Below are 55,247 nucleotides of genomic sequence, written 5' to 3' on the forward strand. Positions count from 1 at the left end.
GCTTGCCCTCAGGAGGTCTCCCTCAGGACGTCTGGCCCTGCGCCCGCGCGCTGTCGTCGGCGAGGTCCTCCTGGCTGCGGTTCGCCTCCAGGTTGGCCTTCGCGCGGTCGACACGGTCCACGATCTGCTCGGAGGCGCGGTCCCGCTCCCTGCGCAGCACCACCCAGCTGATCGGCGCCGAGAGCACCATGGACAGCAGCAGGACCCACAGGAAGTTCGAGTCGCCGAAGCCTCGCGGGAAGATGCCGGAGTAGACGGCGCCCCAGACGACCACGAGGCAGCCCGCGAAGATCCCGAGGCGCATCAGCGTGTAGCGGAGCATCTCAATCCAGTCTTCCGATTACGAAAAGGGGCACCGTCCAGTGAAGCACGCCCGGCGGCCGATCTTGGACCGGGGTGGGACGCATCACCGCAGCGGCAGGAGCATGGTGATGTCGTCCCGGTCGTCGCCAGGTGCGACGCGGATCGCGGCGGGGACCCGGCCGACCTCCTTGTAGCCGCAGGAGCCGTAGAACCGCTCCAGGCCGAGTCCGCCGCGGCAGGTGAGCCGTATCGCGTCGACGCCCTCGAAGCCGCGGGCGGCGTCCTCGGCGGCGGCCAGCAGGTCACGGCCGTAGCCCTGGCCCTGGTGCTTCGGGTGCACCATCACCGTGTACAGCCACACCCAGTGCGTCATCAGCCGGTGCGTGTTGAAGGAGAAGAACGCCGTCGCGACCACCTCGCCCGTCTCGTCGTGGCCGACCAGCAGCCGGTGGCGTCCCTCGGCCATCGCTGTGAGGTGTTTCACCAGCTCCGGGCGTATCTCCTCGCGCGCCACGGGGGCCACGAAGCCGACGGCTCCGCCGGCGTTGGAGACGTCGGTCCACAGGTCGAGGACGCCGTCGCGGAGGGCGGGGGTGACGGCTGGGTCGAGAGTGAAGGTAAGAGGCACGCGGGGATGCTATCCCTTACCTACGTGGTCGCACACCCTTATCCGAGTGCCTGCGCGGCCACCTTCAGATCCGCCACCAGCCCCCGGTACGCGCCCTCCCGGTCCTCCGCCCGCAGCACCGCCGACGGGTGCACCGTCGGCACCAGCCGCTCCGGCCGCCCGTGGATCTCCCGCTCCAGCACGGTCCCGCGCACCTCGGTCACCCTGAACGAGGACCCGAGCAGCGCCTTACCCGCGGTCGCGCCCAGCACCACGATCAGCTCCGGCTCCACCACCGCGAGCTCGGCCGCCAGCCAGGGCCCGCACGCGGTCATCTCGCGCAGCGTCGGCGCCTTGTGGATGCGGCGCTTGCGGGGCTCGGCCTGGGTGAACTTGAAGTGCTTGACGGCGTTGGTGACGTACGCGTCCGCCGGGTTCACGCCGGCCTCCGCGAGTGCCCTGTCCAGCAGTTTCCCGGCGGGGCCCACGAAGGGCCTGCCCTGCCGGTCCTCCTGGTCGCCGGGTTGTTCGCCCACGAGCATCACCCGAGCGTGTGCGCTGCCCGCGCCGAACACCGTCTGGGTGGCGTTCCGGTGCAGGGGACAGCCCCGGCAGCCGGCGGCGGCCTCGCGGAGGCCGTCCAGGCCGGCGGTGCGGTCCGGTACGAAGGGGTCTGCGGTGTAGGCGTCCTCGGGGGCCTTCGTGGTGACCATGCCGGACGGGTACCCGTCCGGCATGGCGGCGTCACGTCAGACCCGCATCGGCTGCGGCGACTCCCGGCGCAGTGGGTCCGGGGCGTCGTACTCGCGGATGATCTCGTACCGCGTGTTGCGTTCCACCGGGCGGAAGCCGGCGTCGCGGATGAGGTCGAGGAGGTCCTCGCGGGTCAGCTTGTTCGGGGTGCCGTAGTTGTCGGCGTCGTGGGTGATCTTGTACTCGACGACCGAGCCGTCCATGTCGTCGGCGCCGTGCTGGAGGGCCAGCTGGGCGGTCTGCACGCCGTGCATCACCCAGAAGACCTTGACGTGCGGGACGTTGTCGAAGAGGAGGCGGGAGACCGCGAAGGTCTTGAGGGCCTCGGCGCCGGTCGCCATCTGGGTCCGCGCCTGGAGGCGGTTGCGGATCTTGCCGTCCTGCATGTCCACGAAGTCGTGCTGGTAGCGCAGCGGGATGAAGACCTGGAAGCCGTTCGTCTCGTCCTGGAGCTCACGCAGGCGCAGGACGTGGTCGACCCGGTGGCGGGGCTCCTCGATGTGGCCGTACAGCATGGTGCACGGGGTCTTGAGACCCTTCTCGTGCGCCAGGCGGTGGATGCGCGACCAGTCCTCCCAGTGGGTGCGGTGGTCGACGATGTGCTGCCGGACCTCCCAGTCGAAGATCTCCGCGCCGCCGCCGGTGAGGGACTCCAGGCCGGCGTCGATGAGCTCGTCGAGGATCTCGGACGCGGACAGCCCCGAGATGGTCTCGAAGTGGTGGATCTCGGTGGCGGTGAAGGCCTTCAGCGAGACGTTCGGCAGGGCGGCCTTCAGCTCGCGCAGGGAGCGCGGGTAGTACCGCCAGGGCAGGTTGGGGTGCAGCCCGTTGACGATGTGCAGCTCGGTGAGGTTCTCCGACTCCATCGCCTTGGCGAGCTTCACCGCCTCCTCGATGCGCATCGTGTACGCGTCCTTCTCGCCCGGCTTGCGCTGGAACGAGCAGTAGGCGCAGGACGCCGTGCACACGTTGGTCATGTTGAGGTGCCGGTTGACGTTGAAGTGGACGACGTCGCCGTTCTTCCGCGTCCGCACCTCGTGGGCGAGTCCGCCGAGCCAGGCCAGGTCGTCCGACTCGTACAGCGCGATGCCGTCCTCGCGGGTCAGCCGCTCACCGGAGCGGGCCTTCTCCTCCAGCTCGCGCTTGAGCCCGACGTCCATGCCAACACCTTTCCTAGACAGCCTGACCAACCGTACGCCTACACCTCTTCCGGCAGCTCTCCGACCCGGTTCTCCCACTTCGTGGACAGCACGATGGTGGTACGGGTCCGCGAGACGCCCTTCGTCCCGCTGAGCCGGCGGATGGTCTTCTCCAGCCCGTCCACGTCCGTGGAGCGCACCTTGAGCATGTAGGAGTCGTCGCCCGCGATGAACCAGCAGTCCTCGATCTCCGGCAGGTCCTTCAGCCGGCCGGCCACGTCCTCGTGGTCGACGGCGTCGGAGAGCGAGATGCCGATCAGGGCGGTGACGCCGAGGCCGAGGGAGGCGGAGTCGACGGTGGCCCGGTAGCCGGTGATGACGCCGGCCGCCTCCAGCCGGTTGATGCGGTCGGTGACGCTGGGTCCCGACAGGCCGACGAGGCGCCCCAGCTCCGCGTAGGAGGCCCGGCCGTTCTCCCTCAGGGCCTGGATGAGCTGCCTGTCCACCGCGTCCATGCGATCGAAGCCTTCCGGTGAAAAGTTCTTGGAGTGATGAGAGGTACTGCTACTGCGTACTGCCGCTCATGTCGTACGAGTTGTGCCGCCGCCCAGCTCCCCCTGCCAGCGGCGGTAGAGGCGGTGCTCCACGCCCGCCGCGTCGAGGACGCGTCCGGCGACGAAGTCCACCAGGTCCTGGATGTGGGTGGCGCCCGCGTAGAAGGCCGGGGAGGCGGGGACCACGGTCGCGCCCGCGTCGTCCAGGGCGACCAGGTGACGCAGCGTCTGCCCGTTCAGCGGGGTCTCCCGTACGGCCACGACGAGCCCCCGGCGCTCCTTGAGGGTGACGCTCGCGGCCCGTTGCAGCAGATCCTTCGACAGCCCGAGCGCGACCCCGGCCACGCAGGCGGTGGAGGCGGGCACGATCAGCATGCCCTTCGCCGGGTACGACCCCGAGGACGGCCCCGCCGCCAGGTCGCCCGCGCTCCAGTACCGCACCCCGTCCACGTCCACCTCGAACGTGCCCGGCTTGCCGTCGGCTCCCCTGGCCAGCCATTCCCGCAGGTCGTCCCGCCAGTGCGCGTCCCGGAACGAGATCCCCGTCTCGTCCAGCAGCGTGAGCCGCGACGCCCTCGACACCACGAGGTCGACCGACTCCCCCGCCTCCAGCAACGCCCGCAGCACGGCAGCGGCGTACGGCGTCCCCGACGCTCCGGACACCCCCACGATCCAAGGCACGCGCTGCGTTTCTCCTGCGTTCACATCTTGAGCGTACCGGCGGGGCGAGCGGTGTTCAGGGCGGGTGGGGGGGGCTGTCCGGGGCCCCGGCCGGGCCCGCCGGGAAACGGCCCTCACCCGAACGGGCTACACCGTGAGGCCGCGCACCAGCAGATCGAGCAGGGCGCACACGAACAGGGCGATGCCGATGAAGCCGTTGACCTGGAAGAACGCCCTGTTCAGGCGGGTCAGGTCGTGGGGGCGGACGATCCGGTGCTCGTACACGAAGGCCCCCGCGACGATCAGCAGGCCCAGCCAGAAGAACGCCCCGGCGTGGGTGGCGAGGGCGTACCAGACGAACAGGGCCGTCGTCACCGTGTGGCAGGCGCGGGCGCCCCAGACTGCGGCGGGGATGCCGAAACGGGCCGGGACCGACATGACGCCGATCTCACGGTCGGTCTCGACGTCCTGGCAGGCGTAGATCAGGTCGAAGCCGCCGATCCAGACGCCGACGGCGAGGCCGAGGATCACCGCGTTCCAGGACCACTCGCCGCTGATCGCGAGCCAGCCGCCGACCGGGCCCATCGCCTGGGCGAGGCCCAGGATGGCCTGGGGGAAGTTCGTGAAGCGTTTGCCGTAGGGGTAGACCACCATCGGGATCACGGCGATGGGGGCCAGGGCCAGGCACAGGGGGTTCAGCAGGGCCGCCGCGCCGAGGAAGACCACCAGGGCGACCAGGGCGCCGGTCCAGGCGTGCCGGACGGACATCGCGCCGGTCACCAGCTCGCGGTGGGCCGTGCGGGGGTTCCGGGCGTCGATCTCGCGGTCGATGATCCGGTTGACCGCCATCGCGAAGGTGCGCAGGCCCACCATGCAGATCGTGACGAGCAGCAGCCGGCCCCAGTGGATGTTCCTGTCCCACTGGAACATCGCGGTGAGGGAGGCGATATAGGCGAAGGGGAGCGCGAAGACGGAGTGCTCGATCATCACCAGACGCAGGAACGCCTTGGTGCGCCCCGGCTGGGGGATCGCGGCTGACGCGCTGCTCACAGGCCGTACTCCTTCCAGCGGCGGTCCACCAGAGCCGCCGTATCCGGGTCCGACAGGACCATGTCCGGCCACCCCCCGTCGCGCGTGTAGCCCTCCTCGGGCCACTTCTTCGTCGCGTCGATGCCCGCCTTGCCGCCCCAGAACTGCTGGTAGGAGGCGTGGTCGAGGTGGTCGACGGGACCCTCGGCCACCGTCAGGTCGCGGGCGTAGTCGGTGTTGCCGAGGGCCCGCCAGGCGACCTCGTGGAGGTCGTGGACGTCGCAGTCCGAGTCGACGACCACGATCAGCTTGGTGAGCGACATCATGTGCGCCCCCCAGATCGCGTGCATCACCTTCTGCGCGTGCTTGGGATACTTCTTGTCGATCGAGACGATCGCGCAGTTGTGGAAGCCGCCGGCCTCGGGCAGGTGGTAGTCCACGATGTCCGGGACGATGATCTTCAGCAGGGGGAGGAAGAAGCGTTCCGTCGCGCGGCCCAGGGGGCCGTCCTCCGTCGGGGGCCTGCCCACGACGATCGACTGGAGCAGGGGGCGGCGGCGCATCGTCACGCAGTCGATCTTCAGCGCGGGGAAGGGTTCCTGCGGGGTGTAGAAGCCGGTGTGGTCGCCGAAGGGTCCCTCGGGGAGCATCTCGCCAGGCTCCAGCCAGCCCTCCAGTACGACTTCGGCGTTCGCCGGGACCTGGAGCGGGACCGTCTTGCAGTCGACCATCTCGATGCGCCTGCCCGCGATGAACCCGGCGAAGAGGTACTCGTCGATGTCGCCGGGGAGGGGGGCGGTGGAGGCGTAGGTGACGGCAGGGGGGCAGCCGAAGGCGATGGCGACCGGGAGGCGTTCACCCTTGCGGGCCGCGACCTGGTAGTGGTTGCGGCTGTCCTTGTGGATCTGCCAGTGCATGCCGATGGTGCGCCTGTCGTGGCGCTGGAGGCGGTACAGACCGAGGTTGCGGACGCCCGTCTCCGGGTCCTTGGTGTGGGTCAGGCCCAGGTTGAAGAAGGAGCCGCCGTCCTTGGGCCAGGTGAAGAGCGCGGGGAGCCGGTCGAGGTCCACCTCGTCGCCGTGCAGGACGACTTCCTGCACGGGCGCGTTGTCGGACTTCACCTTCTTCGGCGGTACGTGCGTCATCGCGCCGAGCTTTCCGAAGGCCTCGCGCACGCCGACGAAGCCGTGCGGCAGTTCGGGGCGCAGCAGGCCGCCGATCTTGTCGCTGATCTCGCCGTACGACTTCAGGCCGAGCGCCTTCAGCAGCCGGCGGTCGGTGCCGAAGACGTTCATCGCCAGCGGCATCGCGGAGCCCTTCACGTTCTCGAAGAGCAGGGCGGGGCCGCCGGACTTCTGCACCCGGTCGACGATCTCCCCGACCTCCAGATACGGGTCGACCTCGGCCTTGATGCGCTTGAGGTCTCCGTCGCGCTCCAGTGCCCTGAGCAGGGAGCGAAGATCGTCGTAAGCCATGCGTCCCAGTATCGCGGAGACCCGTCCGCCACCGACGCGCGCCCCGCTCGCAGCCGCGTCCGACCGTGTCGGAGGGCTTGGCCGAGCCGGCCCGGCCACCGGGTCGGCGGGCGGCGCGGGATCACGACGAGGTCGGCGCCCTGTCCGCCAACGGCCCCGTGCGGGCGCGGAAACCGCGGCTTTGGGCTAACCGCTACCCTGGCCCGGTCATCGGGGTCGTCCCACTTCGCGAGGAGATCGCACGGTCATGCTCAGGTATCTGCCGCTCCTGCTGGTCCTGGCGCTGTGGATCTTTGCCTTCGTGGACTGCCTGAACACCCCCGAGGAGGAGGTGCGGGCGCTGCCGAAGGTGATCTGGGTGATCGTCATCCTGCTCTTCGGCGAGGTGCTCGTCGGCCCGGTGGCCTGGCTGATCGCCGGTAAGAACCGCGGTGCCCGTGCGGGCGGCCCGGACGGGGGCCAGGGCGGGGGCGGGGGCCGCTGGGTGGCGCCCGACGACAACCCCGAGTTCCTGAAGTCCCTGAACAAGGACGATCCCAAGGGGGACTGAGCGGGTCACGGCAGGTTCTTGATCCGTGCCGGGGTCAGGGCCCGGTCGAAGACCCGGACGTCCTTGATGGCGCCGGGGAAGAAGTCGCTGGGCTTGCCGCCGAACTTCGCGCGGCCGATCACCAGGGAGCCGGTGGCGGCGGTCGGGTGGGTGTCGGTGATCGCCGCTTCCTGCACGCCGTCGACGTAGAGCCGCAGCTTGCCGGCGGCTCCGTCGCAGACGCCGGCCAGGTGGGTCCAGGTGGCCGCGGCGGGGACCGTGTAGCCGACCGCGCGCACGCCGGGGCGGGAAAAGGCCCAGCGGTTGTCCTCGCTCGAGTACTGGAGGAAGAAGCCGCTGTCACCGCTGTCGCCAGGGGTCTCCTCCTGGCTGACGGCGGTGGCGAAGAAGCCCGGCACGGCGGACAGGCAGACCCAGGCCGAGACCGTGAAACCCTGCCCGGCGCCGGTCCTGAGCACCGGGCCCGCCGTGACGATCTGGCTGGTCTTTCCGTCGAACTCCGCGGCGCCGTCCTTGCCGGAACGCCACCCGACGCCGGTCGCGGTGCCGTTGTCGCCGCCCGCGGTGTCCCTGGCGAGCGTGCCGGAGGTCTCGTCGAGCGGCCAGACACCGATCGCCGACGCCTGCGGGCGGGCGGTGGCCGACGGAGAGGCGCCGCCTGGGGCAGGCGCCCGGCGGGGGCCCTCGTCGGTGTCTTCCGCGCCGACCATGGACCGGCCGAACCAGAACGCGGCCCCGGTCCCGGCCGCGGCGACCGCGCCGACCCCGGCGAGCAGGAAGGCACGGCGGGTGCCGCGGGTGCCGCCGCCATGGGCGCCGGGGGCGGTCGGCGTGCCGAGTGGGCCGGGTGGTGGCGAGGTGGTGTCGAGTCGGGTGGCCGGGCGCGTGGGGCGGTCCGTGGCGGGCGGCGCCTGGGGGTAGAGGGTCGCGGCGGCGGGGGTCGCGGCGGGGGCCGGCTGTGGTCGGATCGGGCGCAGCCGGGTGGTCGCGGTCTCCCCGTCGACCGGGCCGATCCGGGCGAGGATCTCCCGTGGTGTGGGGCGGTCCCCGGGGGCCTTGGCCAGACACGCGGCGATCAGGGAGCGCAGGGCCGGGTCGGCTATGCGGTCGACCTGCGGTTCGTTGTGCACGACGCGGTAGAGCAGGGCGGGTGTCGGTCCGCCGCCGAAGGGGTTGTCGCCGGTCGCCGCGAAGGCCAGGACCGCACCGAGGCAGAAGACGTCGGCGGCCGGGGTGACCGGCTCGCCGTTGACCTGCTCGGGGGACATGAACCCCGGCGAGCCCGCCATGTGCCCGGTCCTGGTGATCGAGTCGGCCTCGACGCTGCGCACGATGCCGAAGTCGATGACGCGCGGCCCGTCCTCGGCGAGCAGCACGTTGGAGGGCTTGAGGTCGCGGTGGACGAGGTTCACGGCGTGGATCGACACCAGCGCCTCGGCCAGCCCGGCCGCCAGGGCCCGCACCGCCCCCGCGTCCATCGGGCCCCGCTCGGCGACCGCCTGCTCCAGCGACGGTCCGGCGATGTAGCTGGTGACCAGCCAGGGCAGCGGCGCGTCCGGGTCGGCGTCGATCACCGGGGCGGTGAAGGCGCCGCTGACCAGCCGGGCGGCCTCGACCTCGCGGCGGAAGCGGGAGCGGAACTCCGGTCTGCGCAGCAGCTCGGCGTGCACCACCTTGACCGCGACGAGCCGCCCGCCCGGGGAGCGGCCGAGGAAGACCTGGCCCATGCCGCCCGCTCCGAGCCGGCTCAGCAGCCGGTAGTCCCCGACGGAGCCCGGGTCGTCCGGCTCCAGCGCTGCCACAAATGCCTCCCGGCGTACGTCCTCTGCCTGTGCGGGAACGCCCAGCATAGGGGGGCGACCGCCAGGCACCCCGCCAACACAACTCTCCACACGAGCCACACAGTTGACCACTGATACCGGCTTGCACCGGAGGCCGCTTCAAGTGGTTAATGACCACCGGACAGTGATGGAACGCGTGATGGACCGTGTGATGGGTCGTGCCATCACCCATGCCTCAGGGGGACGCATGAGTAATACGGAACAGCCGCCCGCACAACCACCGGGCCAGTTCGACGTCCCACCGCCGCCCGCCCAGCCACCGCGGTCGATGACGGCCATCGACCTGCGGGTCGGCAAGCGGCTGCTGTGGGTCGGCGGGGCGGCGTATCCGCTGGAGAACGTGACGCGGGTCCACACCTTCCTGCTCAAGCCGATGCGCCAGGAAGCCACGATGCTCTTCCTGAAGCGTCTGGGGATCATCCTGTCGGTGGCGTTCGCCCTGACGATCCTCGGCGGCATCACGAGCATCGCGAGCCGGGACACGGCCGGCGGGATCGTCACGTTCGTGTGGCTGGGCGCGGTGACCGCGCTGGTCTTCAGCGTGATCGACCTGTTCTCCGTGCTGACGGCGCCGACGCAGTACGTCCTGGCCGTGGAGACGTCCGGCCCGTCCATCGCGGTGGTGACGAGCCCGGACCCGCACCAGCTGGACGCGCTGGTCGGCTCCATCGTGCACGCGATCGAGCACCCCGAGACCGAGTTCCAGGTCAGGGTGGACCGCCTCATGGTCAACCCCAGGAACTACTACTTCGGAGACAACGTCAACATGTACGGCGGTACGGGCAACGTGGGGGTGGGGCACGCGTGAGCGGCGACAACTACTACTTCGGCGACAGCGTGACCATGCACGGCGGGCAGGGCAACACGGGCATCGTCAAGAACCAGCCGGCGCCCGCCGCGCCCGCCGCCTCCCCCGAGTTGGAGGCCGCGGTGCGGGAACTGGTCGCGCTGATCGCGGAGTTGCGTACACAGGTCGCGCCGGCCAGCGCCCAGGCGATCGACGACTCCCTGCCGGCGATCACGGCCGACCCGGCCGCACCGGCACAGCAGCGGCACGGCGCGCTGATGGCCGTCGCGGGCATCGCGGCGACCGTCGGGGCCGTGGGCCAGCCGGTCGTCGAGGCGGTCAACAAGATCCTCCAGCTGCTCGGCTCGTAACGCTCGGCACGGGCGGGTTGCCGTCCCCAGGGTCGCTCCAGGACTTCAGGGTGGAGAGTGGAGGCATGGATCAGGCACAGGCACACACCTGGCTCGCCACCGCGCTCGCCGAGGCCCGCGCCGGGCTCGCCGAGGGTGGGATCCCGATCGGGGCCGCGCTCTACGGCTCCGACGGCGCTCTCCTCGGCCGTGGCCACAACCGCCGGGTGCAGGACGGTGACCCCTCGACGCACGCGGAGACGGCGGCCTTCCGCGCGGCGGGACGGCAGCGGACGTACCGGGGGACGACGATGGTGACCACGCTCTCGCCGTGCTGGTACTGCTCCGGTCTGGTCCGGCAGTTCGGTATCTCGAGGGTGGTGGTCGGCGAGGCGGTCACCTTCCGCGGCGGGCACGACTGGCTCGCCGAGAACGGGGTGGAGGTGGTTCTTCTCGACGATCCCGAGTGCACGGCGATGATGCGCGACTTCATCGCGAGGAACCCGGCTCTGTGGAACGAGGACATCGGCCATGACTGAACCCCGTATCCCCACCATCGACCTGCGGCCCTGGCGGCACGGCGACCCGGACACCCGTGCCCGGATCGCCCGTACCGTCGACGAGGCCCTCCAGACCGCCGGGTTCCTGCTGGTCAGCGGGCACGGTGTGGCGCCGGGGCTGCGGGCACGGATCCGGGCGGCGGCGCGGGGGTTCTTCACGCTGCCCGCCGAGGTGAAGCAGGCGTACGAGGCGAGGGTCGGCGGGCGCGGCTGGCTGGGGCCGGGTGCGGAGGCCAACGGGTACGCCGAGGGGACCGAGACGCCGCCGGACCTGAAGGAGTCGCTGACCTTCGCCACGCACGAGCCGTTCGAGGATCCGGTCGTCAACGCGGAGTGGTACGCGCCCAACGTGTGGCCCGCCGAAGTACCCGAGCTGCGGCCCCTGTGCGAGGAGTACCTCGGGAGGATGGCCGGGCTGGAGAAGGAACTGCTGTCCCTGCTCGGGTACGCGCTCGGGGTCGAGCCGGACTTCTTCAGCCGGCACATGGACCATCCGACGTACGGCTTCAACATCAATTGGTACCCCGGGGCCGAGGTGATCGGCGAGGCCCGGCCGGGGCAGTTCCGGATCGGGCCGCACACCGACTTCGGGACGGTCACCATCCTGGACCGGCAGGCCGGCAAGGGCGGGCTCCAGGTGTACACGGATCCCTCGGAGGGCGGTGTCGGCTGGGAGGACGCACCCTACGACCCGGCCGCGCTCACCATCAACATCGGGGATCTGCTGGCCCGTTGGACCGGTGACCGGTGGCGGTCCGGGCGGCACCGGGTGCTGCCGCCGCCCGCGGACGCGCCCGCCGAGGAACTGATGTCGCTCGTGTACTTCGGGGAGTGCACCCCGGGAACGCTGGTGGAGTCCGTGCCCGCGCCGGTGGGGCGGGTGGCGCATCCGCCCGTCGACTCGCATGTTTATCTGCGGACGAAACTGGACTCGATCACCGTTGGCTGACGATCCGGCCAGATTCGTAACCCAACGGACATCACGCGATCTGGCCGGAAGCAACTTCCCCTTCCTACACTGGAGTTCGAGGGGGGATGCGGTGCACAGACGTCTGCATGGGCGTGGGGCCCTGTTCGACACGGATCCGGCCGGACTCGCTCCGCGGCTGGTGGGCCTGCGCCCCTACCAGCACCGCGCGCATCCGGTCGAGCATCCCAAGGAGCTGCCCCTCGTCCTGCTCACGGGGGCCCGGGGGCTGGGCAAGAGCTCGGTGCTCGGGGAGTTGCGGGAGGCGTACAAGGGGCACACGCCGGTCGCGTTGATCGACTGTGCCGACGCGCAGTTCGCCGGGCCGCCCGCGGACCGGCCCGCCGAGTCCTGGTCGCCGGTGGCGCAGGGGCTGCTGGTGATCGCCGAACAGCTCGCCGGGCCGGTGACCGGCGCCGGGCGGATCCAGTTCCCGCGGCTGATGTCGGGCCTGGTCGCGGTCGCCGCGAGCGGCTGGGGCGACGCCGACTCGGAGCGGATCCGGCGGGAGGTCGAGCGGATCCTGCTGCTGAACGAGAGCGGGTCGTGGGTCAGCGGCTTCGCCGGGCGGTGGGCCGGGAAGGTGGCGGCGAAGGTCGTGGCCGCCGCGACCGGCACCGGGCCGCTGCTGTCCGGGGCGATCGAGGCCACCCTGGAGTCGGTCGCGGAGGGGTTCACGCACCGGCGGCACCAGAAGGCGTCCGTGTGGTACCGCTCGTACCCGAACGCGGGCGGGCACGCCCAGCGCGGGCTGATGCTGCTGGCGGGGCACTTCCGGGCGGGCGGCACCTCCCGGGAGCACGCCGAGCGGTATCTCGTACGGGCCCTGCTCGCCGACCTGGCGGAGGCGTACGCGGGAATGCTGCCGCGTATGCAGCGCCTGGGCCGGCCGCTGGTGCTGGTCGACAACGCGCAGAGCGCGCCCGGTCCGGGCCTCGTCGACGCCGTGCTGCGGGACCGGGCCGAGGGCATCGCCGACCAGGTGGTGCTCGTCGGCGCCCGGCGCGGCGACGGCCGGGAGGCGCTGCGCAACGCCACCCGCCGCGGCCTGCCCGAGGTGGCCCGGCGCAGCGGCTGGACCCCGGACGCGGCCGTGCCGTCCTCCCGGGCGCTGCTGGTGTCGCTGCCGCCGCTCAGCCCCGACGACACCCTGCACATCGTCGGCGCCGTCTGCGACGGACTCCCGGTGCCGCCCCAACTTCCGCACGCCACACACCGGTTGACCGGTGGGAACCCGCTGGGCATCGCCCTGCTCGCCGAGTCGGCAGCGCAGCACCTGCCCGGGGCGGCCTCGCTCGGCGAGCTGCTCACCGCCGAGGTGCGGCTGCACGAGGACCACGACGGGGCGCCCGCCTACCGCGAGCTCCTCGACCGGCTGGTGCCCGCCGACCGCCTCGACGAACTGACCGTGCTGGCCGCCGCCCACGACCACGACTCGGCCTGCGCGCTGGCCGGCGCGCTGCTCCCGGACGACTTCGGCCCGGCGGACGTACGGGCCTTGCAGACCCGGCTCGCCGAGGAGGGGCTGCCGGGCACCCCCGGGCACTTCGTCGGCGACCCCTTCGTACGGACCCTGCTGCTGCTCCGGCTGCATCTGCGGGACACCGACCACAGCGGCTGGCGCACGGCGCACGAGACCCTGGCCGCGCACTACGCGCCGGACCCCGCCGAGGACCCCGGCCGCGCCCGCTACCGGCTGCACCACGAACTCGCCCTGGGCACGGCGGACTCGGCGGTCGCCCATCTGCGCGACACCTTCCCCACCGCCGGCACCCGCGCCTGGCTGCGCACCCTCCGCTTCGTCGCCGCCGCGCCCTACTTCCACGCGCACGACGCCGAGGGCCGCGACTTCACCGGCCGGGGCGACCGGCGGGCCGCCGTGGCGCTGGGCCGCACGGACACCGACCTGGCGGTGCCGGCGGGCGTGGACGGCGTACTGCACCTGCGGGTACGGCGGCTGCTGCACGCGGTGTGGCAGCTGGCCGACCCGCTGGTGCTGCCCGACCCCAGGGTCTGCGACCGGCTGCGGTTCGAGCTGGAGCAGCTGTCCAATCTGCGGCCGGCGGGCAACGCGCTGCTGTGGCGGGCCTCCCGGGACTGGCCGGCGGCCGCGCTCGCGGGGCGCCCGCCGGACGCCTGGGACGACCCGGAAGAGCCGGACGACCCGGAGGACCCGGACGACCCGAGCGGGGAGGCGTGATGGCACGCAGGGGCGTGGGCACGTGGGTGCGCGAGGGCGTCTGGGAGATCCCGCTGCGCCGCTATCTGGCGCTGCTGGTGACGGCGGCCCTGCTGACCGGCCTGGTCCTCGCGGTGCGGACGCTCGCGCACGACGACCGGTCCTGCGCGCCCGGGGTGGTGCGGCCGGAGGGCAGCGACGAGTGCGTGGGCGTGGCGACGGGCGTGTACGACTTCGGGCGGCCCCAGCTCAGGGACGCGGTGCGGGCCATCGACCGGGAGAACCGGCGGCTGAAGAGCGGCACGTACGTGACGGTGGCGCTGATGCTGCCGTACACCTCGACCGCCCCGGCGAACCTGGCCGACATCCAGCACCAGCTCCAGGGCGCCTACCTGGCCCAGTACCAGGCGAACCACCAGTCCAACGGCGAGGCCCCGCAGATCCGGCTGCTGCTCGCCAACCCCGGGGCCACCGGCGACCACTGGCAGCGGACGGTGGACCAGCTGACCGGGATGACGAAGACCGCCGACCGGCTGCGGGCGGTCGCGGGGATCGGGCAGAGCACCGACAACAACAAGAAGGCCGTGAAGGAGCTGACCCGGCGCGGGATCCCGGTGGTCGGCTCGTCCATCACCGCCGACGACCTGGCCAACGGGCAGGGCGGCCAGAACCCCTTCCCCGGGCTGGCACGGGTCTCGCCGACCAACACCGACGAGGCGCGGGCGCTGACCTCCTTCGCGAAGGTCAGCGCGGGCAAGGCGCTGCTGGTGTACGACAATCCCGGGGACCCGTACACGAGGACGCTGCAGAGCGCGTTCACGGCGCTGCTGAAGGGTTCGCGGTTCGAGCCGCGGCCGTTCTACCCGCCCGCCGACCGCAGCAAGGAGGGCACCACCGCCAACACGTTCTGGGAGATCACGCAGATCCTGTGCTCGACGCCCAGGACGACGGACACGATCCTGTTCGCGGGCCGGCACACCCAGTTGCGGCAGTTCATCAACGCGCTGGGTCAACGCGGCTGCGAGGACCGGAAGTTCACCCTGCTCACCGGGGACGAGGGCTCGTACCTGACCGGTGACAGGAAGCTGGACCACGGTGCCCTGGAGCACAACCTCTCCGTGCGGTACACCTCCCTCGCCCACCCGGACGCGTGGAACGGGGTTCCCGCGACGGCCACCGGCGGCTCGGCGAAGGACGCGCAGGATCTGGCGAAGCTGGTGGCCGACGGCAAGCGGGGTCCGGTCGGGCCGATCGGCTCGGTGGCCCTGGACGACGGCCAGCTGATCATCGGCTACGACGCCGTGCGGCTGGCCGTACGCGGCGTGCGCAGGGCCACGCACGGCGGTACGGCGACGCCGACGCTGGCGGCGGTGGGCCACGAGTGGACCCAGGTGCAGGGAAAGCTGCGGCTGGGCGGGGCGAGCGGCTGGATCTGCCTGAACGCGCACGGCAATCCGTACGACAAGGCGGTGCCGATCGTGGAGCTCGTGCCCGAGGGCGGTTCCCGCTTCGTGAAGACGGCCTGGCCGGAGGGGAGGCCGCCGGGGAAGGAGTGCCTGCCGCCGTCCTAGGAGGCCTCGGCGGGCTCACCCATCCGCTCGATCAATCGTTCGAATCTAGTCCGCCAGCCGGATCCCGTCTCCCCCTCGCCCTGGAACTCGTGGGTGAACCGCAGCACGGTCCCGTCCTCCCCGCCGCGCTCCAGATGGAAGCGGACGCGTCCGCCGCCCTCCACGGTGTACTCGGCGACCCGGTCCACGTCCCACGCGGTGATCTCCCCGGCCCCCAGCCCGCGCAGCGCGACGGTCCCGCCGAGCCGCGGCTCCAGCACGTCGACGTCCGTGAACCAGCCCGCCAGCCCCGCCGGCGTGGCGAGCGCCGGCCAGATCTTCTCGACGGGCCGCGGAAGCCGTACCAGGAAGTGCAGGATGTGCGTGTTCCCGTGGGTCTGGCTGGTGCCCTGTTCGATGGAACCGGTCATGACACCAGCCTGAGCCTTGGCCGAAGGTTGCGCACCCGGTTACGGGCGTCGCCGTCAGCGACTCACACGCCCGCGTAGGAGTGCTTGCCGCTCACGAAGATGTTGACGCCGTAGTAGTTGAACAGCCAGCAACCGAAGGCGATCATCGCCAGGTAGGCGGCCTTGCGGCCCTTCCAGCCGGCCGTGGCGCGGGCGTGCAGGTAGCAGGCGTAGGCGACCCAGGTGATGAAGGACCAGGTCTCCTTGGGGTCCCAGTTCCAGTAGCGGCCCCAGGCGTCGCCCGCCCAGATCGCGCCCGCGATGATCGTGAACGTCCACAGCGGGAAGACGGCCGCGTTGACGCGGTAGGCGAACTTGTCGAGCGAGGCGGAGGCGGGCAGGCGCTCCAGGACCGAGGTCGCGAAGCTGCCGGGCTTGCCGCCGGTCTGGAGCTTGTTCTCGTACGAGTCCTTGAAGAGGTACAGGATCGTGGCGACCGCGCCGACGTAGAACACCGCGCCGCAGAAGATCGCGGTGGAGACGTGGATGTACAGCCAGTACGAGTGCAGGGCCGGGACCAGCTGGTCGCTCGCCGTGTAGAGGACGGTGACCGCGAGGCCCAGGTCGAGCAGGACCGTGGTGACCAGGAACAGGCCCATCCAGCGGACGTTCTTCTTCAGCGCCAGCAGCGCGAGGTACACGGCGACGGCGACCGTCGAGAACGTGATGTTGAACTCGTACATGTTGCCCCACGGCGCCCGCTCCACGGAGGCCGCGCGGGCGACGACACCGGCCAGCTCCACGAGGAAGGCGAGCACGGTCAGGGAGACGGCGATCCGGCCGTAGAGGTCGCCCTGCTCGTCCCCGCCGTGGGCACCGGGCCCGTCCGGCACGTCCCGGGCGCCGGCCGCGGACCGCACGACGACCTTGGGCCGCTCCAGCACGGCGGTCCCGCCGGCCTGCTGCACGGTGACGGCGGGCCCCTGCGCGGCCTTGGTGTCCGCCGTCAGCGCGGCGGCCGTACGGGCCACCTTGCTGCGACTGCCGAAGAGCCATTCGGCGATGTAGGCGAAGAAGGCCAGGGTGTAGACGGCCATCGACGAGTAGATCAGCGTGTTGCTGATGCTCGCGAGATGTTCGTTGGTGGCGGCGGCCAGATCGGTTGCGGCGGCGAGAGTCACTGCTCAGCCCCTTCGGCAGGTACGACTTGGGGGTCGGGGGATTCTGAAGGGTCGTCGTCGGGGTCGGGTGCCCCCGGCGCCTGGTCGTAGAGGATGCCGGCGAGATCGCCCAGTTCCTCGGGGACCTTGGCGGACTCGCTGCGGCCGAGGCCGGCCATCTCCACGACCGTGACGCCGTCGGCGCCGCGGACGGCCCGCACCCAGACGCGGCGGCGCTGGATGAACAGGGACGCGGCGAGGCCGAAGATCGCGGCGAAAGCACCACCGAGCGCCCAGCCGCTGCCCGGCTCCTGGACGATCTCGAAGCCGGCCCACTCCTTGACGTCCTTCTCGAAGGTGATCGAGCCGGCGCCGTTCGGCAGCTGCATGGTCTGCCCGGGCTTGAGGTTGTCCCTCAGCTGCGCGCCCTTGGCGTCCTTGTACGCCTTCATGTGGGTCTTGTCGAGCTGATAGACGCTCTGCGGGATGCCCGCGTCCACACCGAGGTCGCCGTGGTACGGCTCCAGGTTCAGCACCGGGTTCAGCAGCGCCGGGAACTGGGAGAGCACCGAGGTGCCACCGCCGTAGGTCGGCAGGAAGAAGGCCTTCACGCCCAGCTGCTCGCTGACGCCCTTGGCGTTCTTGTAGCCGTCCATCACCTTGATCACGCCCTGCGAGCTGACGTTCCCGTCGAGCGGCAGCAGCGGCACGGCGTCCTTGTAGACGACGTTGCCCTTGCCGTCGCGGACGGTGATGACCGGCGCGTAGCCGTGGCTGACGAGGTAGACCTTGGCGTCGTCGATCTTCAGCGGCTGGTTGACCTTGATGGTCGTCGGCTGCGCCTTGCCGTACGCGCCCTTGCTGTAGTCGATCTTCGCCTGGAAGGTGCGCGGGGTGCCCTTGTTCGGGCCGCTCATCTCGTAGGTTCCCTGGAAGTCCTTCAGGTCGAAGCTGAAGGGCACCAGGTCGTCGCTCTTGAAGAGGCTGCCGGACTTGAAGTCGTCGTACAGGAGGATCGAGTTGGAGAAACCCGCGCCCTCGACGACCAGCTTGGTGCCGTCCGACTTGAACAGCTGGCCCGAGGCGAAGGCGACCAGCAGCACGATCAGCGCGATGTGGAAGGCCAGGTTGCCGAGCTCACGCACGTACCCCTTCTCGGCGGCGACGGCGTCACCGGTGGCGTGCGCGCGGAAGCGGCGCTTCTTCAGCAGGGCGAGCGCGGCCTCGCGGACCTGCTCGGGGTCGGCCTCGGTGCGCCAGGTGGTGTAGGCGGGCAGCCGGCTCAGCCGCTTGGGCGCGGCGGGCGGGCGGCCACGCAGCTGGCCCACGAACTGCCAGGTGCGCGGGACGATGCAGCCGATCAGGGAGACGAACAGCAGGATGTAGATCGCGGAGAACCACACCGAGCTGTAGACGTGGAACAGGCCGAGCTTGTCGTAGACCGGCGCGAGCGTCGTGTGGGACTTGCGGAAGTCGGCGACCTTGTTGATGTCGGCGCCGGTCTGCGGGATCAGCGAGCCGGGGATCGCGCCGAGCGACAGCAGCAGGAGCAGCAGCAGCGCGACCCGCATGGAGGTCAGCTGGCGCCAGAACCAGCGGACCCAGCCGATGACGCCGAGCGAGGGAAAGCTCACCGCCTCTTCCTGCGGGGCGGTGGACAGCTGGGAGCCGGCGGCCCCGAGGTCCTGGTCCTCGGCGCTGTTCGTGGAGTTGTCGGTGGTGGCCTTGCTCATCGGTCAGATCCCCACATTGAAGCCGTCGGACCAGGTCTGCATCTCCTGCACGAGACGGTCCCACGCGCCGGTCAGCAGCAGCACACCGGTCACGATCATCATCGTGCCGCCGATGCGCATCACCCAGACATAGTGGCGCTTGACCCAGCCGAACGCGCCGAGGGCCTTGCGGAAGGCGACGGCGGTGAGGACGAAGGGGACGCCGAGGCCGATGCAGTAGGCGACGGTCAGTATGGCGCCCCGGCCGGCGCTGGCCTGCTGGGACGACAGGGCGACGACGGCGCCGAGCGTGGGGCCGATGCAGGGCGTCCAGCCGATCCCGAACAGGGCGCCGAGCAGGGGCGCGCCCACCAGGCCCGTGGCCGGCCGCTTGTGGAAGCGGAACTCACGCTGGGTGAGCCAGGGCATGAGCCCCATGAAGAAGACGCCCAGCAGGATCATGAGCACGCCGAGCACCTTGGTCAGGGTGCCCTTGTACTCCTGGAGCGTGTATCCGAAGAAGCCGAACAGCGCGCCGCCGGAGACGAACACGGCCGTGAAGCCGAGCACGAACAGCGAGGCGCCCGCCACCATCCGGCCCCGTCTGGCGTCCTCCAGGTCGGTACCGGCGACCCCGGTGACATAGGAGAGGTAGCCGGGGACCAGCGGCAGCACGCAGGGCGAGAAGAAGGAGACGAGGCCGCCGAGCACCGCGATCGGCAGGGCGACCAGCAGGGCGCCGTTGAGCACGGTCTGGTTCTTGCCCACCTCGCCGGCGAGCGTGACGAGTGCGCTCACGTCACTTCTCCGCCAGGACGGGCTTGAGCATCTTCAGCAGGCTCTCCTCGCTGAGCGCCTCCAGCGCCCGCGCGGCGACCTTCCCGTCCCGGTCGAGGATCAGCGTGGTGGGGACCAGCTGCGGGTTGAGCGTGCCCCTCTTGAAGCGGAGCATCAGCTTGCCGCTCGGGTCGTAGAGGCTGGGGTACGTGATCCCCTGCTCCTTCTCGAAGGCGACCGCCGGGGTGGTGCTGGTGTCCCGGGTGTTGATGCCGACGAACTGGACGCCCTTGCCCTCGTACTCCTTGGAGACCTTGGCGAAGTACTTGCCCTCCGCGCGGCACGGCCCGCACCAGGAGCCCCAGATGTTGACGACGACGACCTTGCCCTTGTAGTCGGCGACGTCGATGGTCTTGCCGTCGATGGTCTTGCCGGACAGGTCCGGCGCCGGGTCCCGGTGGCCCTTGGCGGCCGTGGCGATGCCGTTCTTGCCGGTGACGAAGTTGGTGTCGCCGCCCCCGCCCGAGATGCCGCCCGAGCTGCACGCGGACAGGGTCAGGGCCGCTGCGGCGGCCGTGGCGGCGAGCAGGAGGCGGCTGCGGGTACTCATGTGAAAAGTTTCGCATGCCCGTTCTGGGGATGTTGCGCACCCCCCTTGCGGGCGGAAACCCGCATTTCAGGCGGCGTTCCGGGCAGCGTTTTCAGGCGGCGTTCGAGGAGGCCGACTTCGTGTCCGACAGGAAGCCCTTCCAGCCGCCCACCGGTCGCTGCCCGACGTCCAGGGTACGCAGCTTGGCGAGCACCTCGGGCTTCTGCACGTCCAGCCAGTCCACGAACTGCTTGAAGGAGACCAGCCGTACGTCCGCGCCCTTCTCCTTCTCCCGGGCGATGTGCTTGAAGGCCTCCTCGACGGCGTCCATGTAGAGGCCGCCGTTCCACTGCTCGAAGTGGTTGCCTATGAAGAAGGGTGCCCGGTTTGACTCGTATGCCCGCTGGAATCCGGATATGTACGCCTGGGCGGACTGCCTCCGCCAGCCAGGGTAGTTGTAGGCCGGGGCCTTGGTGGAGTTGACGGACTGGTTGGCGAGCATGTTGTAGTCCATCGAGAGGACCTCGAAGGAGTGTCCGGGGAAAGGTATCTGCTGCAACGGCAGGTCCCAGATCCCCAGCTTCTTCTGCGGCCACACCTGACGACCGCCCGGCGAGGACGCGTCGTAGCGCCAGCCGAGCTCGCGGGCGGTGGGCAGCAGGTTGTTCTGGCCGAGCAGACAGGGCGTACGGCCGCCGACGAGCTCCTTCTCGTAGTCGAACGGCAGCGCCGGCATGTCCTTCCAGCCGGTGTTGGTCCGCCACTGCTTCACGAAGGACTTCGCCTGCTCGATCTCGCTCTTCCACTGCTGCGGGGTCCAGTTGCCGACCGTGCCGGTGCCGGAGCAGAAGTGCCCGTTGAAGTGGGTGCCGATCTCGTGGCCTTCGAGCCAGGCGCGGCGGACGTTGGTGAGCGTCGCCTTGACGTGCTCGTCGGTGAGGTAGCCGATGTCGGAGGCGCCGCGCGGGTTGTTCGGCGGCTCGTACAGCCGCTTCTTCGACTCGGGCAGCAGGTACAGCCCCGAGAGGAAGAAGGTCATGCTCGCCCCGTGCTCCTTGGCGAGGTCCAGGAAGCGCGGGAAGAGACCGTTGCCGACCTCGCCCGCCCCGTCCCAGGAGAAGATGACGAACTGCGGCGGCTCCTGACCGGGCCGCAGCGGCTCGGGCTTGGCGGGCTGGTGGGGCTGCTTGCCGGTGAAGGACGTGGAGCCGTCACCGAGGGGACGGGCGGGGTGCGCACTGCTGCCGCCGCCCTTGGAACCTCCCTTGCCGGAACCGGAACCGTGCCCGTCGCCGTCTGACGCGTCGAGCGTTCCGCAGCCGGCGAGTGAGGCGGCGGCCGCGGCGCCCGCGCCGAGGCCGAGCATTCCCCGGCGGGAGAAGGTGCGCATGAGAACCCCGATTCGTCACGTCCTGCTGGTGGTCACCCACTCAGAGGGCGTGACGAACAGGTAGGTTCCCCTGCTTTTCAGATAATTCGCAACAAATGTAACGGGCGTGTCATGAGCACCTGTGACGTACGTCTCAGGGCCGCCTCAGGGCCGCCTCAGGGTCCTCTCAGAGCGGCCTCAGGCCCCGAACGCCTTCCCCTGCTGCCCCTTCACCGGCTTCGCACCGGCCAGCAGATGGGCCGGGACGAGGTCGCGGGCGGGCTCGGAGTAGCCGACGGAAACGATCCTGTCGCCCTGATATGTGAAAGTCGTCAGGGAGGCGAGGGTGCACTGCCGCTTACGCGGATCGTGCCACAGCCGCCGCCGCTCGACGTACGAACGCACGATCCAGATCGGCAGCTGATGGCTCACCAGCACCGCCTCGTGCCCGCGCGCCCGGTCCTTCGCCGCGTTCAGCGCGCCCATCATCCGCACCACCTGGTCGACGTACGGCTCCCCCCAGGACGGCTTGAACGGGTTGATCAGGTGCTTCCAGTTCTCCGGGCGGCGCAGCGCCCCGTCCCCGACGCCGAAGGTCTTGCCCTGGAAGACGTTGTCGGCCTCGATGAGCCGCTCGTCGGTGTCCAGGTCCAGGCCGTGCGCCTTGGCGATCGGGGTCGCGGTCTCCTGCGCCCGCTCCAGCGGGGAGGCGACGACGTACGTCACATCGCGCGGGGCGAGGTGCTCGGCGACCCGCTCGGCCATCTGCCGGCCCAGCCCGGAGAGGCGGTAGCCCGGCAGCCGCCCGTAGAGGACGCCGGTCGGGTTCTCCACCTCGCCGTGCCGCATGAGGTGGACGACGGTGATGTCCTTGCTGTCACTCATGCTGCCGTGGCCTCCGCCGCAGCTCGGGCCGCCGCCGGAAGGGCGTCGGCGATCTTCTGGATGGCCCGTTCGTCGTGGGCCGTGGACACGAACCAGGACTCGAAGGACGACGGCGGCAGGTAGACGCCGTTCGCCAGCAACGAGTGGAAGAAGGCGGTGAAGCGGAAGGAGTCCTGCGCCTTGGCGTCCTCGTAGTTCCGCACGGACCGGTCCGTGAAGAAGACGGAGAACATGTTGGAGGCCCGCTGGAGCCGGTGCGCCACACCCTCCTTGGTGAGCGCCTCGGTGACCAGGGCCTGGATCTGCTCCGACACGGCGTCGACCCTGTCGTACGCGGCGTCGTCGAGCAGCCGCAGCTGGGCGAGGCCCGCGGCGGTGGCGACCGGGTTCCCGGAGAGGGTGCCGGCCTGGTAGACGGGCCCGGCGGGCGCGAGGTGCGCCATGACGTCGGCCCGGCCGCCGAAGGCCGCGGCCGGGAAGCCGCCGCCCATGACCTTGCCGAAGGTCATGAGGTCGGGCCTGACCCCGTCGATGCCGTACCACCCGGCGCGGCTGGTACGGAAGCCGGTCATCACCTCGTCGGAGATGTACAGCGCCCCGTTCTGCGCGCAGGCGTCCTTCAGCCCCTGGTTGAAGCCGGGCAGCGGCGGTACGACGCCCATGTTGCCGGGCGAGGCCTCCGTGATCACGCAGGCGATCTCGCCCGGGTGGGCGTGGAAGGCGGCGTGCACGGCCTCGAGGTCGTTGTACGGCAGCACGATCGTGTCGCCGGCCTGGGCGCCGGTGACGCCGGGGGTGTCGGGCAGCGCGAAGGTGGCGACGCCGGAACCCGCGGCGGCGAGCAGCGAGTCGACGTGCCCGTGGTAGCACCCGGCGAACTTGATCACCTTGGACCGCCGGGTGAACCCGCGGGCGAGCCGGATGGCCGACATGGTGGCCTCGGTGCCACTGGACACCAGCCGCACCTGTTCGACGGGCTCGACCCGGGCGACGATCTCCTCCGCGAGGGCGACCTCGCCCTCACCGGGCGTACCGAAGGACGTACCGCGCGCGACCGCCTGCTGCACGGCGGCGATCACCTCGGGGTGGGAGTGCCCGAGGATCATCGGCCCCCAGGAGCACACCAGATCCACGTACTCCCGGCCGTCGGCGTCGATCAGATACGGACCGTTACCGGACACCATGAACCGGGGCGTACCGCCCACGGCGCGGAAGGCGCGCACCGGGGAGTTCACGCCGCCCGGCGTGACGGCGGCCGCACGGTCGAAAAGGGCCTGTGAGACGGGCGCCTCGTAGGGGTAGGGCGCTGCCGGCAGCGCTCCCGAGGAGTTGGCTTCACTCATGACCTGCGGCTTCTCCCACCTTCTCTGACAGGGTGACCTCATCAGGGTAGGCCGACGAGGGGACGGGCCCGACAAAGCGGGGGTGGCTACGACAATCACGCGGTCGAACTTCTGCCATCTGCGAGACTGGGAAGACCTGGGAAGACTGGGACGTGATCCTGCGGACTGTTGTACCCCCGCACGTTTCGGCGGGCGGCCGTGGGGGAGGTCACTGACACGATGATCGGGTTGCGCGGCGGGGGCCACGCGTCCTAGAAAAGCAGTCGGGTGGAGATATGCATCGCGGTGGCGGACTGGGCGAGGGGACTGATGACCTCGGTCCTCGGCGTGCCCGGCGGGGAAGGCACCGGCGCGAGGCGGAGGAAGCGGCCGAAGCACGTCAGGCACAGGGTGTGCCGAATGAGCCGGAGCGGCTCGACCGACGTATTGATCGTCGAGTGGACCGGTTGGGGGAAGAGAGCAGGAATGGTGGTCGGGTGGGGGTGACGTACAAATACTTCGGCGCGCCGGACGGCGCGACCGCGGCACGCGTGCCGATCTCCATGCGCCCCGAGGAACTCGGCGGCGACGAGCTCGGCATGAACGGCATGTTCACCAAGATCAAGCCGGAGACGATGGCCGCGATGGTCCTCACCGGGATCGAGGGTGTCCCCCTGCACAAGGTGCCGCCCCTCGAACTGGTCGTCCTGCACCCCGACTACGCGGTCGTGAAACTCCCGATGACCGTCGTCGACCCCCTGCGGGGCATCGGCGAGGAGGCGGTCGGCGCGGCGGCCTTCATCTGGTCCACCGTCCCGGACCGGGGCGGCCCGCGGGACGCGTTCAACGTGTACCAGCTGCTCCACGAGTGGCAGGACTTCAGCCATCGGTTGCATGAGGCGGGGCATCAGCCCTATTGCCTTGTATGGCCCTGAGCTGGGGTTTCTTGCGGATCGGGCGGGGTCTTCGGGCCTCGCCCTTTTGGTGCCGGGGAGCGGCCGTCAGGCGGCCAGGGCACATTGAGGGCACATTGATTTCGCTGGGGCACGGATGTGCCCTGAGCGGCGGGCGGGCCGCCGTCGCCTTCCGCCACGGTGCGGCTGGACCTTGCCCGTCCGGCCGCGCTCTGAGCCCGCGGCCGGTCGCATCACCGCGGCGGACCTAGCCGAACTCCAGCACGCGCCAGGCGCACCATGAGCGTGCCCGCTTCAAGGCGGTTTTTCGAGCGCCTATGCGCACTTGCGTGCGCCCATATCCGCGTTCGTACGGTGCGGAGCCATGTCAGCATCCGCGCAAGAGGTACTCGCTCGGCTCAGTACAAAGATGCCCGTCCACATCGGCTCGACCGCCACTCTGGTCACGGATACAGACAAGGCGGCCGCCGCTATCGACCGACAGCGCGCGCGAAAGAAGAAGGACGAGAAGGAACCGAGCTCCCGCAAACCCGAACTCGGCCCGTTACGAGGCGCCGACCGGAAGGACCTCGTCGCCACGCCCTGGGCATTGCTCGGCGTCTTCGCGCGGGCGACCACGCTCGCCCGGCAGGGACGTGGCAGAGGTCTGGCCGAACACTGGCAGGGGCTGAAGTACTGCCAGGCCCTGGCAACCGGCCCCGGCGACCACCTGGCCCTTACCGACGAGGGCCAGAGTCCGGAACTCTCCTACCGAGCCATGCAGGCAAGGGAGTTGGGGCGAGCCTTCGGACTCGCCGTCGCCGAACGCACGGTGCGGAACCGCTACCCGGACCACATGATCTCCACCCTGGACGCGGAAGCCGTACTGCTGGCGGGCTTCGCGCGCTCCGGCCCGCGGCCGTCCCTGGGCGCCCGACCACGACCCGACTTCTTCATCGAAGCGTGGCGCCCGGGCGAACCGTCCCGTGTCTTCGTGGTGACGGTCAATGGCAACCATCAGAAGGCCACCAAACGCACGGCCAAGGCCGACCGCTCGGCGTTCAAGCAGCTGGCCAGGGGTAGCGAACGCGCCGAGCACTTCCACCTCGCCCGGTGGAACAGCACGCCATGCCTCCTGATGTCCACCGAACTGCTCGCGCCGGAGGGCATCACCGTCAACGCTCTGCAGGCACCGGGCGACGGGCTGCTCCCTGTGAGGCCGACCGCAGGCCGCGGGAGCGCCGATGCGGTGCTCTCGGAACGAAACCCCACCTACGTCGGCGCAGTGGAGGTCCCCGCCGTCGCTGGCCGTAGGGAACGGATCCAGAACGGGTTCCTCATTCCCCACAAGGACCTCGGCTGGTACGGCCAACTGCTCGCGCGTACAGGAGCCGCCGGCCAGCTGGCGTTCGCCGGAGCTGGCACCGAGATCGCTCAGTACCTCACCGACAACCAGGGCCACAAACACTACAAACGACAGACGTTCGCAGGCTCATCCAGCATCAGGGACGCACGACACAAGATAGGTCCGACGGTATATGTCGGAACGGATCAGGTGTTCCGCCTCAACCGGGTCCGAGTGGAGGCGTTCTCCGGCATTGCCGAGGAACTGTACGAGCTGCTGGTCAAGGGGCAGGTCGAGGAGTACCGGACCCGGGCGTACGACCTGCGCGGCACCTACCCGACCAGCACCACAGCTCCGCTGTGGGGTCCAGTCTCCTTTGGTGCCGACGGCAGTGTGATGGCCCTACGGGTCCTGCCCAAGAGGGACGACGGGGAAAGCCCTGACCTCTAGCCCGGCTATCGGGGAAGAGCGAGATGTGGTTCCAGGAGATCCAGCGCGTCTTCCCAGTGGAAGCGGTCGGCCCCACCGCCTTTGGGCTTGTGGGGCTCGTACGAGGCGATCAGGACGTCCATCTCGCGGAGTTGGTACAGACTCCGGCGGTACGCGGGGTGGGCGGCCTGGGCCACGTTCAGGTACGGCAGGACGACGGTGGGGATGTCCATGCCGTACGCCTCGCACAGGATGCCCAGGGCGAGGGTGTCGGAGATGCTGGCGGCCCACTTGTTGACCGTGTTGAAGGTGGCCGGGGCGACGGCGATCGCATCTGCGGGCGGGAGAGCGCGGGCCTCGCCGGGCGTGCGCCAGGCGGAGCTGATCAGGTAGCCGGTCTGGGCTTCGATCGCCTCGGTGTCGAGGAAGCCGAGCCCCTGCGGGGTGGCAATCACCCCGACGTCCCACTGCCGCTCCTGGGCAGCGGTGATCAGCTGCCGACGTCACTGGCGATGCCGCAGGCGCACACGACGATGTACAGGAAGGGCTTCTTGCTGACCGGGGCAACAGGATCGGTCATACCGCTGCTCCCTGAAGAAGAGTCTGCTGTCGGGCTTTGAGCTCCACCGCGAGGCCAGTCGGGCCCCTCCTGCTCAGGGCCCACAGACTGCTGGCCTGGCGCGCCCAGTGCCAGACCGAATCGACTGTGTCCACAGGGGTGTGGAAGAACAACACGTCGACGCCACGAACCGCGAACGGATGAGGGACGAGGTAGCGCATACCGCCGGTGCCGCACAGGTAGTGCGTGCTGTGGGTCGCGGCTGCAAGGTCGGCGAGGCGCTCGCTTCGACCTGGGCGGGTCGGTAGGGCACCACTGCTCAGCACTTCGCCGTGCCAGCCGAGCATGGTCAGCAGAGCGAGCGTCGACATTCTGGCAACGTCCGCCACGCGGTCGGTGGTGTCGAACTCGGCGAGGACGGTGTCCAAGGCTTCCCGTATGGCTGACCAGTGGCGACTGCGGCCGTAGTACTGCCGGACCAGCAGCTCGACCGTGCGCCGTGAGCGACGAGGCTCCGCGAGCCGGGCCTCGCTGATCAGTGTCGGGCGGCCGTGGGGCAGGCGGGTGGGGAGGGTGAGCCACTGCTGCCGAGCCGGATCGTCCATGGCGGTGAGCCGGGCGCGGTGCTGATAGTCGCGGCGCGCGAACTGCACGTCGTCGAGGACGATCCACCGGTCCGCCGCATACAGCTTGGCCAGCGTCGACAGCCGTGGAAACAGGTTCGGCTGGTGAATCGCGCACACCCCGCCCGCAGCGGGGGAGCCCGGCGGATCAGGTGCTGAAGAGGCGACTGTCGAAGCCGGCGCCCAGGAGGCGCTCGTAAGCGTCATACACATCCCCCGGTACGTCCTGCTCGACGGCGAAGCCAAGCTTCGGGTACTCGATCACCCGCTGCAGGTCGCCGACGAGCATGTCGACGACGAGCTTCTCGTCGCCGATGGACTTGATGTAGTCGTCCAACTCCAACGGCTCTGAGGCACAGACCACCTCGGCCTCCGGCCACAGCTTGCGACAGGTCGCGTACGAGCGGCGCTCCATGTACGGCTTGGAGATCAGCAGCAGCGACTCCACCTCCACACCAGAATCCGCCAGCAACTCCCGGGAGAAGGTGATGTTCTGCCCGGTGTTGGCCGCTTCCGGCTCCACCAGGATCGCCTCGTCCGGCACGCCCAGGCTCAGGGCGTGCTCGCGGTAGTGAACGGCTTCGCCGCGCGGGAAGCGGGCCCGGGTGGTGGGACTGTTGCCGCCGCTGAACACCACGACGGGGAAGAGGCCGACACGATAGAGGTCGACGGCCGTGGTGGCCACGCCGAGGTCGTGACTGCCGAGCCCGATCGCTGCCGAGCAGGGCCGCGGCTTGTGCCCCATCTGGTGGTAGTTCCAGATCAGCGTCGCGTCGTGGAACTGCTCGTCGGTGATCTGGCGCTGCTCATGCTCCGGCACTGGCACTCCCTGGCTCATCCCTGCTGGCCCTTTCGGATGCCCTCGATGCTGCGCAGCTGGTGGCTGAGCCCGTACAGGCGTGCCACCTGTGCCGCCTCGTCGAGGACGGACAGCCCATCATTCCGGGTCGCCGCGTCCGACAGAAGGATGTGCCCGTAGGCGGTGTCCAGCCGCACCCGCTGCATGGGCGAGTCGACTGTGCCGGTGGTGCGTGCGATGTCGATGCAGTGCAGGGCCTGGGTCAGGTTGCCAGCACCGCGGTGGGCCAGGGCCAGTTTCTGGTGGGCGACCGACCAGTCCTCCGGCTCGCCCAGTTCCTCGAACTCCCGAGTGGCGGCCGCCATCACAGTGGTGGCGTGGGCGTTGTTGCCCTCCTTGCTCAGGGCCGTGCCGATCCACAAGCGTGCCCGGGCCCGGTCGCGCCTGCTGAGGCGCTCGTCTCCGGCGAGCTGCTCGTACCAGCGGGCGCACGCGTCGAGCTGACCCGACATCTCCTGCACGACGGCGAGGGACAGCTCGATCTGGGCCAGACGGCGCGGGATGTCGAGTTCGGAGAACATGCCGCGCGCGGTCAGGTAGGACTGGCGTGCGGACAGTGGACCGAGGATCGCCCCTTGGTCACGCTGCACATCACCGAGCAGCACGAGGGAACGGCCGTACAGGTAGAGGCCCTTGTCGTCGAGGTCGTGCGGGTCGTGGCTGCCCAGCCAGCGGTTCAGCAGGGTCGAGGCGAAGGGGAAGTCCTGGCGGCTGACGCAGACCACGGCGCGCTCTATGTCCTCGGTCCAGGTTTCGTAGTCCGCTGGCCGCGCGGCCTTCCGCTCAGGGAACAGCCGCGCTTCGAACCGAGCATGGGTAGCAGTGTCCGCGCGGGAGAGCGCGGTGTCGAGAATCGCCTGCGTATCCGGGCGGGGGTGAGTCTCGGAGCCGAGGCTCTCCCACTTGGCCACCGTGCGCAGCGCGACGCCAAGATGTTCGGCGAAGGCACGGGTGCTCATGCGCAGGGCGGCGCGCAGGGCACTCGCCTCCCGACCTGTCCACTGCTGCACGCTGACCATGGATGACCTCCCTCCGTCACGTATGGAAGCACTCTCGGTGACGGCGTGGGGCGGGAAGTGCAACGGAAGTGCAACAGCCGGTCATTTCGTGGCCGTTCACAGCAGCCGACGCTGTGGTCATGGACGACGAACTCATCACGGAACGCCGCCCCGTCGCCTTCCCGCAGGTCTTCGGCTACCTGCGGCACATCACCGGTGGTCACGCCCGTCATGCGGCACTCGTCGAGTGCCTCACCGAATACTGCCGCCGACACGAACTGACCCTCGGCGGCGTCTTCACCGACCGCGACGCCACGGTGGCCATCCGGTCAGCCGCTTTCGTCGGACTGGTCGACGCCCTCCAACTGACCGACACCTACGGCGTGATAGTTCCCGCCCTCAGCCACCTCGGCCCCAAAGGCATCGGTGCCGAGCGAAGGCGGCAGATAACAGCATCAAGCACCCGCCTGCTCGTGGTCCGATCCTTCACGCCGACAAGGGGTTCCGAAGCGTCCCCGGGCACAGGTGCCGGCGTCCGCCCACGGGGGACCACATGACCTCCGTTCGTGACGCACTGCGACGTGCGCCCACGGTCGAGGATGCGCCCGGACTGCGTCTGCTGAAGGTCGGCGACGGCTGGGACCTGGTGCGAACCTCCGCCGAGATCGGCCTCCTGGCCCTGGGCCACCTGCGGGCGACCGGCGAGCCCATCGGTCCGGTGCTCTACGACAGGACCAACAGCCGCCTGTACTACGCCATCGGAACCGGCACCGCCGGGGACTGGGACGGCCTGCCGGTACGGCACCTCTCCGCCAACTCCTGGCTCGTCGCGCCCGGTCTGGAGACTCTCGACGGTTGGTTCGGCGGCTGGTGCGAGCTACCCGACGACGACACCCTGACCGACGCCGCCACCCTCCGCACCGCACTCCGGCACCCGTACGTCATCGCCGCCGCCGAGGAACACTCCGGTGCCTTCCAATAGCGGCCGGCACCCCGCACCACTCCCGGCAGCACCTCCTGCCTTCCGCCTCGACAGCGAGGGGACACCCGTGACGATCCACCCCGTCTCACCGAACACCGTCCTCGCCAACGCCCTTCTCCGCACCGAGGACGTCCTGACCCCACGCATCCTGGCCAGTCCACCAATGCGGATCGTGCTGGTCGTCGGCACCCAGATCAACGGCACCCCGCACATCGGCACATCACTGGTCCAATCACTCACCTTCGCCATGGCAGCACGGCTGCGCGAACGCTTCGGCATCCCCGTCGAGGTCGTCTTCAGCGCCCTCGACAACGCACCGTACGAACTGGCCACCGACCCGGCCAGCGGCCACACCTACCAGCGCGCCTACGCCCAGACCCTCGGTGCAGAGGCCCTCACCGACCTCGTGGCCGCCCTCTACCAACCCCTGTTCACCGCCCTGTCCCGGCGCCTGGGCATCCCGCATCAGGTGGAGACCTACAGCCAGCAACAGGCCGGAGAACACTTCCGCCGTACCTGGCTGCGGCTGCTCCCCCGCCTCGACGCCGCCCGCTGGTGGCTCGCCCCGTCCACCGGCACACCCCACATACGGATCCCCTGCCCGCACCCCGGCTGCGGCTGGGCCGAGAAGCACGCCGAACGAACCCGCGCCCGCCTCACCGACCGCGATACGGCCGACATCGAGGCCGTCTGCCTCCACCACGGCCCCTACCGCACCACCATCACACCCACCACCGGTGGCTACCTCGACCTGGCCACCCTCTACCGCAACCTCGTCAAAGAACTCGCCCTCACCAGCACACCGGCCGACGGAACCCTGCACGTCATGGTCAAAGGCGGCGACTGGGTCTTCGGCTCCCTCCTCGTCGACGAAGCGCTCCAGGCCGTCGGCCTCACCCGCGCCCAGCTCCCCGCTCGCCTGTTCTGCCCGCAGGTTGTCACCGACACCGGTGCGAAACTCTCCAAGTCCCTCATCCGCGAAGGCCGTACCCCCTTGCTCGAAGGCGCCGCCGACTGGATGCTCGACACCCGGCAGTGGCCTGGCACCGTGGCCGAGTACACAGACCAGCTGCTGGCCATGACCGAGACGCTCCTGTCCGACCCCCGTCACTTCTTCCGCTCGTACACGACCGCCGAGATCAATCGCATGATGAGCGCCCCAGACCCCCGGAGCCTTCCCGCCCCATGAGCAGCACCTCCCGCATCCGCGAACTAAACCTCTACCGCCAGTACTTCGACCTGGTCGCCGCAAGCGTCAAGACCATCGAGGTCCGGGTCAGGTACCCCCGCCTGGCCGACCTTTCATCCGGCGACGTCATCCGCTTCCGCATCAAGGGAACGGACGAGACGTGCGTGGTCGAGGTCAAGAGGGTCACCGAATACCCCGACTTCGAGGCTCTCCTTGATGGCGAAGGTCCGTCCAACATCAACCCCACGGCCACCCGCGACGAGCAACTCGCCAACATCCGCGCCATCTACCCACCCGAGAAAGAGGCCCTCGGTGCTCTCGCAATCGAGATCTGCCTTCCCGCTTGACACACCGGACTCGGGCGACGCTGACTCCAACTGCTGCGAAAAACGTATCGCTTGCGGCAATCTTCAGTCTCAAGAATCCCTCATAGAACGTCGTGCCCGGCGCGCAGCAAGCGAGTCCTGCACCATACGGGCAAGTTCGCGCCATGCCTGGACGACGTTTCCCAGGTCCAACAGGAGTTCCCGGATCCGCCGAAGCAGTACGCGCGTCACAACAAGGCCGATTGCAGAGTCACATCCCAAGCCCACCCACCCCATCGGGATGCCTCCTCCCCCTCAGACACCAGGCTCCCCGTTACGTGGACTGAAGTCTTTTCCAGCATGGGTAAATCGCCCGATCTTGGGATGCTGGGGATGCCGCGTGTGGCATCAGGCTGCCCGCTATGGAAATCGAAGTCAGCCTGCTAGGAGCAGGCTTAGGCGGACGTCTCCACATCTGTGTCTGCGAGCCACTTCATCTGAGGTCGAAGTCCGAGGTGATCGATTCGTCTCGCCCCTGTCCCTGGTGACTACCGTCGACCGGCCAATACACGGACGTTCTCCAACAGGGCATGGAGCAGGAACGGCGGCCCTGCCCCGGCCGTCCGCGTCGTCTCCAGGTAGGTTGCCGCGTTCTTTCCGTCGATGCCCTCGCCGACCCGGATGAGCTCTTGGCGGCGCTCCTCCCAGGTCGGCCAGTGCTGGTCGAGGTAGATCTCCAGAGTGTCCTCGAAGACGGTGTATCGGCCGGTCGAGTCGTCGGTGGGCTGCGAAGACGGCGTCGCGCCCAGGTACTGGAGAAGGTTCGCGTTCTTGGCCCGGTTCGCCCGCGCCTGCTGTTCGAATTTTTCCTCCTTCTCCTGGCGCTGATGCGGAAGTAGGTGGCTCACCGACTCCCGCTTGCGCTCCTCCATGCCGGAGTCACCGTCGAACACCACGTAGCACGGCACGCCCAAGGCGCTGAACAGTGCATCGGAGATCATGATGTTGTCCTTGCCATTTACCTGGATGACGCTGATGCCCTCCGCGCCCAGGTTGATACCGGACCGCTCGGCACAGCCGGTGATCACTCCCTCGTCCCCACGGCCCTCGACCAGCACCACGGCGTGGGCGAAGAAGCCCTCGGCCAGCGTGCCTCCCAGCGTCCCCTCGGTCCTGCTCCGGATCGACTTCTTGTCCACGAACCCGTCGAGGGCCCTGCACAGGTCCTCCTCCGTGGCCTGCCACACCTCGGTGGCGGGATGCTCCTCACTGACAGCGCGGCACAGACGCCGGATCTGGTGGTAGCCCTTCGGGTCGATGAAGACCGGATTGTGGGTCGCGTACATGACCTGCGTACGCCCTTGCGGCGACGCGGCGACCAGCTCGCGAAGCACCTTCGCGAAGGTGCGGGCCTGAGGGGGGTGCTGGAACAGCTCGGGCTCCTCGATGGCCAGGCACAACGTCCGCATTCCGTCGGCCGGGCGCCTTCGGTCCGCCAGGTACTTCAGCGCCGCGATGATCAGAGCGCGCTGAAAGCCGTGCCCTTGCCGGTGCACCGAAGTGTGGGCCGCGCCGTCCCGGATGCTCACCTGGAAGGTGGTTCTGGCCGGCCTGGGCGCCTGCACCGTGGGAGTCACTACCACCTCACGTCCGGTGGTGAACTTCGAGACCTCTTCGGAGAGGGCGGCCGACACCTCGTCCAGCACAGGTCCATAGACCTTGGCATGCACCTCCTGCCGGGCCAGATGGGCATTTTCCTCGATCTCCCCGAGCTGCTCGTTCGCCTGCGAGCGGTCCACCGCGTGGTCGAGGATGCGGCCAAGTGCCGTGGCCTTCTGGTCGTCGGCCTCCTCGTACGCCCGCAGGTCGGCGGAGACGAACACGAAGTCGATCAGTTGGGCGAGCCTGCTCTGCCCGGCGAAGCCGAAGAAGTGCGTGTCTTCGACCTCGGCTTCGGTGAGTCGGTTGCGGTTGTCCAACTCCCAGGTGAGCATCGCGTCCAGGACTTTGTCCTTGGTGCCGGCGGATGGCAGCCCCAGGCTCGGATCGCTCTCCCTCAAGTGGTCATAGGCGCGGCGAAGCTCCATGGCCTTCTCGTTCTTGCGCACCTCCTCGAATGGTGCGTACGCGAGTGCCTTGCCCGTGATCTTGTCCTCACCGTTCTGCCAGGTCCGCCAGACGCTCACACTCGCGGCGCCGTCGGGCGCGTACCGCCCGAGGGTCTGGCGGTCGTGATCGGTGAGCCCGTCGAACTCCACCTCCACGGAGATGCGGCCGTCCTCGGCCGCCGAGTGGATGTCGTCGTCGCTGAGGGCGACGCCCTTTCCCCGTTGAAGAACCAGTCGAGCGCTCGGAGCACGGTGGACTTGCCAACCCCTGTCGGGCCGATGAAGGAGGTTATTTCCTCGAAGGACACGTCCACCTTGTGCAGACAGCAGAAGTTCTCGATGCGCACTCGCTTGATCTTCACGGTCGTCCTGAACGGTTGGTGCGGACGGGGTATTTGTATCCCGTGTGACGTTTGTGGACGCTAGCAGCCGTCCTGACGTCTCATCAGCCGAATTCCCGAGATGAGTGATTCCTCGAATGGGGATGGCGACCTTGGTCATCGAGGTCCTGCGGCGACTGCTAGCGCCACGCCGCCGCCGATACCAGGTTGCTCTCATGACGGTGCAGGTACACGAGAGCGACGAGCGCACGCTGGTGCGGTGGGGAGTTTGTAGCATCGGTCACCCTTGCGGGTGACGATGAGCATCGTGACGCACTCGACCAGGCCGTGCGGCAGGTCGAGTGCGGCCGGATAGGGAGCCAACAAGGCGCCTCCGCAGGCGGGTTGAGACTTTGAATAACTCCCGCAACGGCACAGGACCCTCGTGCGTTGCGACCCCTATACCACCTCACCTTGCGTCACCCGGTGGCCACGTTGAAACGGCTCAAGGACTGACCGGTCCAGTGGATGATGACCTCTCAACGCCGACTAAGGGGAACAGCGATGAGAGACCACGAATTCGCAGCCATGAGGGACTTCCTCTGGGCGCGTCTTGACGAGGACGAAACTGCCGCTCGCGCACTGAAGCCCGGCAAGAACCAGGACGTGGCGAAGTTGCAGGCCCGGGTCCTCGCCGACGTCGAGGCGAAGCGGCGGCTCGTGGACTGGGTGGAGGAGATTCCGCGGATGGCGGAGGACAATGAGGTGCGCGTCCTCTGGAAGAGGGTGGTCGGGCAGTTGTGGGCCGGACTCTCGCGGGACTCCCGTAGCCCAGTGATCCACGCACTCGTTGCGGCGTACGACGGCCACCGCGACTTCCATCCTGCGTGGCGGCTGGTCGAGGTCGAGGATGAGCACGAGCCACGGGAGGGCACTCCGAGAGCTCGCACCGTGTAACCCGCAGGAGACCAAGGCTCCGTGACGATGAGTAGCGCCAGGAGCCCAAGGAAGCACCAGGAGGAGCTGGAGCGGCACCAGGTGACGAGATCCGACGGTCCCGCCAACTGGTAGCTCCTCAGCCTGCTCCCGAGCGAGGGATGGAGGATGCTGAAGTCGACAGCTTCTTCGACAGCAGAGCTCCTGCCTACCGCATCAACGCCGGCCGCTTCGTACGGCCGTCTTTCGAGCCCGCCAAGAACCCGCCGACTCCCCTCATGTGCTGGTGGCTGATCCTCTACAGCTACTCGATGCTGGCCCGGTACCAGCGCCGGAAGTGGTCCGAGGCCCTGGACGTCGACAAGTCCAAAAGCGCAGCCGCCCTTGAGTACGCCATGGACATCGTCCTCGAAGTCGTCCCCCACCTCGTCCTCGAAGGGCCGGATCAGGAGCCGTTGTTGCTCGCGAAGCCGATGGCCTTCTGAGACCGACAGGGCACATCCAGGGCACATGAGCCCAGGAAATGGCGTTGACCCGTGAGAACTACGGAGATGAGTTTTCCCAGGTCAACGCATATTTCACCGAGAAGCCCCACGTCAGCGCCCCACCCCTCCCATTCGCTCCACGAGTGGCAGGACTTCTCGCACCGGCTGCATGAGGCGGGGCATCAGCCGTACTGCTTGGTGTGGCCGTGAGCCGGGTTTCGTAGGGCAGCGGGCGGGGTTCCGGACCCCGCCCTCGTCGTGTGAGGTGCTCTGGGCAGCGCAACCCGGCCGCGGCTCTGTCATCGCCCTCTGCCGTACCGCGCACGAAGTGGGAGACTCGGCCGGTGAGCGTCTCGGACGACAGGACCCGCACCGCCCTGCTCCGCCGGGGCTTCGCCCTGGAGTACTTCACGCTCGGGTGGAACGTGGTCGGCATCGTCGTCCTCGCCGTCGCCGCGCTGCGTGCCCGGTCGGTCGCGCTGACCGGGTTCGGTCTGGACTCCCTTATCGAGATCGGCGCGTCGACCGTCGTCGTGTGGGAACTGTCCGGCACCGGTGAGGCGCGGCAGCGCCGGGCCCTGCGGCTGATCGGCTTCGCGTTCGCGGGACTGGCAGCGTACCTGTTCGTGCAGTCCACGGTGGTCCTGGCCGGCGGACACCATCCCGGGCACTCGCCGCTGGGCATCGTCTGGACCGCGGTCACCGCCGCCGTGATGTTCGCTCTCGCCGCGGGCAAGTCCCGCACCGGCGCGGCGCTCGACAACCCGGTGCTGCGCACCGAGGGGCGGGTGACGCTGATCGACGGACTGCTGGCCGTCGCCGTCCTCCTCGGTCTCGTACTGAACACCGCCCTCGGCTGGTGGTGGGCCGACCCCGTCGCCGGCTACGTCCTCGTGGTCTACGCGGTCCGGGAAGTCCGCGAGATCTTCTGACGAGCCGCCACTGTCCGGCTGGCCGGTTCGCTCCCCCCTGAAACCGTGGCGGCCGTATCCTCCCCGGCATCCGATGCGAAGAACGCCTACCTCGGGACGCCTGCCATGTCTGAAGAGCGCTTAGCCGGTTTCGCCTCCACCACCGCTCACCCCGCCCGCACTTGGAACTACTGGCTCGGCGGCAAGGACAACTACGAGGCCGATCGCGAGGCGGGGGAAGCGATCCTGAAGATCTATCCCGAGATCGCGGACATGGCCCGCTTCCAGCGTGCCTTCCTCCAGCGGGTCATCCGGTACTTCACCGTCGACTGCGGCATCCGCCAGTTCCTCGACATCGGCACCGGCCTGCCCACCGCCGACAACACCCACGAGGTGGCGCAGCGTCTCGCGCCCGAAGCGCGGGTCGTCTACGTCGACAACGACCCCATCGTCCTGCGCCACGCCGGAGCGCTGCTCCGGGGCACCCCCGAAGGCAAGACCGACTACATCGAGGCCAACATGCGCGATCCCGGGCGGATCCTCGAAGAGGCCGCCCGCACGCTCGACTTCACGCAGCCGGTCGCCATCACCCTCTTGGGTGTCCTGCTGTTCATCCCCGGCGACGACGAAGTGGACGCCATCATGGGCCGCCTGCGCGACGCCATGGCCCCGGGCAGCCACCTCGCGCTCACGCACACCACCACCTCCGTGGGGGGCGGTCGTACCGACGACGCCGCCAAGGAGTGGAACGACAACAGTCCCAACCCCATGGTCATGCGCACCCCCGACCACATCCGCGGCTACGTGCAGGGGCTGGAACTGCTCGAACCCGGCATCGTCCCCCTCACGCGCTGGCGTCCGGACCCCGCGGACACGGGCCGCACCCGCGACATCGACGAGTTCTGCGCGGTGGCCCGAAAGCCGTGACCTCGGGCATCAGTTGGGAGTGACGGCCGGCGGGCCGGCGACGGCGGTGAGGCGGAGCTTGGTCTCGTCCTCGCTGCCGGGCGCGGCGGTCATGATGACGATCTTGAGCTCGGAGTCCCCGTCGGTCAGGACGTCGCAGTCCACCGTGACCGGGCCCACCGACGGGTGGTCGACCGTCTTGTGGTCCTCGCGGTGCGCGGCCACCTCCCCGGTCGCCCACAGTTCGGCGAACCTCCCGTTGCCCGCGTTCAGTTCGCGGATCAGCGTGGCCAGGCGGCTGTCCTGGGGGAAGCGGCCGGTGGCGCGGCGCAGGTCGGAGACGACGGCGGCGTCGGTGGCGTCGCGGTCCGCCTCGGTCACCGGCCACAGCGCGAGGCGGGCGGGGCCGGCGTCCACCGGGAACCTGTCGCGGGCGAAGTTGCGCAGCCGCGGCGGCGAGGCGGAGGGGTCACCCAGCAGGGCGGCCCACCCACGGTTCCACCACACCAGTTGCCAGTCCGCCGCGAACACGGCGACCGCCACGTCCCCGAGGCGGGCGAGCACCCGCTGCATGCCGGGCGGAAGATGGTCACAGATCGCGCCGCCCGCCGGCGGTACGAGCCGGGCCAGCCGGTAGAGGTGGTCCCGCTCGGCGGTGGACAGTTGCAGGGCGCGCGCCAGTGACGCCACCACCGACGCCGAGGGTGTCGTGGCCCGCCCCTGCTCCAGGCGCACGATGTAGTCGACCGACACCCCGGCCAGGTCGGCCAGTTCCTCGCGTCGCAGCCCGGCCGCCCGGCGCCCCCGGGGCACCGGCAGCCCGGCGGCCGACGGGGGCAGCCGGTCCCGCCATGTTCGGATCATCGCGCCCAGTCCGGTTCCGGGTGTCGTCGGCATGAGTCCCCATCTTCCTGCGGTATGAGTCCCATCCTCCTGCGGTCCCGGTCGTGCGGGCGGGCGCGAAGGTGGTACTGGGCTTCCTACCGTCGGAGCGTCCCTGATCCGCCTCCTTCGCCAGGAGCACGATCGAAGGCATGACGATCACCTTCATCACCGGAGCCAACAAGGGGCTCGGCCACGAGACCGCCCGCCGCCTGATCGAGTGCGGCCACACCGTGCTCGTCGGAGCCCGCGACCGCGAGCGGGGCGAGGAGGCCGCCGCCGCGCTGGGCGCCCGCTACGTCCCCATCGACGTGACCGACGACGCGTCCGTGGCCGCCGCGGCCGCGAACGTCGCCGAACACGAGGGCAGGATCGACGTCCTGATCAACAACGTCGGTGTCCACGGCCCCGTCGGCGATCCCGGCGACCTCACCTCGGCCGACGCCCGCGCCGTCCTCGACGTCAACGTCGTCGGCGTCGTCCGCACCACCACCGCGTTCCTGCCGCTGCTGCGCCGCTCGGACGACCCCGTGATCATCAACGTCAGCAGCGGCATGGGCTCCCTCGCCCTCACCCACGACCCCGCCCGGCCCGAGTCGCACGTCGTCGCGCCGCTGTACACCTCCTCGAAGGCGGCGCTGACGATGCTGACCACGCAGTACGCCAAGGGGCTCAAGGGCATCCGCGTCAACGCCGCCGACCCCGGCTACACCGCGACCGACCTCAACGGTCACAGCGGCCCCCAGACCGTCACCGAGGGCACGGACGCGATCGTCGCCCTCGCCACCGAGGAACCCGGCGCCGGCACCGGACGCTTCGTCTCCCGCCACGGCGAGATCGCCTGGTCCTGAGGCAGACGCCGCCTCCCACGGTCCGACGGGATCGCGTCGGCTCAGGCCACCACCGCCGGTGCGGCGGGCTGGTCCGCCTCGTCCAGCAGGGCCATCAGCGTCGTCCGGGCGCGGGCCACGCGGGAGCGGACCGTGCCGACCGGGCAGTCGCTGACCTCGGCCGCCTCCGCGTAGGGCAGGCCGAGCAGTTGGGTGAGGACGAAGGCCTCGCGGCGCTCGTCGGGCAGGGCGGCGAGCAGGTCCAGCAGGGCGATGCGGTCGTCGAAGCCGGGCAGATCCAGCGGCTGGGCCAGCTCGACGGCCAGCTGCCAGTCCGGTACGTGGGACAGGCGGGGGCGGGCGGCGGCGTACCGGTAGCTGTCCATGACCGCGCGGCGGGCGATGGACAGCAGCCAGGCGCGCGCCGAGGAGCGGCCCTCGAAGCGGTGGAGGCTGCCGAGCGCGCGCAGGAACGTGTCCTGGGCGAGGTCGTCGACGGCCTGGGGGTCGCCGCACAGGTGGGCGACGTAACGCTGGACGTCGCGGTGGAGGGCGCGTACGAAGTGCTCGACCGCGTCCGGGTCGCCGCCTCGGGCGGCGAGCGCCCAGGCGGTTGTCGAGTCGTCGTTCAGGGCAGTGGTGATCACCTGGTGTCCTTCGCGGATCCGTGATCCGGACCGGGGCGCGCGAGGGCGCGGACCGGTCCGGTGAGCGGGGAGACGGCCCTACGGCGCGGAGGCGCTGCGACGCGGAGGCGCTACGGCGCTTGCGCGGGCGTACGGCCGAGGCCCGGGGCGCGCACGGGCAGCCCCGGGAAACCAGCTGTCGTCAGATGACAGCCGTCCCCACCGGTGGGCCCCGGGAGGTGATCGCGTGGACGAGGAGGAGAAGGCCCGGCGCCCGGTCCGAGCGGGGGCGCCGGGGCCTGGCGAGCGGGCGGCACGGCGGGACGGGCAGCGCGAGCAGCAGCCGCAGCGGCGCCGCCAGCCATCCGGCGACGGCCCGCAGGATGCGGAACGCGGCCTTCTCCCCGTACGCCAGCCACAGGCCGGTCAGGAGCGCGGCGAGCAGGTGGGCGGCGAGCATGCCGTACGACGAACCGCCGCCGCCGTCCATCGACTGCCCCATGTTCCCCATGGAGGACATGCGGCTCGTGCCCATGCGCCCCATGTCGATGGAGGTCATCGGCATCGAGCCCATGTTCATGTTCATGCCCATGTCCATGGAGTCGGGCCCTGCCGACGCCGGCTGCGTGAGGGAGAACGCCTCGTGCAGCACCGTCTGGACGGCCACCACGGCCGCCACGATCAGCGGCAGGCTCCTTTCCCTGCCTGCCAGACACCAGCTCGCGGCACCGGTCCCGGCCGCTCCGGCGGTCAGCGCCCACGCGGGGACGGAAGAGCCGGACATCAGGACGTGGCCCAGGGCGGCGAGCAGCACGCACACGGCCGCGAACACCGCGGCGCGTACTGCGCGAGCACCCCACCCTGCTGTCATGGCGCCTCATCCTTGCATCGGGACATCGGTCGTCATGGGTGGGTACGGAAATCCACAGCGGACCGCACTCAATCCACAGCCTGTGATTTCGAGCAGGAATCGAGAAGCGCAGGCCCCCGAGCCGCCTCTAGGGTGCGTGCATGGCCACGAACACGGACACCCAGTCGCCCGCGTCGCACGTCGCCGACAACCACGAGCTGATCCGGGTGCACGGCGCACGCGAGAACAACCTCAAGGACGTCAGCATCGAGATCCCGAAGCGTCGGCTGACGGTGTTCACCGGTGTCTCCGGCTCGGGCAAGAGCTCGCTGGTGTTCGACACGATCGCCGCGGAGTCGCAGCGGCTGATCAACGAGACGTACAGCGCCTTCGTCCAGGGCTTCATGCCGAACCTGTCGCGGCCCGAGGTCGACGTCCTGGAGGGTCTGACCACCGCGATCAGCGTCGACCAGCAGCGGATGGGCGCCGACCCGCGCTCCACGGTGGGCACCGCCACCGACGCCAACGCGATGCTGCGGATCCTGTTCAGCCGGCTCGGCAAGCCCTACGTCGGGCCGCCCGGCGCGTTCGCCTTCAACGTTCCCTCGGTCTCGGCGTCCGGTGCGATCAAGGTGGAGCGCGGCGCCAAGAAGGCGGAGAAGGTCACCTTCAACAAGGTCGGCGGCATGTGCCCGCGCTGCGAGGGCCGCGGCTCGGTCTCCGACCTCGATCTGGCCCAGCTCTACGACGACAGCAAGTCGATCAACGAGGGCGCCTTCACCATCCCCGGCTACACCGGCGGCGGCTGGAACACCCGGCTGTACGCGGAGTCGGGCTTCTTCGACCCGGACAAGCCGGTCCGCGAGTTCACGAAGAAGGAACTGCACGACCTCCTGCACCGCGAGCCGACCCGGATGAAGATCGCGGGCATCAACATGACCTACGAGGGTCTGATCCCGCGCATCCAGAAGTCGATGCTGTCCAAGGACAAGGAGGCGATGCAGCCGCACATCCGGGCGTTCGTGGAGCGTGCGGTCACCTTCGCCACCTGCCCCGACTGCGACGGCACCCGGCTCGCCGAGCACGCCCGCTCCTCGAAGATCGGGCAGCTCTCCATCGCGGACGCCTGCCGGATGGAGATCAGGGACCTCGCCGACTGGGTGCGCGGCCTCGACGAGCCGTCGGTGGCGCCGCTGCTCACCGCGCTCCAGCACAGCCTCGACTCGTTCGTGGAGATCGGCCTCGGCTATCTCTCGCTGGACCGGCCCGCGGGCACGCTGTCGGGCGGTGAGGCACAGCGCGTCAAGATGATCCGCCACCTCGGTTCCTCGCTGACCGACGTCACGTACGTCTTCGACGAGCCGACCGCGGGCCTGCACCCGCACGACATCCAGCGGATGAACGAACTGCTGCTGCGGCTGCGGGACAAGGGCAACACGGTGCTCGTCGTCGAGCACAAGCCGGAGGTCATCGAGATCGCCGACCATGTGGTCGACCTCGGCCCCGGCGCCGGTACGGCGGGCGGCACCGTCTGCTTCGAGGGCACCGTCGACAAGCTGCGCGGCAGCGACACCGTCACCGGGCGCCACCTCGACGACCGCGCCTCGCTCAAGGACGAGGTGCGCCGGTCCACCCGGGCCCTGGAGATCCGCGGCGCCTCGGCGAACAACCTCCGGGACGTCGACGTGGACGTCCCGCTCGGCGTGCTCACCGTGATCACCGGTGTGGCGGGGTCCGGCAAGAGCTCGCTCGTGCACCGGTCGGTCCCCGAGGACCTCGGGGTCGTCTCGGTCGACCAGAGCCCGATCCGGGGCTCGCGGCGCAGCAACCCGGCGACGTACACCAGTCTCCTGGAGCCGATCCGCAAGGCGTTCGCCAAGGCCAACGGCGTCAAGCCCGCGCTGTTCAGCGCCAACTCCGAGGGCGCGTGCCCCACGTGCAACGGCGCCGGCGTCATCTACACCGACCTGGCGATGATGGCCGGGGTCGCCAGCACCTGCGAGAACTGCGAGGGCAAGCGGTTCGACGCCTCGGTCCTCGAGTACCGCCTCGGCGGCCGGGACATCTCCGAGGTGCTCGCGATGCCGGTGTCGGAGGCCCTGGAGTTCTTCGCCGAGGGCGAGGCGCGCACCCCGGCCGCGCACAAGATCCTCGAACGCCTCGCGGACGTCGGGCTCGGCTACCTCACCCTCGGCCAGCCGCTCACCACGCTGTCCGGCGGTGAGCGGCAGCGCCTGAAGCTGGCCACGCACATGGCGGAGAAGGGCGGCGTCTACGTCCTCGACGAGCCGACCACCGGTCTCCACCTCGCCGACGTCGAGCAACTCCTCGGCCTGCTCGACCGGTTGGTCGACTCCGGCAAGTCCGTGATCGTCATCGAGCACCACCAGGCGGTCATGGCGCACGCCGACTGGATCATCGACCTCGGCCCCGGCGCCGGCCACGACGGCGGCCGGATCGTCTTCGAGGGCACCCCCGCCGACCTCATCGCCACCCGCTCCACCGTCACCGCCGAACACCTGGCGAGCTACGTCGGCGCCTGAGGCCGGCAGGGGCGGGCCGCACCCCTGCCGGTGCGGCCCGCCCGCCGCTAGACGCGGGCCTCGATCGTGTCCTCCCCCTTGGCCGGAGCCGGATCCGTGGTCTGGCTCGGGCGGTGGCTGAGGGTCTCGCCCTCCACGTCGACTCGGGGCAGGAGCCGGTCCAGGGGGCGGGGCAGCCACCAGGCGCGGTCACCGAGCAGGGCGAGGACGGCGGGTACGAGGGCCATGCGGACGATGAAGGCGTCGAAGAGCACGGCGGTGGCCAGGCCGAAGCCGATCATCTTGACCATGGAGTCGTTCTCGCCGATGAAGCCGGCGAAGACGGCGATCATGATCAGGGCGGCGGCGACCACCACACGGGCGCTGTGCCGGAAGCCGGAGACCACCGCTTCCCGCGCCGACGCCCCGTGGACGTACGACTCCCGCATGCGCGAGACGAGGAAGACCTCGTAGTCCATGGCGAGGCCGAAGACGATGCCGACCAGGAAGATCGGCATCAGGCTCATGATCGGCCCGGTCTGCTCCACGCCGAACAGGCCCGCGCCGTGTCCTTCCTGGAAGACCACGACGACCGCGCCGAGGGCCGCCAGGACGGAGAGGAGGAAGCCGAGGGCGGCCTTGAGCGGGACGAGCAGGGAGCGGAAGACGACCAGGAGGAGGATGACGGCCAGGCCGACGATGGTCACCAGGTACGGGATCAGCGCCGCCTGGACCTTGGCCGCTATGTCGATGTTCAGGGCCGTGGTGCCGGTGACCTCGAAGGTCGCACCGGCCGCGGACTCGGTCGCGGGGCGTTCGGAGCGGATGGCCTTGACGAGGGTCTTGGTCTTCTCGTCGGTGGGGCTGGTCGACGGCGTGGCGCTGAAGACGGCGGTGTCGCCCGCCTTGTTGAAGTGGGGTTGGGAGACCGAGACGATGCCGGTCGTGCCGGCGATCTTCTCGCTGACCGTCGCGACGGCCGTCTTCGCGTCCGGTGCGCCCTCGGCGTCCACGACGATGGTGAGCGGGCCGTTGAAGCCGGGGCCGAAGCCCTGCGCGAGGGCGTCGTAGGCGCGGCGCTCGGTGGTGGAGGTGGGTTTGGCCTCGTCGCCCGGCATGCCCAGTCGCAGGCCGGTCATCGGGACGGCCAGGGCACCGAGGCCGAGGACACCGAGGAGCAGTACGGGCAGGGGGCGGCGGAGGACGAACCGGGCCCAGCGGGTGCCGAGGTTGTCTCCCGCGGCCCGTGCGACCCCAGCGGCCCCCGCGCTCTTCCCGGTCCGGCCGCGCCCGCGGGCCGAGCGCGGCAGCACGGCGTCCGGCCAGAAGCCGAGCAGGGCCGGGACGACGGTCAGGGCGATGAGCACGGCGACGACGACCGCGCCGGCGGCGGCCAGGCCCATCTTGGTCAGCGTCGGGATGCCGACGACCGCGAGTCCGGCCAGGGCGATGACCACGGTGAGCCCGGCGAAGACGACCGCCGAGCCCGCCGTTCCGACGGCCAGCCCGACCGCTTCCCGGGGGTCACGTCCCCCGGCACGTTCCTCGCGGTAGCGGGAGACGACGAACAGGGCGTAGTCGATGCCGACCGCGAGGCCCAGCATCATCGCCAGGGTGCCGGTGCTCGTGGACAGGCCGAGGGCATGGCCCACCAGTGTGATCGTGAACATCGTGATGCCCACGCCGAGGATCGCGGTCAGCAGCGGCAGCCCGGCGGCGGCCAGCGAGCCGAAGGTGACCAGCAGGACCACGGCGGCCACCGAGATGCCGATCAGCTCGGCGACTCCGCCCGGTCCCCCGCCGCCGTCCGTCGCGGACCCGCCGGTCTCGACGGTCAGCCCCGCCCGGCGCGCCTGGTCGGCGGCCTTCTCCAGCGCCGTCCGGGCAGCGTCGGTGACCTCGGCGGACTTCACCTTGTAGGTGACGGTCGCGTACGCGGTCGTGCCGTCGCCGCTGACCGCCTTCGAGGTGAACGGGTCGGCGACGCCGGCGACCTGCGAGCCGTCGCCGAGTTCGTCCACCGTCCGCTCGATGGCCTTCTTGTTGTCGGTGGCGGTGACCTTCTGCCCGTCGGGGGCGACGAAGACGACCCGGGCGGTGGCGCCGTCGGCCACGGCGCCGGGGAACCGCTCCTGCATCAGGTCGAACGCCTTCTGGGACTCGATCCCCGGCATGGAGAACTCTTCGTCGGAGGTTCCCGGTGCTTTGAGGGCGCTCAGCCCCACACAGGCCAGGACGGCCGCCCAGAGCAGGGCGACGTACCAGCGTCGTCGGTGGGCCAGGCGGCCCAGCCGGTAGAGGAAGGTGGCCAAGGCGGAACTCCACATCGGATCAGCGGATCTCGGGGTCCTGCCCAGGCTGTCCCGGAAGGGGCCGCCCGGTCGTCATGCCACCGGTGACAGTTGTGCCTGCTGAAACGGCAGGAGCACCTACCGAAACCGCGGTAGGTCGCCGGCCCCGCGCGTACTGCCCCGGTAGGAGGGCGCCCCCTTCGTCCGTCCGTCACATGGCGCGTGGTGTCGGGCGTACGAGGCCGGTCTGGTAGGCGATGACGACGAGTTGGGCGCGGTCGCGGGCGCCGAGCTTGGTCATGGCGCGGTGGATGTGGGTGCGGACGGTCAGCACGCTGAGGACCAGTTCCGCGGCGATCTCGTCGTTGGACCTGCCCTCGGCGGCCAGCGCGGTCACTTCGCGTTCGCGGGGGGTGAGCTCGTCGAGGCGTTCCGGTGGGGCGAGGAGGTTGCCGGGTGCGGTCGGCGCGGTGAGGAAGCGGGTGATGAGGGCTCGGGTGGCGCCGGGCGAGAGGAGGGCCTCGCCGAAGGCGACGGTGCGGACACCGGCGAGCAGTACGTCGGTGGTGACGTACTTGCCGAGGAAGCCGCTGGCGCCGACGCGCAGGGCCTGGGCGACGTACTCCTCCGTCTCGAACATGGTGAGGACGAGGACGCGGGTGCCGGTCAGCCCGGGGTCGTCGCAGATGGCGGCGGTGGCGGCCAGGCCGTCCGTGCCGGGCATGCGGATGTCCATGAGGACCACGTCCGGGTGGTGGGCGCGGGTGCGCTCGACAGCCTCCTGGCCGTTGCCGGCCTCGCCGACCACCTCCATGTCGTCGCAGGAGTCGATCAGCAGCCGGAACGTGCCGCGCAGCAGGGCCTGGTCGTCGGCGAGCAGGACACGGATGGTCACAGAGGTGCCTCGTCTTCGTGCAGGGCGTGGGGGTGGAGCGGCAGTGCGGTGGTGACTTCGAAGCCGCCGCCGGGGAGGGGTCCGGCACGCAGGTCGCCGCCGACGGAGTGGGCGCGTTCGCGCATGCCGATCAGGCCGAACCCGCCGCTCCCGGGTGCGGCGGGGGCGGCTCGGTCCCCGTCGTTGGTGACCGTGACGATCAGGCGGGAGTCCGTGTAGGCGAGCCGGATCCGGGCGGGGTGGCCGGAGGCGTGCCTGGTGACGTTGGTGAGGGCTTCCTGGACGATCCGGTACGCCGTCAGGTCCACGCCGGGCAGCAGCGGCTGGGGTTCGCCCTCCGTGGTGACTCTCACGTCGAGGCCGGCCGACCGGCAGGCGGCGATCAGATCGGGCAGGCGGTCGAGTCCGGGGGTCGGTTCCAGGGAGTCGGGGCCGGGGTCGTCGGCCTGCCGCAGGATGCCGACCGTGGCCCGGAGTTCGAGCAGCGCGGAGGAGGTCGTGCCGGCCAGGTCGGCGAGGATCTTCCGTGCCTGTTCGGGGTGGGTGGGCGCGAGATGGGCGGCGGTGCCGGCCTGTGCGTTGGCGACGGCCATGTGGTGGGCGACGACGTCGTGGAGTTCGCGGGCGATGCGCATGCGTTCCTCGGTGACGCGCAGGCGTGCCTCCTCCTCGCGGGTGCGCTCGGCGTGGGCGGCGCGGGCCTGTACGGACTCCAGGTAGGCGCGTCTGAGGCGGGCCATGCTGCCGGCGGACAGGGGCAGCAGCAGCCACAGGACCGTGCCGACGGACCGGAGCAGGAACTGGTCCCCGAGCGGGGCGGCGGACACGGAGGTGATCACCAGCACGGCCATGGTGGTGTAGCCGTAGCGGCGGGTGGTCCTGGAGTCGGTGAGGGCGGCCAGCCGGTGGAGCGCGGTCATGACGGGTGCCAGCAGCAGGGGGCTGGGCAGGTAGTCCAGGCCGGTCATGACGGCGGCGGCGGCCGCGGTGACGACGAGCACGGCGCGCGGGTGGGCGCGGGACTTCAGGATCGCGGCGCAGGAGACCAGGGCGAGGATCCTGGCGGGCCACACGTCCTGCGGCGCCACGGAGTCGGGCGTGCTGATCTGGGCTCCGAAGACCGTGCAGGCGCACAGCGTCAGTGCCAGCACCACGTCCGCGACCCGCGGGTGGTGCACCGCGTACCGCTCCAGGCTGACCGTCATCTCGTCTCTCCGGGTCAGGGGGCTGTCTCCATGGTGCCCAGACTGTCCCGGCGGGGGCCGGTGTGCGTCCTGCCCCTGGTGGCGATCCGGCCTACTGCGTCCGGACGACCCCCTACTGAAACCGCGGTACACCGCCGGGTGAACGACGCGGCGGCGGCGCGGCGAAAGAGCCGCACCGCCGCCCGGCGGGTCCTGGTCCCTACGCGGAGGGGACCGCGTCGCGCGTCCGGCCGAGCCGTTCGCGGACCAGTGCGAAGACCACCACGGCGATGGCCACCAGGGTGGACAGGACCACCTGGTCGCGGCCGCCGCCGTCGGCCGTGTCGGTGAGCATGTAGCCCAGGACGAAGACGATCAGGGCGATGGTGGCCCAGGTCAGGTAGGGGTACAGCCACATCCTGACGACCAGCTTCTCGGGCGTCTCCCGCTCGATGATCTTGCGCATGCGCAGCTGGGAGAAGCAGATGACCAGCCAGACGAAGAGGGCGATCGCACCGGAGGAGTTCAGCAGGAACTGGAAGACCGTGTCCGGCCACAGGTAGTTGAAGGCGACGGCGACGAAGCCGAAGACCACCGAGGCGAGGATGGCGGTGCGGGGGACGCCCCGGCCGGTGGTGCGGCCGAAGGAGGCCGGCGCGTCGCTGCGGCCGCCGAGGGAGAACGCCATGCGGGAGGCGGTGTAGAGGCCCGAGTTGAGGCAGGACAGTACGGAGGTCAGCACGATGGCGTTCATGATCTCGCCGGCGTGCGGGATGCCGATGGAGCTCAGGGCGGCGACGTACGAGCCGTCCTTGAGGATCGCCGGGTCGTCCCAGCGCAGCAGCGACACCACGATGAGGATCGAGCCCAGGTAGAACACCGCGATCCGCCAGATCACGCTGTTGGTGGCCTTGGTGACCGCGCCACGCGGGTCCGCGGACTCGCCGGCGGCCAGCGTGACGATCTCGCTGCCCATGAAGGAGAAGACGACCATCAGGACGCCGGTGAGGATGGCCCCCGGCCCGTGCGGCAGGAACCCGCCGTGCGCGGTGAGGTTGGAGAAGCCGGACGCCGCGTGGTCCGAGCCGGGCAGCAGGCCGAAGATCGCGAGGGCGCCCAGCACGATGAACGCGGCGATGGCGACGACCTTGATGCCGGCGAACCAGAACTCGAACTCGCCGTAGGAGCTGACCGAGGCCAGGTTGCTGGCGGTGAGGACGAGCATGACGATCAGGGCCCAGCCCCACTGCGGCACCGCCGGGACCCAGCCGGCCAGGATCTTCGCGCCGGCGGTCGCCTCGACCGCGAGCACCACGACCCAGAAGAACCAGTACAGCCAGCCGATGGTGAATCCGGCCCAGCGGCCGAGCGCGCGGTCGGCGTAGGCGGAGAACGAGCCGGACGTGGGGTTGGCCGCGGCCATCTCGCCCAGCATCCGCATGACGAGGACGACGAGGGCGCCGACGAGGGCGTAGGAGATGAGGATGCCGGGGCCCGCGGCGGCGATGCCGGAGCCGGAGCCGACGAACAGGCCGGCGCCGATGACACCGCCGATGGCGATCATCGACAGATGGCGGTTCTTCAGTCCGGCTTGCAGGCCGGAGCCCGCCGGGGTGCTCTCGGCGGTCGTGCTGGGCTGCTCCGTGTCGGGGAGCGGGGGACGCGGGGTCATCTCGACATCCTGGGAGGAAGGGGGGACGAGGGCATGCGTCCGGAAATTAGTTCAGTACGATCGAAAAAAACAAGAGCTGTTCGCCTTGTTTAAGTGTTCAGTGTGCTCTATTTTTCACGCATCCCCGCTCAGCAGGACGGTTAGGGTGACGCCGTGGTGAATGCAGCGGGCAAGTTCGGACCCTATGGCGGCGCGGACACCCGCGTCCTGCCCGGCAGGGGGCCCACGGGATCGGAACTCGTCCGGTCACGGATCGCCCTGCGGGTGCGTCTGAAGGCCGTCTCCCCGGGAGACCGGCTGCCGGACGTCGGCGTCCTCGCCGAGGAACTGGGGATCAGTGAGATCACCGTGCGCCGCGCGCTGGAGGGAATGTGCCAGGACGGCCTGCTCGACCGCCGGCGGGGCCGCGCGGGCGGGACCTTCGTCGCACCGGACTGGGACACGGTCGTCGCCCTGATGCACGACGCCGAGGAGGCGGCCGCGCTGGACGGCTTCCATCTGCTGCTCGAGTGCGGGCTGGTCGCCCACGGGGCCGGCGAGGTCCCGGCCGCCCACCTCGACGGGCTGCGGTCGCTGGTCGACGCGATGGACATGGTGACCGACCCGGAACGGCTGGTCGAGATGGAGACCCGCTTCCACCTCGACCTCGCCGAAGCGCTCGGCGGCGCCGGGATCCGCGAGTTCGCCGCCGACCTGCTCGGCCGGCAGTGCCTGCTGCTGCCCGCCCCCGCACCCGACGAGGTACGCGCGCGCAACCGCTGCCACGCCGACCTGCTCACCGAACTCGGCCGCGGCGCCCTGGGCCCGGCCGTACGCGCCGTCAAGGCCCACCGGCACGCCCACCCAGACTGACGCCGCAGTGACCGCACCGCCCCACCGCAGAAGGAGCCGCCGCCATGCCTGACCTCGGAGCCGTCGGCCCGTCGTCGACATCGGGCCCCGCCGACGGCACGCCCCAGCGCCTGCGCGGCGGCGTCCTCGGCATGGCGGACATCGCCGCCGCCACGATGGCCAACGTCGGCCCGGCCATGAGCTTCTTCTTCGGCTTCGCCTTCCTCGCCACCACCGCGGGGATCGCGTCACCGCTGACCATCGTGACCGCGGGCGTCGCCGTCGCGCTGCTGGGCAACACGCTCGCCGAGTTCTCCCGGGCGCACCCCTCCGCGGGCAGCTTCATCACCTTCGTCGGCAAGACCTTCGGGCCGGTCAGCGCGGTGACCACGGCCCTGCTGGCCGGCCTCGGCTACATCATCGCGATGGCCTCCGTCATCGCGATCTCGGGCGGGTTCGTGCAGATCACCCTGTACCACTACACCGGCGTCGACCTGCCGTGGATCATCTGGACGCTGCTGCTGACCGGTCTGTCGGTGGTGCTGATGCTGCGCGGAGTGGTGGTCTCCACCAAGTGGGCCGGCTACTTCTTCGGCGTGGAGATGCTGGTACTGGTCGTGGTCTCGATCGCGGCGCTCGTCGAACACCGCGGCCACCTCTCCGCCGACCCGTTCCTGCCCGGCCACATCAGTCACGGCCTCAGGGGCCTGGCCGCGGGCTTCCCGCTGGCGGTGTACCTGTTCATCGGCTGGGAGAACTCGGCGGCACTGGCCGAGGAGACGGAGAACCCGCGGCGCAACGTCGGCCGCGCCGTGTTCTTCTCCGTCGCGATCATGACCGTGAGCTACGTCCTCTTCTCCTACGCCACGGTGACGGGCTTCGACTACGACATGGCCAGGCTCGGCGACGCCCGCATCCCCTTCATCTCCGTCGCCCAGGACACGCTCGGAGGGCTCGCCTTCCTCGCCTACCTCGGAGGCCTGACCTCCACCCTCGGCGTGCTGATCGCCGGCATCAACTCCCAGGCCCGCCTGGTGTTCAACGCCGGACGCGAGGGACTGCTGCCGTCCTTCTTCGGCTATGTGCACCCCACCCGCCGCACGCCGACCAACGCGATCGTCACCTTCACCGCCATCTCGCTGCTGATCATCGGCGGCTGGGGCCTGGGCCATCTGCTCGGGGCCGACGGCGGGCCGATGAACCCCGTGGTCTTCTTCGCCGAGTCCTCGAGCCTGGGCGCCATCCTGATCCTGCTGGTCTACCTCGCGTCCAACATCGCCCTCCCGCTGTACTACCGCCGTTACCGCCCGCAGGAGTTCCGGACGGTACGGCACCTGGTGCTGCCCGCGATCGGCACCCTGGCCATCCTGGTCCCGCTGTACTACCTCGCCAAGCCCGGCCAGCCCGCGCCGTACAACTGGTTCCCCGTCGTGGCACTCGCCACCCTGCTCGCCGCTCTCGGCTACGCCACGCTCCTGGTCCGCCGCGACCCGAGCCTGGCCGAACGGGTCGGTTCCGTCGTCGCCGACGCGGAGTGAGCCGGGTGCCGGGTGCCGGGGTGCCGGGGTAGTTCTGCCCCGCTTCCGGTGGGCAGTTCTTTCCCTTGTCCCACTCGCGCGGAAGCCGGACGTTGGGAGGGACGTCGACAAGCTAGGAGAAGCCATGCGTAATCGCATCGCCATTCTCGCCGTCGCGGCAGCCCTTCCCCTGACCGGCGTGACCGCGCTCGCGACGGCGGGCCCCGCGGCGGCCGACCCGAACAGCTCAGTGGTCACGGTCTCGGGATCGGTCGACGACTGCGCCGGCGGGGCCTCACCCGTCAAGGTGTCGATGACGGCTGGCTCGGAGACCCGGGTGGACAACAGAACGGACCTGGCGAACACGAACAGCTACTCGGTCACCTTCACGAACATCCCCAAGAACACGATGGGCACGACGGCCATAGCGATCGTGAGCTGCGCGAACGGCTCCTCCTACACCGCGAAGAGCTTCACGATCATGCGGCCGAACGGCACCGTGACCAGCATGGACCGCGTTCTCAAGGCGCCCGGCTGACGCCTCCCGTCAGCAGTACGGCGGCTGATTGGTCAGCGAGGCCGCCACCCGCGTCCACACGCCGAACTGACGGTAGAGGGAGGGCAGCCGGCCGCTCGCCTCGACGGTACGGCTGTCGGTGGCGGTCACGCCGGGGATGCCCAGCAGGGTGGCGGCCACGGAGGAGGACTGCCAGCGGACGGCGAGAGTGGCGTCCCCGGCGGCGGCCCCGACGACGCGGGGGCGGACGGAGAGGGAGCGGGCGACCGCGTCCTCGATCTCCTGGCGGGCCTCGGCGGCGGGGCGCAGCCGGGCCGCGAAGCGGTCGTGGGCGTACTTCACGGGGGCCGTGACGATGGCGCCGTCCCAGTCCGTCGCCTCCGCGCAGGCCATGTCGTCGCCGGAGAGGGCGACCACGGGCACACCGAGCGCCGCCGCGGTGGCCTGGGCCAGGCCGATCTCGCCGACCGGGCGGCCGTTCAGCCACATGTCCTCGATCTCATGGCCCATGAAGCTGTGGCTCAGCACGCCGTGGGCGCCGGCCCGGGCGTGGTAGCCGACGCAGACGACGGCGTCGTACTCCTCGGTGAGCCCCTCCAGCATGCCCATCTGCTTGGGCTTGCCGCGGACCAGGCGGGCCGCCGGGTGCAGGGCCTCGGGCAGGAGGTTGCGCATGGGGCCATGGGCGTCGTTGACGAGTACGGTGCTCGCGCCGGCCGCCACGGCGCCCCGGACGGCGGCGTTCACGTCCTCGGCCATCATGGCCCGGCCCCGCTCGTAGTCCCGCCCGCCCGGCTGGACGTCGTCGGCGTCGACCAGTCCGGTGACGCCCTCCATGTCCGCACTGATGTATATCCGCACGTGGCCCACCCTAGAGTGAACCGGACCCTACGTATTGTAGGTTCCCAACCACCTCTGGGTAGAGATGGACCAGCAGGCGTTGATCAACGGCGGCGGTTCACACGTATCCGTGCCCAGGCATCGGTTCGACGGGGGAGATCATGCGGGACACACGGGAAGCGTGCCCACCACGGCCGGGCGTACCGCCGGCCGCGCGGGCGCTGGCGCCGACGGTCGTCGTGCTCGTGGTGAGCCTGACGATCGCCGCCGCAGGGGTGTACGAGCTGTGCGGGTTCGGGCTGCACAGCCTGGACCGGCGGCCGCACCTGTTCAGCGACGGGCTGACCACGGCCGGAGTGATCGTCGCCGTGGTGGCGGCCGGGGCCGCGGTGGGCAACCTGGCCTGGCTGCTGACGACTGCCCGGCGCCACACGGGGCACCGGAGCGACTAGGGTCTGTCCGGCCCGGTCCGCCGGGCCCGGGGTCGCAAGATCCCGGAGCGGCGCACCGCTCGTCGCACACGCCCCCGCGCGCCCCCGTCCGCGTGGCGCGATACCGGGGGTGCGAGACGGTGCACCCCTACCCGCAGTACCCTACAAAATGTAGGGTCTGCGGTGGCCCGGCCGCGTGACGGACCGCGCGACCGGCTGCCCACCCGTCCCCCCGACACCGCCCCGTCCCCCATACCGCCCCGTCCCAAGGTGACCGGTCACCATGCCCCCACTGCCCGCACAGCAGTCGACCACGCACCCCCCGCGGCCCTCCGCCGAGCACCCCGCACGCCGTACGCCCGGGTTCCCCGGCCCGCGGCTGCGGGCCCGGGCGGCCTCGGCCACCGTCTGGTACCTGCGACTGCTCGCCGCGCTGAACATCGCCGCGGTCGTCTCCCTCCCCTTCCGTGAGGAGGTCCACGAGCACAACGCGGGCGAGTACTTCACGCCGTACCTCGCCACCGCCGGCCTGGTCTCGGCGGCGCTGGCCTCCTTCCTCGCGCTCGTGATGCGGCGCCGCAAGCGGGCCGCCTGGGCCTTCAACCTGCTGCTCTCCGGCGCCCTCCTCGGCCTGTACGCCCTCGCGCTCACCCGCGACGCCTACCGCGAGCACCTCTTCAACTGGCTCTCCGCCCTGGTCACCGCCCTGTTCGTGGCTGCCCTGCTGATCGGCCGCCGGGAGTTCGACGCCATCGGAGACCGCTCCAACCCCAGACTCGCCCTGGCCGTCGGCGCCGGCGGCATCCTGGTCAGCGCCACCCTCGGCACCCTGCTCGTGGGCGCGACGAACAAGGTGCCCGGCGCCACGCTCCAGGACCGCATCGCGTACACCCTGCTGCGCGGCATCAGCGTCGGCCCGCTCGCCGACCGGGTCGACACCGTGCACGCCCCCCGCTGGGTCGACGTGATCATCAACATCCTGATCGCCGCGACCTTCCTCCTCGTCCTCTACGCCTGCTTCCGCGCCCCGCGCGGCCAGGCCCTCCTCGGCGAGGACGACGAGCGGCGCCTGCGCTCCCTGCTCGACCGGCACGGCGATCGCGACTCCCTCGGCTACTTCGCCCTGCGCCGCGACAAGGCCGTCATCTTCTCCCCCAGCGGCAAGGCCGCCATCGGCTACCGCGTCATCGGCGGCGTCAGCCTCGCCTCCGGCGACCCCATCGGCGACCCCGAGGCCTGGCCCGGCGCCATCGACGCCTGGCTCACCGAAGCCCGCAGACACGCCTGGACGCCCGCCGTCATGGGGGCGAGCGAGGAGGCCGGCACGATCTACTCCCGCCACGGCCTGGACGCCCTCGAACTCGGCGACGAGGCGATCGTCGACCTCGCCGACTTCACCCTCGACGGCCGGGCGATGCGCGTGGTCCGCCAGGCCCACAACCGTGTCCGCCGCGCCGGCTACACCGTCCGCGTCCGCCGCCACGAGGACATCCCCGACCCGGAGATGGCCCTGCTCGTCGACCGCGCCGACCACTGGCGCGACGGCGCCACCGAACGCGGCTTCTCCATGGCCCTCGGCCGCCTCGGCGACCCCGCCGACGGCCGCTGCGTGATGCTCGAATGCCGCGACGCCCAGGGCGAACCACGCGCCCTGCTGAGCTTCGTGCCGTGGGGCGAGCACGGCCTCTCCCTCGACCTGATGCGCCGCGACCGGGACTGCGAGAACGGCCTGATGGAGTACATGGTGGTGGAACTGCTGCTGCGCGCGGAGGAGCTGGGCGTACGGCGGGTGTCCCTGAACTTCGCCATGTTCCGCTCGGTGTTCGAACGCGGCTCCCGGCTCGGCGCCGGCCCGGTGCTCCGGCTGTGGCGGTCGGTCCTCACCTTCTTCTCCCGCTGGTGGCAGATCGAGTCCCTCTACCGCGCCAACGCCAAGTACCGGCCGGTGTGGGAGCCGCGGTTCCTGCTCTTCGCCAAGAGCGG

Annotated in this window: 54 protein-coding genes and 2 pseudogenes (1 of these 56 running past the window's edge); 24 read left to right on the plus strand and 32 right to left on the minus strand. The window is 70.3% G+C overall.

Going from position 1 to position 55,247, the window contains the following annotated elements; translation table 11 throughout:
- Positions 1-22 precede the first annotated feature (22 nt).
- The 8 genes from ABZ915_RS36325 to ABZ915_RS36360 all read right to left on the minus strand — a co-directional run bounded on the left by ABZ915_RS36325 (position 23) and on the right by ABZ915_RS36360 (position 6,520).
- Positions 23-322 carry a DUF4229 domain-containing protein gene (locus ABZ915_RS36325; RefSeq protein WP_361812336.1) on the minus strand — a complete coding sequence of 100 codons (300 nt, stop codon included), beginning with the start codon at positions 320-322 and terminating at the stop codon, positions 23-25.
- 84 nt (positions 323-406) lie between these two features.
- Positions 407-931 carry a GNAT family N-acetyltransferase gene (locus tag ABZ915_RS36330; RefSeq protein WP_361812339.1) on the minus strand — a complete coding sequence of 175 codons (525 nt, stop codon included), beginning with the start codon at positions 929-931 and terminating at the stop codon, positions 407-409.
- A 38-nt stretch (positions 932-969) separates the two neighbouring features.
- Positions 970-1,623, minus strand: a complete 654-nt coding sequence (locus ABZ915_RS36335; protein ID WP_361812342.1) for a UdgX family uracil-DNA binding protein — start codon at positions 1,621-1,623, stop codon at positions 970-972.
- 36 nt (positions 1,624-1,659) lie between these two features.
- Positions 1,660-2,823: an aminofutalosine synthase MqnE gene (gene mqnE, locus ABZ915_RS36340; protein WP_361812345.1), complete on the minus strand. Its 1,164-nt coding sequence runs from the start codon at positions 2,821-2,823 to the stop codon at positions 1,660-1,662.
- A 38-nt stretch (positions 2,824-2,861) separates the two neighbouring features.
- A complete protein-coding gene (locus ABZ915_RS36345) occupies positions 2,862-3,317 on the minus strand; it encodes an Lrp/AsnC family transcriptional regulator (protein ID WP_132856389.1) in 456 nt (151 codons plus the stop codon).
- Between the two features lie 66 nt (positions 3,318-3,383).
- Complete coding sequence (locus ABZ915_RS36350; RefSeq protein WP_361812348.1) at positions 3,384-4,037, minus strand: UbiX family flavin prenyltransferase; 654 nt, start codon at positions 4,035-4,037, stop codon at positions 3,384-3,386.
- Between the two features lie 126 nt (positions 4,038-4,163).
- Entirely contained in the window at positions 4,164-5,066 is a 903-nt protein-coding gene (mqnP, locus tag ABZ915_RS36355) for a menaquinone biosynthesis prenyltransferase MqnP (protein ID WP_361812350.1), read from the minus strand.
- A complete protein-coding gene (locus tag ABZ915_RS36360) occupies positions 5,063-6,520 on the minus strand; it encodes a menaquinone biosynthesis decarboxylase (RefSeq protein WP_361812352.1) in 1,458 nt (485 codons plus the stop codon). The genes mqnP and ABZ915_RS36360 overlap by 4 nt, the downstream gene beginning before the upstream one ends.
- 247 nt (positions 6,521-6,767) lie before the next feature.
- Between ABZ915_RS36360 and ABZ915_RS36365 the strand changes: the two genes are divergently transcribed.
- Complete coding sequence (locus tag ABZ915_RS36365) at positions 6,768-7,070, plus strand: PLD nuclease N-terminal domain-containing protein (protein ID WP_361812354.1); 303 nt, start codon at positions 6,768-6,770, stop codon at positions 7,068-7,070.
- Between the two features lie 5 nt (positions 7,071-7,075).
- On the opposite strand, the gene ABZ915_RS36370 is transcribed toward ABZ915_RS36365, so the two are convergent.
- Entirely contained in the window at positions 7,076-8,872 is a 1,797-nt protein-coding gene (locus ABZ915_RS36370) for a LamG-like jellyroll fold domain-containing protein (RefSeq protein WP_361812355.1), read from the minus strand.
- Positions 8,873-9,098: 226 nt separating this feature from the next.
- On the opposite strand from ABZ915_RS36370, the gene ABZ915_RS36375 reads away from it, so the two are divergent.
- From ABZ915_RS36375 to ABZ915_RS36400, 6 genes are all read left to right on the plus strand, one after another.
- Positions 9,099-9,719 (plus strand): DUF6232 family protein, encoded by a 621-nt coding sequence (locus ABZ915_RS36375; protein ID WP_361812357.1) that lies wholly within the window; start codon positions 9,099-9,101, stop codon positions 9,717-9,719.
- Positions 9,716-10,069 (plus strand): hypothetical protein, encoded by a 354-nt coding sequence (locus ABZ915_RS36380; protein WP_361812359.1) that lies wholly within the window; start codon positions 9,716-9,718, stop codon positions 10,067-10,069. Before ABZ915_RS36375 ends, ABZ915_RS36380 begins: the two co-directional genes overlap by 4 nt.
- A 65-nt stretch (positions 10,070-10,134) precedes the next feature.
- On the plus strand, positions 10,135-10,587 hold the full coding sequence (locus tag ABZ915_RS36385) for a nucleoside deaminase (protein ID WP_361812361.1): 453 nt from the start codon (positions 10,135-10,137) through the stop codon (positions 10,585-10,587).
- Positions 10,580-11,557 carry a 2-oxoglutarate and iron-dependent oxygenase domain-containing protein gene (locus tag ABZ915_RS36390; protein WP_361812363.1) on the plus strand — a complete coding sequence of 326 codons (978 nt, stop codon included), beginning with the start codon at positions 10,580-10,582 and terminating at the stop codon, positions 11,555-11,557. Before ABZ915_RS36385 ends, ABZ915_RS36390 begins: the two co-directional genes overlap by 8 nt.
- Positions 11,558-11,648: 91 nt before the next feature.
- Positions 11,649-13,775 (plus strand): hypothetical protein, encoded by a 2,127-nt coding sequence (locus ABZ915_RS36395; RefSeq protein ID WP_361812365.1) that lies wholly within the window; start codon positions 11,649-11,651, stop codon positions 13,773-13,775.
- Positions 13,775-15,325, plus strand: a complete 1,551-nt coding sequence (locus ABZ915_RS36400) for an ABC transporter substrate-binding protein (RefSeq protein ID WP_361812367.1) — start codon at positions 13,775-13,777, stop codon at positions 15,323-15,325. The genes ABZ915_RS36395 and ABZ915_RS36400 overlap by 1 nt, the downstream gene beginning before the upstream one ends.
- Here the strand turns inward: ABZ915_RS36400 and ABZ915_RS36405 are convergent.
- The 8 genes from ABZ915_RS36405 to hemL all read right to left on the minus strand — a co-directional run bounded on the left by ABZ915_RS36405 (position 15,322) and on the right by hemL (position 23,522).
- Entirely contained in the window at positions 15,322-15,735 is a 414-nt protein-coding gene (locus ABZ915_RS36405; protein WP_361812369.1) for an SRPBCC domain-containing protein, read from the minus strand. The two genes, ABZ915_RS36400 and ABZ915_RS36405, sit on opposite strands and share 4 nt — an antisense overlap.
- Before the next feature lie 62 nt (positions 15,736-15,797).
- Entirely contained in the window at positions 15,798-16,895 is a 1,098-nt protein-coding gene (ccsB, locus tag ABZ915_RS36410; protein ID WP_361812371.1) for a c-type cytochrome biogenesis protein CcsB, read from the minus strand.
- Positions 16,892-18,607, minus strand: coding sequence for a cytochrome c biogenesis protein ResB (locus tag ABZ915_RS36415; protein ID WP_361812373.1), 1,716 nt, complete (start codon positions 18,605-18,607; stop codon positions 16,892-16,894). Before ABZ915_RS36415 ends, ccsB begins: the two co-directional genes overlap by 4 nt.
- 3 nt (positions 18,608-18,610) lie before the next feature.
- Complete coding sequence (locus tag ABZ915_RS36420; protein ID WP_361812375.1) at positions 18,611-19,384, minus strand: cytochrome c biogenesis protein CcdA; 774 nt, start codon at positions 19,382-19,384, stop codon at positions 18,611-18,613.
- A 1-nt stretch (position 19,385) separates the two neighbouring features.
- Positions 19,386-19,973, minus strand: a complete 588-nt coding sequence (locus ABZ915_RS36425; protein WP_361812377.1) for a TlpA disulfide reductase family protein — start codon at positions 19,971-19,973, stop codon at positions 19,386-19,388.
- Positions 19,974-20,064: 91 nt separating this feature from the next.
- Entirely contained in the window at positions 20,065-21,342 is a 1,278-nt protein-coding gene (locus tag ABZ915_RS36430; protein WP_361812379.1) for a hypothetical protein, read from the minus strand.
- 177 nt (positions 21,343-21,519) lie between these two features.
- Entirely contained in the window at positions 21,520-22,206 is a 687-nt protein-coding gene (locus ABZ915_RS36435; RefSeq protein WP_361812381.1) for a histidine phosphatase family protein, read from the minus strand.
- Positions 22,203-23,522: a glutamate-1-semialdehyde 2,1-aminomutase gene (hemL, locus tag ABZ915_RS36440; protein ID WP_361812518.1), complete on the minus strand. Its 1,320-nt coding sequence runs from the start codon at positions 23,520-23,522 to the stop codon at positions 22,203-22,205. The genes ABZ915_RS36435 and hemL overlap by 4 nt, the downstream gene beginning before the upstream one ends.
- 302 nt (positions 23,523-23,824) lie before the next feature.
- Here hemL and ABZ915_RS36445 point away from each other — a divergent pair, with 302 nt between their 5' ends.
- Together ABZ915_RS36445 and ABZ915_RS36450 are read left to right on the plus strand one after the other, a co-directional pair.
- The gene (locus ABZ915_RS36445) at positions 23,825-24,463 is read left to right on the plus strand and encodes a hypothetical protein (RefSeq protein WP_361812383.1); all 639 of its coding nucleotides are present in this window, start codon (positions 23,825-23,827) and stop codon (positions 24,461-24,463) included.
- 388 nt (positions 24,464-24,851) lie between these two features.
- The gene (locus ABZ915_RS36450; protein WP_361812385.1) at positions 24,852-26,216 is read left to right on the plus strand and encodes a hypothetical protein; all 1,365 of its coding nucleotides are present in this window, start codon (positions 24,852-24,854) and stop codon (positions 26,214-26,216) included.
- Positions 26,217-26,221: 5 nt separating this feature from the next.
- Here the strand turns inward: ABZ915_RS36450 and ABZ915_RS36455 are convergent.
- From ABZ915_RS36455 to ABZ915_RS36470, 4 genes and pseudogenes are all read right to left on the minus strand, one after another.
- Positions 26,222-26,775: pseudogene (locus ABZ915_RS36455) on the minus strand (flavoprotein).
- A complete protein-coding gene (locus ABZ915_RS36460; protein ID WP_361812387.1) occupies positions 26,772-27,497 on the minus strand; it encodes a WbqC family protein in 726 nt (241 codons plus the stop codon). The pseudogene ABZ915_RS36455 and the gene ABZ915_RS36460 overlap by 4 nt, the downstream one beginning before the upstream one ends.
- Before the next feature lie 28 nt (positions 27,498-27,525).
- Positions 27,526-28,215 carry a YdcF family protein gene (locus ABZ915_RS36465; RefSeq protein WP_361812389.1) on the minus strand — a complete coding sequence of 230 codons (690 nt, stop codon included), beginning with the start codon at positions 28,213-28,215 and terminating at the stop codon, positions 27,526-27,528.
- Positions 28,212-29,255 carry a hypothetical protein gene (locus tag ABZ915_RS36470; RefSeq protein WP_361812391.1) on the minus strand — a complete coding sequence of 348 codons (1,044 nt, stop codon included), beginning with the start codon at positions 29,253-29,255 and terminating at the stop codon, positions 28,212-28,214. The genes ABZ915_RS36465 and ABZ915_RS36470 overlap by 4 nt, the downstream gene beginning before the upstream one ends.
- Before the next feature lie 119 nt (positions 29,256-29,374).
- On the opposite strand from ABZ915_RS36470, the gene ABZ915_RS36475 reads away from it, so the two are divergent.
- The 4 genes from ABZ915_RS36475 to ABZ915_RS36490 all read left to right on the plus strand — a co-directional run bounded on the left by ABZ915_RS36475 (position 29,375) and on the right by ABZ915_RS36490 (position 31,752).
- Positions 29,375-29,791, plus strand: a complete 417-nt coding sequence (locus ABZ915_RS36475; RefSeq protein ID WP_361812393.1) for a hypothetical protein — start codon at positions 29,375-29,377, stop codon at positions 29,789-29,791.
- Complete coding sequence (locus tag ABZ915_RS36480; RefSeq protein ID WP_361812395.1) at positions 29,788-30,216, plus strand: hypothetical protein; 429 nt, start codon at positions 29,788-29,790, stop codon at positions 30,214-30,216. Before ABZ915_RS36475 ends, ABZ915_RS36480 begins: the two co-directional genes overlap by 4 nt.
- Positions 30,217-30,283: 67 nt before the next feature.
- On the plus strand, positions 30,284-31,405 hold the full coding sequence (locus ABZ915_RS36485) for a hypothetical protein (protein WP_361812397.1): 1,122 nt from the start codon (positions 30,284-30,286) through the stop codon (positions 31,403-31,405).
- Positions 31,402-31,752 (plus strand): ASCH domain-containing protein, encoded by a 351-nt coding sequence (locus ABZ915_RS36490; protein WP_361812399.1) that lies wholly within the window; start codon positions 31,402-31,404, stop codon positions 31,750-31,752. Before ABZ915_RS36485 ends, ABZ915_RS36490 begins: the two co-directional genes overlap by 4 nt.
- Positions 31,753-32,258: 506 nt before the next feature.
- Here ABZ915_RS36490 and ABZ915_RS36495 read toward each other — a convergent pair.
- From ABZ915_RS36495 to ABZ915_RS36505, 3 genes and pseudogenes are all read right to left on the minus strand, one after another.
- Positions 32,259-33,797, minus strand: coding sequence for a TOPRIM nucleotidyl transferase/hydrolase domain-containing protein (locus ABZ915_RS36495; RefSeq protein ID WP_361812520.1), 1,539 nt, complete (start codon positions 33,795-33,797; stop codon positions 32,259-32,261).
- Positions 33,798-33,892: 95 nt separating this feature from the next.
- Positions 33,893-34,180: an AAA family ATPase gene (locus tag ABZ915_RS36500; protein WP_361812400.1), complete on the minus strand. Its 288-nt coding sequence runs from the start codon at positions 34,178-34,180 to the stop codon at positions 33,893-33,895.
- Between the two features lie 188 nt (positions 34,181-34,368).
- A pseudogene (locus ABZ915_RS36505) lies at positions 34,369-34,522 on the minus strand (IS5/IS1182 family transposase); the annotation flags it as partial.
- Between the two features lie 180 nt (positions 34,523-34,702).
- On the opposite strand from ABZ915_RS36505, the gene ABZ915_RS36510 reads away from it, so the two are divergent.
- From ABZ915_RS36510 to ABZ915_RS36525, 4 genes are all read left to right on the plus strand, one after another.
- Entirely contained in the window at positions 34,703-35,095 is a 393-nt protein-coding gene (locus tag ABZ915_RS36510) for a DUF6221 family protein (RefSeq protein WP_361812402.1), read from the plus strand.
- A 140-nt stretch (positions 35,096-35,235) separates the two neighbouring features.
- Complete coding sequence (locus ABZ915_RS36515) at positions 35,236-35,559, plus strand: hypothetical protein (RefSeq protein ID WP_361812404.1); 324 nt, start codon at positions 35,236-35,238, stop codon at positions 35,557-35,559.
- A 344-nt stretch (positions 35,560-35,903) separates the two neighbouring features.
- Positions 35,904-36,491, plus strand: coding sequence for a cation transporter (locus tag ABZ915_RS36520; RefSeq protein WP_361812406.1), 588 nt, complete (start codon positions 35,904-35,906; stop codon positions 36,489-36,491).
- 105 nt (positions 36,492-36,596) lie between these two features.
- Positions 36,597-37,397, plus strand: coding sequence for an SAM-dependent methyltransferase (locus tag ABZ915_RS36525; RefSeq protein WP_361812408.1), 801 nt, complete (start codon positions 36,597-36,599; stop codon positions 37,395-37,397).
- A 9-nt stretch (positions 37,398-37,406) separates the two neighbouring features.
- On the opposite strand, the gene ABZ915_RS36530 is transcribed toward ABZ915_RS36525, so the two are convergent.
- Positions 37,407-38,273 carry a helix-turn-helix transcriptional regulator gene (locus tag ABZ915_RS36530; RefSeq protein WP_361812409.1) on the minus strand — a complete coding sequence of 289 codons (867 nt, stop codon included), beginning with the start codon at positions 38,271-38,273 and terminating at the stop codon, positions 37,407-37,409.
- Between the two features lie 137 nt (positions 38,274-38,410).
- On the opposite strand from ABZ915_RS36530, the gene ABZ915_RS36535 reads away from it, so the two are divergent.
- Complete coding sequence (locus ABZ915_RS36535) at positions 38,411-39,109, plus strand: SDR family NAD(P)-dependent oxidoreductase (protein WP_361812411.1); 699 nt, start codon at positions 38,411-38,413, stop codon at positions 39,107-39,109.
- 41 nt (positions 39,110-39,150) lie between these two features.
- Here the strand turns inward: ABZ915_RS36535 and ABZ915_RS36540 are convergent, their stop codons facing one another.
- Both ABZ915_RS36540 and ABZ915_RS36545 read right to left on the minus strand, forming a co-directional pair.
- Positions 39,151-39,735, minus strand: coding sequence for a sigma-70 family RNA polymerase sigma factor (locus tag ABZ915_RS36540; protein WP_361812412.1), 585 nt, complete (start codon positions 39,733-39,735; stop codon positions 39,151-39,153).
- A 181-nt stretch (positions 39,736-39,916) separates the two neighbouring features.
- Positions 39,917-40,585, minus strand: a complete 669-nt coding sequence (locus ABZ915_RS36545) for a hypothetical protein (protein WP_361812414.1) — start codon at positions 40,583-40,585, stop codon at positions 39,917-39,919.
- A gap of 140 nt (positions 40,586-40,725) precedes the next feature.
- On the opposite strand from ABZ915_RS36545, the gene ABZ915_RS36550 reads away from it, so the two are divergent.
- On the plus strand, positions 40,726-43,107 hold the full coding sequence (locus ABZ915_RS36550; RefSeq protein WP_361812416.1) for an excinuclease ABC subunit UvrA: 2,382 nt from the start codon (positions 40,726-40,728) through the stop codon (positions 43,105-43,107).
- 47 nt (positions 43,108-43,154) lie between these two features.
- Here ABZ915_RS36550 and ABZ915_RS36555 read toward each other — a convergent pair whose 3' ends face one another.
- The 4 genes from ABZ915_RS36555 to ABZ915_RS36570 all read right to left on the minus strand — a co-directional run bounded on the left by ABZ915_RS36555 (position 43,155) and on the right by ABZ915_RS36570 (position 49,128).
- The gene (locus ABZ915_RS36555) at positions 43,155-45,398 is read right to left on the minus strand and encodes an MMPL family transporter (protein ID WP_361812418.1); all 2,244 of its coding nucleotides are present in this window, start codon (positions 45,396-45,398) and stop codon (positions 43,155-43,157) included.
- Positions 45,399-45,588: 190 nt separating this feature from the next.
- Positions 45,589-46,272: a response regulator transcription factor gene (locus ABZ915_RS36560; RefSeq protein ID WP_361812419.1), complete on the minus strand. Its 684-nt coding sequence runs from the start codon at positions 46,270-46,272 to the stop codon at positions 45,589-45,591.
- Positions 46,269-47,477, minus strand: coding sequence for a sensor histidine kinase (locus tag ABZ915_RS36565; protein ID WP_361812421.1), 1,209 nt, complete (start codon positions 47,475-47,477; stop codon positions 46,269-46,271). Before ABZ915_RS36565 ends, ABZ915_RS36560 begins: the two co-directional genes overlap by 4 nt.
- A 199-nt stretch (positions 47,478-47,676) precedes the next feature.
- Entirely contained in the window at positions 47,677-49,128 is a 1,452-nt protein-coding gene (locus ABZ915_RS36570) for an amino acid permease (protein ID WP_361812423.1), read from the minus strand.
- Between the two features lie 207 nt (positions 49,129-49,335).
- Between ABZ915_RS36570 and ABZ915_RS36575 the strand changes: the two genes are divergently transcribed.
- The 3 genes from ABZ915_RS36575 (at position 49,336) to ABZ915_RS36585 (ending at position 52,014) form a co-directional block, all read left to right on the plus strand.
- Positions 49,336-49,980, plus strand: coding sequence for a GntR family transcriptional regulator (locus ABZ915_RS36575; protein WP_361812522.1), 645 nt, complete (start codon positions 49,336-49,338; stop codon positions 49,978-49,980).
- Positions 49,981-50,024: 44 nt separating this feature from the next.
- On the plus strand, positions 50,025-51,497 hold the full coding sequence (locus tag ABZ915_RS36580; RefSeq protein WP_361812425.1) for an APC family permease: 1,473 nt from the start codon (positions 50,025-50,027) through the stop codon (positions 51,495-51,497).
- Positions 51,498-51,621: 124 nt separating this feature from the next.
- Complete coding sequence (locus ABZ915_RS36585) at positions 51,622-52,014, plus strand: hypothetical protein (protein WP_361812427.1); 393 nt, start codon at positions 51,622-51,624, stop codon at positions 52,012-52,014.
- Between the two features lie 9 nt (positions 52,015-52,023).
- Here ABZ915_RS36585 and ABZ915_RS36590 read toward each other — a convergent pair whose 3' ends face one another.
- Positions 52,024-52,854 (minus strand): M55 family metallopeptidase, encoded by an 831-nt coding sequence (locus ABZ915_RS36590; RefSeq protein ID WP_361812429.1) that lies wholly within the window; start codon positions 52,852-52,854, stop codon positions 52,024-52,026.
- A gap of 140 nt (positions 52,855-52,994) precedes the next feature.
- On the opposite strand from ABZ915_RS36590, the gene ABZ915_RS36595 reads away from it, so the two are divergent.
- Together ABZ915_RS36595 and ABZ915_RS36600 are read left to right on the plus strand one after the other, a co-directional pair.
- Positions 52,995-53,285: a hypothetical protein gene (locus ABZ915_RS36595; protein ID WP_361812431.1), complete on the plus strand. Its 291-nt coding sequence runs from the start codon at positions 52,995-52,997 to the stop codon at positions 53,283-53,285.
- A gap of 262 nt (positions 53,286-53,547) precedes the next feature.
- Positions 53,548-55,247 carry the 5' portion of a phosphatidylglycerol lysyltransferase domain-containing protein gene (locus ABZ915_RS36600; RefSeq protein WP_361812432.1) on the plus strand. Its footprint extends 115 nt past the window's final position, so only the first 1,700 of its 1,815 coding nucleotides appear in the window; the start codon lies at positions 53,548-53,550; the stop codon falls past the right edge of the window.

It is taken from the genome of Streptomyces sp. NPDC046915 (assembly GCF_040644935.1).
Taxonomy (GTDB): Bacteria; Actinomycetota; Actinomycetes; order Streptomycetales; family Streptomycetaceae; genus Streptomyces.

What these genes read in the sequence shown, in the direction of transcription:
- ABZ915_RS36325 (WP_361812336.1), bottom strand. Translation starts at nt 322, where the DNA reads ATGCTCCGCTACACGCTGATGCGCCTCGGGATCTTCGCGGGCTGCCTC.
- ABZ915_RS36335 (WP_361812342.1), bottom strand. Translation starts at nt 1,623, where the DNA reads ATGGTCACCACGAAGGCCCCCGAGGACGCCTACACCGCAGACCCCTTC.
- mqnE (WP_361812345.1), bottom strand. Translation starts at nt 2,823, where the DNA reads ATGGACGTCGGGCTCAAGCGCGAGCTGGAGGAGAAGGCCCGCTCCGGT.
- ABZ915_RS36345 (WP_132856389.1), bottom strand. Translation starts at nt 3,317, where the DNA reads ATGGACGCGGTGGACAGGCAGCTCATCCAGGCCCTGAGGGAGAACGGC.
- ABZ915_RS36360 (WP_361812352.1), bottom strand. Translation starts at nt 6,520, where the DNA reads ATGGCTTACGACGATCTTCGCTCCCTGCTCAGGGCACTGGAGCGCGAC.
- ABZ915_RS36365 (WP_361812354.1), top strand. Translation starts at nt 6,768, where the DNA reads ATGCTCAGGTATCTGCCGCTCCTGCTGGTCCTGGCGCTGTGGATCTTT.
- ABZ915_RS36375 (WP_361812357.1), top strand. Translation starts at nt 9,099, where the DNA reads ATGAGTAATACGGAACAGCCGCCCGCACAACCACCGGGCCAGTTCGAC.
- ABZ915_RS36385 (WP_361812361.1), top strand. Translation starts at nt 10,135, where the DNA reads ATGGATCAGGCACAGGCACACACCTGGCTCGCCACCGCGCTCGCCGAG.
- ABZ915_RS36390 (WP_361812363.1), top strand. Translation starts at nt 10,580, where the DNA reads ATGACTGAACCCCGTATCCCCACCATCGACCTGCGGCCCTGGCGGCAC.
- ABZ915_RS36400 (WP_361812367.1), top strand. Translation starts at nt 13,775, where the DNA reads ATGGCACGCAGGGGCGTGGGCACGTGGGTGCGCGAGGGCGTCTGGGAG.
- ABZ915_RS36405 (WP_361812369.1), bottom strand. Translation starts at nt 15,735, where the DNA reads ATGACCGGTTCCATCGAACAGGGCACCAGCCAGACCCACGGGAACACG.
- ABZ915_RS36415 (WP_361812373.1), bottom strand. Translation starts at nt 18,607, where the DNA reads ATGAGCAAGGCCACCACCGACAACTCCACGAACAGCGCCGAGGACCAG.
- ABZ915_RS36425 (WP_361812377.1), bottom strand. Translation starts at nt 19,973, where the DNA reads ATGAGTACCCGCAGCCGCCTCCTGCTCGCCGCCACGGCCGCCGCAGCG.
- ABZ915_RS36430 (WP_361812379.1), bottom strand. Translation starts at nt 21,342, where the DNA reads ATGCGCACCTTCTCCCGCCGGGGAATGCTCGGCCTCGGCGCGGGCGCC.
- ABZ915_RS36435 (WP_361812381.1), bottom strand. Translation starts at nt 22,206, where the DNA reads ATGAGTGACAGCAAGGACATCACCGTCGTCCACCTCATGCGGCACGGC.
- ABZ915_RS36445 (WP_361812383.1), top strand. Translation starts at nt 23,825, where the DNA reads ATGCATCGCGGTGGCGGACTGGGCGAGGGGACTGATGACCTCGGTCCT.
- ABZ915_RS36450 (WP_361812385.1), top strand. Translation starts at nt 24,852, where the DNA reads ATGCCCGTCCACATCGGCTCGACCGCCACTCTGGTCACGGATACAGAC.
- ABZ915_RS36465 (WP_361812389.1), bottom strand. Translation starts at nt 28,215, where the DNA reads ATGAGCCAGGGAGTGCCAGTGCCGGAGCATGAGCAGCGCCAGATCACC.
- ABZ915_RS36470 (WP_361812391.1), bottom strand. Translation starts at nt 29,255, where the DNA reads ATGGTCAGCGTGCAGCAGTGGACAGGTCGGGAGGCGAGTGCCCTGCGC.
- ABZ915_RS36475 (WP_361812393.1), top strand. Translation starts at nt 29,375, where the DNA reads ATGGACGACGAACTCATCACGGAACGCCGCCCCGTCGCCTTCCCGCAG.
- ABZ915_RS36480 (WP_361812395.1), top strand. Translation starts at nt 29,788, where the DNA reads ATGACCTCCGTTCGTGACGCACTGCGACGTGCGCCCACGGTCGAGGAT.
- ABZ915_RS36490 (WP_361812399.1), top strand. Translation starts at nt 31,402, where the DNA reads ATGAGCAGCACCTCCCGCATCCGCGAACTAAACCTCTACCGCCAGTAC.
- ABZ915_RS36495 (WP_361812520.1), bottom strand. Translation starts at nt 33,797, where the DNA reads ATGGAGCTTCGCCGCGCCTATGACCACTTGAGGGAGAGCGATCCGAGC.
- ABZ915_RS36510 (WP_361812402.1), top strand. Translation starts at nt 34,703, where the DNA reads ATGAGAGACCACGAATTCGCAGCCATGAGGGACTTCCTCTGGGCGCGT.
- ABZ915_RS36515 (WP_361812404.1), top strand. Translation starts at nt 35,236, where the DNA reads ATGGAGGATGCTGAAGTCGACAGCTTCTTCGACAGCAGAGCTCCTGCC.
- ABZ915_RS36525 (WP_361812408.1), top strand. Translation starts at nt 36,597, where the DNA reads ATGTCTGAAGAGCGCTTAGCCGGTTTCGCCTCCACCACCGCTCACCCC.
- ABZ915_RS36530 (WP_361812409.1), bottom strand. Translation starts at nt 38,273, where the DNA reads ATGCCGACGACACCCGGAACCGGACTGGGCGCGATGATCCGAACATGG.
- ABZ915_RS36535 (WP_361812411.1), top strand. Translation starts at nt 38,411, where the DNA reads ATGACGATCACCTTCATCACCGGAGCCAACAAGGGGCTCGGCCACGAG.
- ABZ915_RS36545 (WP_361812414.1), bottom strand. Translation starts at nt 40,585, where the DNA reads ATGACAGCAGGGTGGGGTGCTCGCGCAGTACGCGCCGCGGTGTTCGCG.
- ABZ915_RS36550 (WP_361812416.1), top strand. Translation starts at nt 40,726, where the DNA reads ATGGCCACGAACACGGACACCCAGTCGCCCGCGTCGCACGTCGCCGAC.
- ABZ915_RS36565 (WP_361812421.1), bottom strand. Translation starts at nt 47,477, where the DNA reads ATGACGGTCAGCCTGGAGCGGTACGCGGTGCACCACCCGCGGGTCGCG.
- ABZ915_RS36570 (WP_361812423.1), bottom strand. Translation starts at nt 49,128, where the DNA reads ATGACCCCGCGTCCCCCGCTCCCCGACACGGAGCAGCCCAGCACGACC.
- ABZ915_RS36580 (WP_361812425.1), top strand. Translation starts at nt 50,025, where the DNA reads ATGCCTGACCTCGGAGCCGTCGGCCCGTCGTCGACATCGGGCCCCGCC.
- ABZ915_RS36585 (WP_361812427.1), top strand. Translation starts at nt 51,622, where the DNA reads ATGCGTAATCGCATCGCCATTCTCGCCGTCGCGGCAGCCCTTCCCCTG.
- ABZ915_RS36595 (WP_361812431.1), top strand. Translation starts at nt 52,995, where the DNA reads ATGCGGGACACACGGGAAGCGTGCCCACCACGGCCGGGCGTACCGCCG.